Raw genomic sequence first — 56588 nt, 5'->3', positions numbered from 1 at the left:
ACCCGGCACCCTGCTGGATACCTTTACGCCGGTTCGCGAAGATTTCCTGAAATAAAAAAAGGCGCTCAGTTGAGCGCCTTTTTTGATGTTATTCCGTAACCGGCTCAGGAAGTTGTTCCGGCAGCGGGTTGCGGGTGCTCATTGCCTCGCGCAGCAGCACGCTGCCACAGGCGAACAGTCCACCCAGAATACACGCCAGCAGCACGATCAGGGCTTTGCCCGGGCCATCTTTTTTCACCGGCATAGAAGGTGAAAGCTGGTATTTGAACGGCTCCAGGCTCACATCTTCGAAGGAAAGTTTTTGCAGCTGTGCCAGATAGTATTCGCGGTTCTGGAAATCGGCGTTCAGCTCAGAAACGTCCTTCAGATTTTTTTCAATCTGCAATTTCTGCGCAATCCCGTCCGCACCGAGGGCGACGGAATAATCCGGATCGTCTTTCACCGCCTGTCCATTGCTGTAGACCGGCTTTTTGATCCCTGCCGCGTTCGCCACTTCCAGCGAGTAGTTCAGGCGTTGCAGGTTGGTATTATGGATATTTGTCAGACGGACCCGATCCAGCTCCAGCTGCTGCTGAACCGTTTTGGTTCTCAGGATCAGCTGATCGCGAATGTTTTGCATGGTCTCCTGCTCGACGATGCGGGAGATGTACTGAATGTAACCATTCAACACTTTCTGCGCGTCCTCTGCCGTTGGGGCAGTGAAGCTTAACGTCCAGGAGAGGTACGGTGCTTTATCGGCATTTTTTTCCTGCGTGTTATCAACGGCTTTCATCTTTTCGGCAATATTGACCACCGCGCGGTGCAGCTCCAGCGGGTCAACCTGAGCGCCATCGAGCTGAGCCATCACGTAAGGTGAGCTCTTCATGTACTCTTCAAGCAGAGACTGGGACTGAAACTTTTTAACAAACAGATTAAACACATCCGCACGGGTAATTTTCACGTCGACATCAAGCACCTGGAGCGCCACCATCATCTGGCGTAGCGAACTCCACTGCGTCTGTTCCGCGGGCGTAATGACCGCTTTACTGGTCCATTTTTGCGGTATCAGAAAGGCGATTGCCAGGCCGACCAGTGCAAATGCAAAGACAATGGTGATGATGCGTTTTTTTGCTGCCAGCAGGACGTCCAGCAGACCCAGAAGATCTATTTCTTTAGCGCTGACCGCCGGGGGAGCATAGTGACGAAAGTTGAGATCCGTATGTTTTTTGAAATCCATCGCTGACATAACTGTTCTTCTTTTAAGGATGCAGTGAAATTCTGCCTGACTGGTTCCGGTGTAACAAATCATACAAGAATGTAAGAATTATCTGAATGACGAATTGGTACATCTGTAGACCTGCTATCAGATCTGGTAGTTAGCCACGCTGCGTGACTATTCTTATTCCCGCTCCCTTTTTGCTTCGTTATCTCTTCCTCATGGCCGGCGGCAAAGCTTCGTGAAAAGTCAAAAATGCCACCTCCCTCACTATATTGAAACAGCGTTTCGACGCCGATCACATTTCCACCATTAAGCGAATGACGCAGAAATAAATCGCAATAATATAAAATAAAACGATGTTTTAGTATCCAAGAACGCCGGTTCATCTCTTTTGAAACCAGAAGCGCTTACAGCACAAAGAAAGACAAAAAAGCGTTAAAAAACAAACATAGATTTCGCCGTTGCCAGACGTTGCACCCTGAATTTGAGCTCTCATGCCGCGCATCGCAGGCCTGGGAAAATGTAACAAAGCAGATTTCGTATTAAACCATTGATTGCCAGGTAGGTATGTATGAATGAAAACAAGCTGCTGGGGCTCGCATGGATATCACCCTACATCATCGGGCTGATACTCTTTACGGCATTCCCCTTCGTCTCATCGTTTTTCCTCAGCTTTACGGATTACGATTTGATGAGTCCGCCGGTGTTTAACGGCATTGAAAACTATCGCTACATGTTTACCGAAGACACGCTCTTCTGGAAATCCATGGGCGTGACCTTTGCCTATGTATTTTTAACCATCCCGTTAAAGCTCGCCTTTGCATTAGGCATTGCCTTTGTCCTGAACTTTAAATTACGCGGCATCGGCTTTTTCCGAACGGCCTACTATATTCCGTCGATCCTCGGCAGTTCCGTCGCCATTGCCGTATTGTGGCGCGCCTTATTTGCCATTGATGGTCTGCTGAACAGCTTTATCGGTGTATTTGGCTTTGATCCGGTGAACTGGCTGGGCGAGCCGTCGCTGGCGCTGATGTCCGTTACCCTGCTACGTGTCTGGCAGTTCGGTTCCGCGATGGTCATCTTCCTGGCCGCGCTGCAAAACGTCCCGCAGTCCCAGTATGAAGCGGCGATGATCGATGGCGCATCGAAATGGCAGATGTTCATGAAGGTGACCGTGCCGCTGATTACGCCGGTGATCTTCTTCAACTTCATCATGCAGACCACGCAGGCGTTCCAGGAATTTACCGGGCCGTACGTGATTACCGGCGGCGGGCCAACCTATTCGACCTATCTGTTCTCGCTCTACATCTACGACACCGCGTTTAAGTATTTCGATATGGGCTATGGCGCGGCGCTGGCGTGGGTCCTGTTCCTGGTGGTGGCTGTCTTCGCCGGTATCGCCTTTAAGTCGTCGAAATACTGGGTGTTCTACTCCGCCGATAAAGGAGGCAAAAATGGCTGATATTCAACAACTCTCCACGGCAAGAAGCGTCGCCGAACGCGAAGTGGCCCGCACGCTGCGCAGAGAGAAAATCAACGCCACCGTTCGCTATGTGATCCTGCTGGCTGTCGGCCTGCTGATGCTTTACCCGCTGGTGTGGATGTTCTCCGCGTCGTTCAAACCGAACCACGAGATCTTCACCACCCTGAGCCTGTGGCCAGCCCACGCCACCTGGGATGGTTTCGTAAACGGCTGGAAAACCGGCACCGAGTACAACTTCGGCCATTACATGCTGAATACCTTTAAGTATGTGATCCCGAAAGTGATCCTGACCATTATCTCCTCCACCATCGTGGCGTACGGCTTTGCCCGCTTCGAGATCCCGTGGAAGAAGTTCTGGTTCGCTACGCTCATCACCACCATGCTGCTGCCCAGCACCGTGCTGCTGATCCCGCAGTACCTGATGTTCCGTGAAATGGGCATGCTCAACAGCTATATGCCGCTGTACCTGCCGCTGGCCTTCGCCACTCAGGGGTTCTTCGTCTTCATGCTGATCCAGTTCCTGCGCGGCGTCCCGCGTGACATGGAAGAGGCGGCGCAGATAGACGGCTGTAACTCCATTCAGGTGCTGTGGTACGTGGTGGTGCCGATCCTGAAACCGGCCATTATCTCCGTCGCCCTGTTCCAGTTCATGTGGTCCATGAACGACTTTATCGGGCCGCTGATTTACGTCTACAGCGTGGATAAATACCCCATCGCACTGGCGCTGAAAATGTCCATCGACGTCACCGAAGGCGCGCCGTGGAACGAAATTCTGGCAATGGCGAGCATCTCCATTCTGCCATCCATCATTGTCTTCTTCCTGGCACAGCGCTACTTCGTACAGGGCGTCACCAGCAGCGGAATTAAAGGTTAAGAGGGAAATACCATGGCTGAAGTTATTTTCAACAAGCTGGAAAAGGTCTACTCCAACGGCTTTAAAGCGGTACACGCTATCGATCTTAAAATTGCTGAAGGGGAATTCATGGTGATCGTCGGCCCATCCGGCTGCGCCAAATCCACGACCCTGCGCATGCTGGCGGGGCTGGAAACCATCAGCGGCGGCGAGGTGCGCATCGGCGACAAGATCGTGAACAACCTCGCGCCGAAAGAGCGCGGTATTGCAATGGTGTTCCAGAACTACGCCCTCTATCCGCACATGACGGTGCGCGAGAATCTGGCCTTTGGTCTCAAGCTGAGCAAACTGCCGAAAGATCAGATTGAGTCTCAGGTGAATGAAGCCGCCAAAATTCTTGAGCTGGAAGAGCTGCTCGACCGCCTGCCGCGCCAGCTTTCCGGCGGCCAGGCGCAGCGCGTGGCGGTAGGCCGTGCGATTGTGAAAAAACCGGATGTGTTCCTGTTCGATGAGCCGCTTTCAAACCTCGACGCCAAACTGCGCGCTTCGATGCGTATCCGTATTTCTGACCTGCACAAGCAGCTGAAGAAGTCAGGAAAACCGGCGACCACCGTTTACGTGACCCACGACCAGACCGAAGCGATGACCATGGGCGACCGCATCTGCGTGATGAAGCTCGGCCATATCATGCAGGTGGACACGCCGGACAACCTCTACCACAAGCCGAAGAACATGTTCGTGGCGGGCTTTATCGGCGCGCCGGAGATGAATATACGCAAAAGCGTGCTGGTCGAAAAAGCGGGCCAGCTGCACATCGCCATTGGCGATGAAACCATGCCGCTGAACGCGGAGAAGCAGGAGAAAGTCGCGGCTTACGCGGGTCAGGAGATCTTCTACGGCGTGCGCCCGGAATTTGTGTCGCTCTCTGATGAGCCCTTCCCGAATGGCGGCTGTAGCGGGGAGATGGTGCGCGTGGAGAACATGGGCCACGAATTCTTTGTGTACCTGAAGGTCGCGGACTACGAACTGACCGCCCGAATCCCGTCCGATGAAGCTAAGCCAATGATTGATAAAGGGCTTCATCGTAAGGTGTATTTCACGTTTGAGATGAACAAGTGTCATATTTTTGACGCAAAAACTGAACAGAACCTCTCTCTCTGATGGAGTGATAAAAATGAAAAAAGTGCTTTTAAGCGCAGCAATCTCCGCGACCCTGGGCCTTACCGCTTTGCCATCGATGGCGCAGAATGTGGATTTACGGATGTCCTGGTGGGGCGGCAATGGCCGTCACCAGGTCACTCTGAAAGCGCTGGAAGAGTTCCATAAGCAGAACCCGGACATCAACGTAAAAGCGGAATACACCGGCTGGGACGGTCACCTCTCCCGTCTGACCACCCAGATTGCGGGCGGCACCGAGCCGGACGTGATGCAGACCAACTGGAACTGGCTGCCGATCTTCTCCAAAACCGGTGACGGCTTCTACGATCTGAACAAGATGAAGGACGTGATCGACCTGTCGCAGTTCGATCCCAAAGAGCTGCAAACCACCACCGTGGACGGCAAGCTGAACGGCATTCCGATCTCGGTGACGGCGCGCGTGTTCTACTTCAATGACGAAACCTGGAAAAAAGCGGGTATTGCGTACCCGAAAACCTGGGACGAGCTGATGGCGGCCGGTAAAACCTTCGAGAGCAAGCTCGGCAAGCAATACTATCCGGTGATCCTGGAGCACCAGGATACGCTGGCGCTGCTGAATTCGTACATGATCCAGAAGTACAACATTCCTGCGGTGGATGAGAAAACCAAAAAGTTCAGCTACACAAAGGAACAGTGGGTGGAGTTTTTCCAGACCTACAAAAAGCTGATCGACAGCCACGTCATGCCGGACACCAAATACTATGCCTCGTTCGGTAAGAGCAACATGTATGAGATGAAGCCGTGGATCCAGGGTGAATGGGGCGGCACCTACATGTGGAACTCCACCATCAACAAATATTCCGACAACCTGAAGCCACCGGCGAAACTGGAGCTGGGCAGCTACCCAATGCTGCCGGGCGCCACCGACGCGGGTCTGTTCTTCAAACCGGCGCAGATGCTGTCGATTGGTAAGACGACCAAAAACCCGGAAGCGGCAGCGAAGCTGATTAACTTCCTGCTCAACAGCAAAGAAGGGGTTGATACGCTGGGTCTTGAGCGCGGCGTGCCGTTGAGCAAAGTGGCGGTGCAGTATCTGACCGAAGACGGCACCATTAAAGAGGACGATCCATCCGTGGCGGGCCTGCGCCTGGCGCAGTCGCTGCCGGCGAAACTCACCGTCTCGCCATACTTTGACGACCCACAGATTGTGGCGCAGTTCGGTACCTCTTTGCAGTATATCGACTACGGGCAGAAAACCGTGGAAGAGACGGCCGCTGACTTCCAGCGTCAGGCGGAGCGTATTTTGAGACGTGCGATGCGGTAAACACAAAGCCGGGTGGCGCTTCGCTTACCCGGCCTACAGGCTGTCGTAGGCCCGGTAAGCGAAGCGCCACCGGGCAATGACATTACACGCCGATATTACGTAGTTTCTCCCCTCTCATCAGCTTGCGTTCAATATGCTCCAGGGTCACGCCTTTGGTTTCCGGAATCAGCCAGAAGGTCACGCCGATAAACGCCACGTTCAGCACCGTATAGAGCCAGAAGGTGCCTGCCGCGCCAATCGCATCCAGCAGCGTCAGGAAGGTCGCGCCAATGATCATGTTCGACACCCAGTTGGTGGTGGTGGAACAGGTGATACCAAAGTCACGGCATTTCAGCGGCTGAATTTCAGAGCACAGGATCCACACCACCGGCGCGGCGCTCATCGCGTAACCGGCGATGCACATCATGGTCATGCCGACGGAGAGCCAGGAGAGGCCGCTGGACGCCGTGCCGTTATCGAACTGCATCAGGCAGTAGCCGAGTATTAAGGTGCCGAGCGCCATCACGCTAAAGCCAATTTTCAGGGCGGGTTTACGTCCGGCCTTATCAACGGTGAACACCGCGATAAAGGTGGCGAACATAAAGGTCAGCCCTACCACCAGCGTGGCGATCATCTGCTGTTCGGTGGTGGTAAAACCGGCCATTTTAAAGATGCGTGGGGCGTAATACATGATGATGTTCATCCCCGTGAACTGCTGCATCGCCTGTAACAGCATGCCGAGGAACACCGCGCGGCGCACGTTGCGGTTTGCCTTAAACAGCGACCAGCCGCCCTGCTTCAGCTTCAGGCTCTCGCGGATTTCGTTCAGCTCTTCACGCGCTTTTTCAGACGTGTCGCGCAGCATGCGCAGCACCTCTTCCGCCTCCACGTGACGCCCTTTTTGCGCCAGCCAGCGCGGGCTGTTCGGCAGGAAAATGACTAACACAATCAGCAGCACCGCAGGCAGCGCCAACACGCCAAGCATTGCCCGCCAGTTGCCGCTGTAGCTGAAGTATGTATCCGACAGGAACGCCAGCACGATACCGAGCGTCACCATCAGCTGGTACATGCTGATCATCTTCCCGCGCACGTTTTCACTCGCCATTTCGGAGAGGTAAAGCGGCGCGGTGTAGGACGCGATACCCACCGCCACGCCCAGCAGCACGCGGGAGAGCAGCAGCACTTCAACGTTGGTTGCAAACGCTGAACCAAGAGAGCCGGCAACAAACAGGATCGCCCCGACCATCAGGCTGTATTTGCGCCCGAGACGGAACGACAGCCAGCCGTTAAAGAGCGCGCCGATGGCCGCGCCGAGCATCATGCTGCTCACCACCCACTCTTGCAGGCGGTTGCTTAACGTAAAGTGGTCGGTAATAAAGGGCAGTGCGCCAGCGATAACGCCGATATCCAGACCAAACAGTAAACCGGCTACGGCGGCCGCAACAGAAACAAACTGGTTCATGCGTCGGGTATCGCGCAGCGCAGCGGGCATAAGGGTAGAGTCATTTACAGATGTCATAGTTTCCTGCCTCAACAGCGAAATTCGTTAAGTGAAATTACGAGATACCGGAAGAAAGTGTCAGGCCGGAACTGGTGAAGATATGGATTATTTCGCTACGACATACCGATCTGTGATGGACATTACAATTTCAAATCAGGGTGGTTTAACCTTATTTTTTATTAATTAGTTAATATTTAAGCAATAAATGTGTGACACCCGTCATTCATTCCTTTTCAGTATGGATTTTTCATCTTTAAGGATATGGATAAAGCCAATTTTGGCGCAAAAAAAACCTCCACCCGAGGGCAGAGGTTCTTTATTCGGGGTGAATTATCGTGCCAGCCAGCCGCCGTCAACGGCAACGGTGTAGCCGTTAATATAATCCGAAGCCGGGGACGCCAGGAACACAACCGGGCCCATCAGATCGCTCGGCAGACCCCAGCGACCCGCTGGAATACGCTCCAGGATTGCCGCGCTGCGCTCTTCATCCGCACGCAGCTGCTGGGTATTGTTGGTGGCCATGTAGCCCGGCGCAATCGCGTTGACGTTGATGTTGTGCTGCGCCCACTCGTTCGCCAGCAGACGGGTCACGCCCATCACGGCACTCTTCGATGCGGTGTAAGACGGCACGCGGATGCCGCCCTGGAAAGAGAGCATGGAGGCAATATTGATGATCTTGCCCCCTTTCCCCTGGGCGATGAAGTGCTTCGCAGCCGCCTGGGACATAAAGAACACGCTCTTGATGTTCAGATTCATCACGTCGTCCCAGTCCGTTTCGCTGAAGTTAATCGCGTCTTCACGACGGATCAGGCCGGCGTTGTTGACCAGAATATCGATATGCCCAAACTCCGCCACCGCGCGATCCAGCAGCTCAGGGATCGCATCGATTTTGCGCAGGTCCGCGGTCAGGCTCAGGAAACGGCGGCCCAGTGCGGTAACGCGCTCGATGGTTTCCGTTGGCTCAACGATGTTAATCCCGACGATATCGCAGCCCGCTTCAGCCAGACCTAACGCCATACCCTGCCCCAGCCCGGTGTCACAACCGGAAACCACAGCCACTTTACCTTGCAGAGAAAATGCATCCAGAATCATGTTTATTCCTTAATCGTTCAGCGCCTGTCAGCAACAGGCAGATATATACTTAACTGCCTGCGACTAGCGCAGATCCTTAACAGCGACGTGGTCCATGTCATCGAAGACCTGGTTTTCACCGACCATACCCCAGATAAAGGTATAGGCTTTCGTTCCCACGCCAGAGTGGATGGACCAGCTCGGCGAAATGACCGCCTGCTCGTTGTGCATAACGATATGGCGCGTCTCCTGCGGCTGTCCCATCATGTGGAACACGCAGGCGTCTTCATCCATGTTGAAATAGAAGTAGACCTCCATGCGGCGCTCGTGGGTATGGCACGGCATGGTGTTCCACAGGTTGCCCGGCGCAAGTTCGGTCAGCCCCATGCTGAGCTGACAGGTTTCCAGCACATCCGGAACAAAGTATTTGTTGATGGTGCGACGGTTGCTGGTGAGGTTATCGCCAAGGGTCACCGGGGCAACATCCGCTGGCGTGACTTTTTTGGTAGGGTAAGTCGTATGAGCCGGGGCGCAGTTGTAGTAAAACTTCGCCGGTTTGCTGCCATCAATGCTGGCGAACACCACTTCTTTCGCCCCTTTGCCGACGTACAGCGCGTCGCGGTGACCAATTTCGTAGCACTGGCCATCAACGGTAATGGTGCCCGGCCCGCCGATGTTAATCACGCCCAGTTCACGGCGTTCGAGGAAGTAGCTCACGCCCAGCTGTTTGCCCACTTCACCGCCCACGGAGACGGTTTTCGCCACCGGCATAATCCCGCCCACAATAATGCGGTCAATATGGCTGTAGAGCATGGTGTACTTGTCGGCTTCGAACACTTGCTCAACTAAAAACTCACTGCGCAGCCCCTGAGTATCCAGCGTTTTAGCGTGCGCACTGTGGATGCTTTGTCTGACGTCCACGTAAACCTCCAGAATTGATCGTGCCCGAAGGCAAAGATAATTAACGAAACAACGTTCCGTTTTCGTGATGAACACATATTATCCCCTGATCACGGGGTTTTCAATTGCATTTAAAACAACGTTTCATTTTTTCTGCTTGTTTATGCCAGAAATGGTGTTTCGATCACGATAAATCTTTAAGACCCTCAATCTGGTTAATGAAACTGAGAAAGTGCGCTGTCAGTCACACATAATGAAACAACGTTTTGATAATTTATCACCTAGTTTTCAACCTACATTACGCGTTCAAAGGAGTGCATTATGGCTAAAGGTATGCGGGTCAAGCTGAACTATGAGGTCAGCCGCGATCCGGATACAGGCGTGGAAGTCACCCGCCTGACCCCACCGGAAGTAACCTGTCATCGCAACTACTTTTACCAGAAGTGCTTCTTTAACGATGGCAGCCACCTGCTGTTCGCCGGGGAGTTCGACGGTCACTGGAACTATTACCTGTTGGATCTGAAAAAAGCCGAAGCGGTACAGTTGACCGAAGGCGCGGGCGATAACACCTTTGGCGGTTTCCTCTCTCCGGATGATAAATCCCTCTACTATGTGAAGAACGATCGCACCCTGCTGGAGGTGAATTTACAGACGCTGGCAGAGCGCGAAGTGTACCGCGTCCCGGAAGAGTGGGTCGGCTACGGCACCTGGGTCGCGAACAGCGACTGCACCAAACTGGTGGGTATTGAGATTGCCAGACGCGACTGGACGCCACTCAACGACTGGAAAATTTTCCACGACTTCTTCCACAAAGGGCCGCACTGCCGCCTGCTGCGCGTTGATCTGAAAACGGGTGAAAGCACCACCATTCATGACGAGAAGATCTGGCTGGGACATCCGATTTATCGCCCGTTCGATGACAATACCGTGGCCTTCTGTCATGAAGGGCCGCACGACCTGGTCGACGCCCGCATGTGGCTGGTGAACGAAGATGGCAGCAACGTGCGGAAAGTGAAAACGCACGCGGAAGGTGAAAGCTGTACACATGAATTTTGGGTGCCGGACGGGTCCGCGCTGATCTACGTTTCTTACCTGAAAGGTCAGCAAGGGCGCACCATCTCCCGCTTCAACCCGGACACCGGCGTGAATGAAGCGGTAATGAACATGCCCGCCTGTTCGCATCTGATGAGCAACGTCGACGGCACCCTGCTGGTTGGCGACGGCTCCGGTACGCCTGTCGATGTGAAAGACACCGGCGGCTACACCATTGATAACGATCCTTATCTGTATGCCTTTGACGTGGCGAAGAAAGCCTGTTACCGCATCGCCCGTCATGACACCTCATGGGCTACGGTGGCGAACAGCCGCCAGGTAACCCACCCGCATCCGTCCTTCACGCCGGACGAAAAAGCGGTGCTGTACAGTTCCGATAAAGACGGCAAACCGGCCCTCTATATCGCGAAACTCCCTGAGCAACCTGAAATGTTGCATGTCTGATTTGAGTTAGTGTTTCTGTAACTGGCCTTGCCCTCCGTTTCGGAGGGCTTTTTTTTGGGTGATTGCGCAGCGCTTTTTGCCGGGTGGCGCTTCGCTTACCCGGCCTACGAAACGACGGATTGGAAGGAAGGTGTAGGTCGGATAAGAAGGTGTAGGCCGGGTAAGCGTTAGCGCCACCCGGCGGTTTTAGCGAAGAAGATAAATTATCAGAAGGAGTACGCCACGCCTAAACGGAAACGGGTCTGGCGTTCGTCCGTGTCTTTAACCCCCACGTTACCCACCTCCACATACGGCGCCCAGTTTTTATCCCATTTGTAGGCCAGCTTGGCGTTATATTCGTTGGAATAATCTTTATTGTTATTTCGGGCCACGCCTTCAGAACTTTTCGCGTAAACATAGTTCAGCTCGGTACGCCAGTCACCTAATACCCAACCGACCCACGCATCGCCACGGTTAACTTTATCGTCGTCCTTATTTGAGCTTGACGGGTAGCGGGTATATTCGTAACGGTAACGCGCAGCCACGTAGAAGCCATTATCGAAGCTATATTGCACATGCAGATTCGGTTTATAAATGGTGCGACTGTCTGTGCTTTCAATCGTAAACGCAGGGGTCAGGGCGATATTGTCTGTCGCTTTCCAGCGCCAGCTAATCTGATCTTCGTGACCGTTCCCCACTACATCCGCGAATGGCTGATCTGCCTTGTCCCCGCCTGATTTCCACTTCGCCTCGACTGAAAAACCGAAGCCATTATCAAAGCGGTGCGAGACGGCAACACGGTCGGCATTCGAGCCGCTGTCAATATATTCGTGACGCAGATCGACGGTAACGGCGCTAGCCGCAAAAGAGGCACTAATAAGGGAAGCAAGGAGCAGAGATTTCTTAAACATGAAAAAACCCTCAATTAAAATAACGTTTCGTTTTTATGAAACTTGAGTTTATTTTTTATGCACCGTTATTTTAGTGACAAGGATCGAAATTATTTGTTTCATTTTTTTTGGCAAAGATCGACGTGACCCCCATCAACAAAAAAAGGGTATTAACCGTAAATTTCAGGCGTGAGATCACATTAAGCACTTCACAAAGCAAATAATTAACCGCGCAATAATTATTGCGGGCTTCAGAAAGAACGCATAAGTGTTAAAAAAGGATTCTGCGGACACAAAAAAACCTCCCGTGGGAGGTTTTCTGTGCGCAGAGGGAGAAATTACCGTTCGATCGCCAGGGCCACCCCCTGCCCTCCGCCAATGCAGAGCGTTGCGATCCCTTTTCGGGCGTTACGCTTTTTCATTTCGTGGACCAGCGACACCAGAATGCGGCAGCCGGAGGCGCCAATGGGATGGCCCAGCGCGATCGCACCGCCGTTGACGTTGACCCGCAGCGGATCCCATTCCAGCATTTTCCCGACCGAGATCGCCTGTGCAGCAAAAGCTTCGTTGACCTCAATCAGATCCACATCGTTCAGCTCCCAGCCCGCCCGCTCCAGGCAGCGGCGCGTGGCATAGACCGGGGCGATCCCCATTAACGCGGGATCAACGCCCACGCTGGCAAACGCTTTGATCCGCGCCAGCACCGGCAGCGCCAGCTCCTGGGCTTTGCTTTCACTCATCATCATCACCGCCGCCGCACCGTCGTTAATGGATGAGGCGTTGCCTGCCGTTACGGAACCGAGCGTTTCAAAGGCCGGATCGAGTTTTGCCAGCCCTTCTGCGCTGGCATCGGTGCGCGGCTGCTCGTCGGTATCGACGATGAGCGCTTCGCCGTTCTGGCGCTGGGTACTGACCGGGACAATTTCATCGCGAAAACGCCCGGAGTCGATCGCTGCACGCGCTTTTTGCTGTGAGCTGAGGGCATATGCATCCTGAAGCTCGCGGCTGATACCGTATTCCCGCGCCAGGTTTTCCGCCGTTACGCCCATATGGTAGTCGTTGAAGGCGTCCCACAGCCCGTCGTGAACCAGGCTGTCAAGCAGCTGACTGTTCCCGAGCTGCGCGCCGGTCCGGCTGTCGGTCAGGACATGCGGGGCACGGCTCATATTCTCCTGCCCGCCGGCAATGACCACGTCCGCTTCACCGCACTGGATGGCCTGCGTCGCAAGATGGAGCGCTTTCAAGCCTGAACCACAGACGTCGTTGATGGTAATTGCCGAAACGGTATTAGGCAGGCCGCCCTTCAGCGCCGCCTGGCGCGCAGGGTTTTGTCCCGCGCCAGCGGTCAGCACCTGGCCCAGGATCACCTCATCAATTTCATGTGCGGCAACCCCGCTGCGTTCCACCAGCGCTCTTACCACCACGCTGCCGAGATCAACCGCAGAGTGACGCGCAAGCGCTCCCTGAAAACAGCCGATAGCCGTACGTAACGCACCCACTATAACGACATCTTTCATCACGACCTCTGTGCAAAATGACATGACGATAGTAGAGGATTGTTATCAACAATTGACGCAAATGTTTAAAAATAGTGAGTTTAGTCACAGGATTATCGTGCGTCCTGCAAGTACTGGCGCAGCCAGCTTCCGGCGACGCCGGGCGGGGTTCGTTTGTTCCATACCAGATCGATGGCAATCGACCTCGGCCAGCCCGGCACGTTCAGCTGCACCAGCGATTTCGACGCGGCAAATTCGTCGACCAGCGCGCAGGGTAACGCGCACCAGCCAAAGCCCTGTACCGCCATGCTCAGCAGTAACAGGTAATTCGGCGCAGACCAGACCGGCCCGCGCGAAAGGGGCGCTTCCCGTTCAAGATAGGTGCTCAGCCGCAGCTCGCGCCAGCCATGCAGCTCGTCCGCCTGCGTCTCATGTTGCCCTGCCAGAGGATGTCCGGCAGAAACGTAGATGGCCATCCGCGTCTGCATAGGCAGACGGGTCGCGCCAATATCGGTCGGGTAGCTGTCGCGCGCTTCCGTCAGGCCAATTTGCGCCCGCTCCTTTTGCAGCAGATCGATCACGTCCTCCTCTTCTCCAATCAGGCACTCAAATTCCGTGTGCGGAAAACGCTGGTCGAACTGGCTCATCATCTCTTCCAGCACGGCCGGGTTAAGCGTATCGGAGAGAACAAAGGTAAAACGCGCCTCCGTTTGCGCGGTTAACGATACGGCCAGCTCATCCAGGCGCGCGCTGGCGGCGAGTATCGACTGGACATAGCCCAGCACCTGTTCACCCTGGGCGGTTAATACCGGGTGACGCGCCGAGCGATCGAACAGCTCAAAGCCAAGGTCAGCTTCAAGGTTGGCAATGGAGGTGCTGATGGTGGACTGGCTTTTACGCAGCCGCCGTGCCGCAGCAGAAAACGAACCTGCGGCGACAGTTTCAACAAACGCGGTCAGTGCTTCGGGAGAGTAACGCATGATGTATCTACTTTATCGATGGATACCATCTTTTATATATCACCTTAAACGATAAGAATAGGCGGCATCAACGCCCATACTGGCGTCTATATGAGGTAAATATGCAATATCAGGATGCACTCCAACGTAAATTGCCGGAGCGGATCTTCCATGCCGTCTGTTTTGAAGGCATTGCTACGGCGATCCTCGCCCCGACGGCCGCGTGGCTAATGCAGCGCTCGGTGGTTGAAATGGGGGGGCTCACCATTATTCTGGCGACCACGGCAATGCTCTGGAACATTATCTATAACTTTGGCTTCGACCGTTTCTGGCCCGTCCAGCGGGTGAAGCGCACGGCGAAAGTGCGCGCCCTGCATGCCCTGGGTTTTGAATGCGGCTTTATTGTGATTGGCGTAACCATCGTTGCCGCCGTGCTGGGCGTGACGCTGCTCCAGGCTTTTACCCTGGAAATTGGTTTCTTTCTGTTCTTCCTGCCGTACACCATGCTCTACAACTGGGCGTACGACACCCTGCGGGAGAAAATCATCAAGCGCCGCCAGCAACGACGCGCCCTGGCAAGCGAATAACCTTCCGGCCGGAGACCTGCTCCGGCCCACCCCCTGCGAAGCAACGGCGACCTCAACGCATAATTATGGTAAATTGCACTCCTTTTTGTTCGTTTTATAGTTGATACGTTGCTCTAATGTCGAAAATTTGGTCAAAAGAAGAGACTCTCTGGAGTTTCGCCCTCTACGGCACTGCCGTGGGCGCAGGAACCCTGTTCTTGCCCATTCAGCTCGGCTCTGCTGGCGCGATTGTCCTGCTGATCACCGCCCTTGTGGCGTATCCCTTAACCTACTGGCCGCATAAAGCGCTGGCGCAATTTATTCTGTCGTCGAAGACGAAAGGCAACGAAGGGATCACCGGTGCCGTTTCGCATTACTACGGCAAAAAGATCGGCAACCTGATCACCACACTCTATTTTGTGGCCTTCTTTGTGGTAGTTCTGATTTACGCGGTGGCGATAACCAACTCACTCACTGAACAGCTGGCGAAACGGATGACGGTGGATACCGGCATGCGGATGCTGGTGAGCTTTGGCGTAGTGCTGATTTTGAATCTGATCTTCCTGATGGGGCGGCACATCACCATTAAGGTGATGGGTTTCCTTGTCTTTCCGCTGATCGCCTATTTCCTGTTTGTCTCGCTGTATCTGACGGGCAGCTGGCAGCCGTCGCTGCTGACCAGCCAGATGGCCTTCGACCAGCATACGCTGCACCAGGTGTGGATTTCGATCCCGGTGATGGTTTTCGCTTTTAGCCATACTCCGATCATCTCGACCTTCGCCGTAGACCGTCGCGAGAAATACGGTGAAGAGGCGATGGGTAAATGCAAAAAAATCATGAAAGTGGCGTACCTGATCATCTGCCTCAGCGTGCTGTTCTTTGTGTTCAGCTGCCTGCTTTCGATTCCACCGTCGTATATCGTGGCGGCAAAAGAGGAAGGGGTGACGATCCTGTCCGCGCTGTCGATGATGCCATCGTCCCCGGCATGGCTGGGCATTTCCGGCATTATCGTGGCGATTATTGCGATGTCGAAATCGTTCCTCGGCACCTATTTTGGCGTGATTGAAGGGGCAACGGAAATTGTGAAATCGTCGCTGAATCAGGTGGGCGTGAAGAAAAGCCGCGCCTTTAACCGCGCGATTTCGATTCTCGGCGTGTCGCTGATTACCTTTGCGGTCTGCTGCATCAACCCGAATGCGATCTCAATGATTTATGCCATCAGCGGTCCGCTTATCGCCATGATCCTGTTCATCATGCCGACGCTGTCGACGTACCTGATCCCGTCATTAAAACCGTACCGCTCCATCGGTAACCTGCTGACGCTGATTGTGGGTGTGCTGTGTGTGTCGGTGATGTTTGTGGGTTGAGTATGCTGCCCGGCGCAATGCCGGGCATCTGTTTTACGCCCGAATATCGTCATACTCCCGCGTATTATCAAACTCATGCTTCGCAAATGGACACAGCGGGATAATTTTACGATTCTCACCGCGCATCTTCTCTACCACCTTCGCCACCAGCTGTTTACCCACACCCTGCCCTTTCAGGCTCGGATCCACATCGGTGTGCTCAATGATGCTCAGATGCTCGCCGGTCGGGACAAAGACGATCTCCGCTACCTGATTGCCTTCGGCGTCGTTGACGTAAAACTTGTTATGGCCTTCAAGAATTTCCATGGTTCCTCGCTTATTTTTGGCGGTACTTCAGCGCACCGCTCGGGCAGGTATCAATTACGCGCATAACCGTTTCTGCATCTACTTCATCCGGCGCGATCCATGGTTTACGCTTCAGATCGAACAGCTTCGCGCTGCCGCGCACGCAGTTGCCCGAGTGTTTGCAGATCCCGGTGTTGAAGTAGACATCGATTTTCTCACCGGTATAGGCCCGGTACCCCGCATCCAGTAGCTCCTGATCCATGACATTGCCTCTGTAATTATTGTGGTGACAAAAGAAGCATACCCTCACCCGATCCGCCTGACCACGTCAAAAACGAGGTTTAGCCACACTCTTTTCAGCGCATGACTTCTTCACGTTCATAGGATTATTCCGAATACAAGAACACCCGTTGCGAAGATATATTTTTGCGCTGTGTCAATTCTTGTAATAATTCACGCCACGTTCACATTAGGATTATTAGCTAAGCGCAATCTTAACCTCCGGATTTATTTTCATCTAACTGATGGATTTCCCATCCGTTTTTAAAACTCGTAACGAAGCGGTATTTCTTCACTCCCTGCAAAATTACCGCAAAACAACCCAGACAAGAAATTTGACTCTTCTCACATAACGACTAATGTTAATTTCTGAACGACAACTGATACGAATTACTTATCGTATCTCCTGACATAAACGCAACATGAGGGTTGATATATGGCAGAGCAACATCGTGGTGGTTCCGGTAATTTCGCTGAAGACCGTGAAAAGGCATCAGAAGCTGGACGTAAAGGCGGCCAGCACAGCGGCGGTAATTTCAAAAACGATCCGCAACGCGCATCTGAAGCGGGTAAGAAAGGGGGACAGAGCAGTCACGGCGGAGGCCGTAAATCTGATAACTCCTGATCTTATTTAAAGCTCTTATAAATATACCGAGAGCATGCTGCGGGCCCGTCGGCTCGCAGTACCTTCCCTTTATTTCACTGGAGCGAAAATATGAATATGAAAACTGTTGAAGATGTATTTATTCACCTGTTATCCGACACCTACAGCGCTGAGAAGCAGCTGACCCGCGCGCTAAGCAAATTAGCTCGCGCCGCATCCAGCGAGAAGCTGAGTGCCGCGTTCACGGCTCACCTCGAAGAGACGCAGGGACAGATCGAACGTATCGATCAGATTATTGAGCAGGAATCCGGTCTCAAACTGAAGCGCATGAAATGCGTTGCGATGGAAGGCTTAATTGAAGAAGCCAACGAAGTTATTGAGAGCACTGAGAAAAATGAAGTGCGTGACGCTGCATTAATTGCCGCAGCTCAGAAAGTTGAACATTACGAAATTGCCAGCTACGGCACCCTGGCCACCCTGGCTGAACAATTAGGCTATAAAAAAGCCGTTAAACTTCTTGCCGAAACGCTGGAAGAAGAAAAAGAAACCGATCTCAAATTAACCGATCTGGCTGTCGGTAATATTAATCAAAAAGCCCAGAAAGGATAATTAATATCTGATGAGCATCAGCACCAAAAATTAACCAAAAATAAATCACAGGAGTTAATTATGAATCATGTAGAACACTACCATGATTGGCTACGCGATGCCCATGCGATGGAAAAGCAAGCCGAATCCATGCTGGAATCAATGGCCAGCCGTATTGATAATTATCCCGACTTACGTGCACGAATTGAACAACACGTTAATGAAACTAAACGCCAAATTACCGTGCTGGAAGAAATTCTCGACCGCAATGATATTTCCCGTTCGGTCATAAAAGATTCCATGAGTAAAATGGCGGCGCTCGGCCAGTCCATTGGCGGCATGTTCCCTTCCGACGAAATTGTTAAAGGCTCTATCAGCGGCTACGTTTTTGAGCAGTTTGAAATTGCCTGCTACACCTCTCTGCTGGCTGCGGCCAAACAAGCGGGCGATACCGCCTCCATTCCAGCCCTTGAATCCATTCTGGAAGAAGAGCGCCAGATGGCAGACTGGCTGCTCCAGCATATTCCACAGACGACGGAACAGTTCCTGCTGCGCTCCGACGCGGATGGCGTTGAAGCTAAAAAATAACAAAAGAGGGAGAATGTATGTTTCGACACGTAAAACAGCTGCAATACACGGTACGCGTAGCCGAACCGAATCCGGGCCTGGCCAATCTTCTGCTTGAGCAGTTTGGCGGGCCACAGGGCGAACTTGCCGCGGCATGTCGTTACTTTACGCAAGGATTGAGCGACGACGATCCCGGTCGTAAAGATATGCTGATGGATATCGCGACCGAGGAGTTAAGTCACCTGGAAATTATCGGCACCCTGGTGGGTATGCTGAATAAGGGTGCGAAAGGCGAACTGGCGGAAGGCGTTGAAAATGAAGCGGAACTGTACCGCTCCATGACCGAGAACGGCAACGACAGTCATATAACCTCCCTGCTCTACGGCGGCGGTACTCCGCTTACTAACTCCGCAGGCGTACCGTGGACGGCGGCGTACGTGGATACCATTGGCGAACCGACCGCGGATCTGCGCTCTAACATAGCGGCCGAGGCGCGCGCCAAAATTATCTACGAACGGCTTATTAACGTAACGGACGATCCGGGTGTTAAAGATGCGCTGGCGTTTTTAATGACGCGTGAGGCAGCACACCAGCTCTCGTTTGAGAAGGCGCTCCAGTCGATCCGTAACAATTTCCCACCGGGTAAATTGCCGCCAATCGAAGAGTACACCAACAAGTACTACAATATGTCTGAGGGGGGAGAAGTTCGCGGCAGCTGGAACAGCGATAAGCACTTCGACTACGTGGAATCTCCTCAGCCAGCGGTCGATGGCGGTGACGGCGGCGCAAGCGTAACGCTCACTACAGAGCAGGAAACGCTGGTCAAAGCGATGTGCGCACGCACGAAATCCGACCCCAATGCCGATCCGCTTACCGGTGCCGAGCTTGGTGCAGGTAAGAAAAAACCGTAACCGGTTTTGCCAGGCAGCCTGAGGCTGTCTGGCAATGCCTTGTGCGCTATCAGTTCCAGAGGTACGGAGCATGTTCGAGCTTGATGCGTTTCATCTGGCCAGGATACAGTTCGCCTTTACCGTCTCTTTTCATATTCTCTTCCCGGCGATCACCATCGGGCTTGCGAGCTATCTGGTGGTTCTCGAAGGCATGTGGCTTCGCACCAAAAATGATGTCTGGCGCTCGCTATACCATTTCTGGCTGAAAATTTTCGCCGTCAACTTTGGTATGGGAGTGGTTTCCGGGCTGGTCATGGCTTACCAGTTTGGGACTAACTGGAGCGGCTTTTCCCAGTTCGCAGGCAGTATAACCGGCCCTCTGCTCACCTATGAAGTACTAACCGCCTTCTTCCTGGAAGCTGGTTTCTTAGGCGTGATGCTGTTCGGCTGGAACAAGGTCGGCCCCGGCCTGCACTTCTTTGCCACCTGCATGGTGGCGCTGGGCACGCTGATGTCCACTTTCTGGATCCTCGCCTCCAACAGCTGGATGCACACCCCGCAGGGCTTCAGTATTCAGAACGGTCAGGTCATTCCCGAAGACTGGCTGGCCATTATCTTTAACCCCTCATTCCCTTACCGCCTGATCCATATGTCCATCGCCGCCTTCCTGTGCAGCGCCTTGTTTGTGGGCGCATCCGGGGCATGGCATCTGCTGCGCGGTAACGATACGCCCGCTATTCGCACAATGTTCTCCATGGCCATGTGGATGGCGCTGCTGGTCGCGCCCATTCAGGCCGTGGTTGGGGATATGCACGGCCTGAATACGCTTGAGCACCAGCCTGCCAAAATCGCCGCGATTGAAGGCCACTGGGAAAACCCGCCCGGCGAGGCCACCCCGCTGCTGCTGTTTGGCGTACCGGATATGGAAGAGGAGCGCACCAAATACGGGCTTGAAATTCCCGCGCTCGGCAGCCTGATCCTGACGCACAGCCTGGATAAACAGGTCCCGGCGCTGAAGGATTTCCCGAAAGAGGACCGCCCTAACTCGCTCATCGTCTTCTGGTCCTTCCGCATTATGGTCGGCATGGGGCTGCTGATGATTACCCTTGGCGTGCTGAGTGTCTGGCTGCGCTATCGCCGTCGACTCTATCACTCGCGGCTATTCCACTGGTTTGCCCTCTGTATGGGGCCTGCCGGACTGCTCGCGCTGCTCGCCGGGTGGGTCACCACCGAAGTGGGCCGCCAGCCGTGGGTCGTTTACGGCTATCTGCGCACGATAGATGCGGTGTCTCTGCACAGCACGTTGCAGATGAGCATCAGCCTGCTGGCCTTTATCGTGGTCTACTGTTCGGTGTTTGGCGTGGGTTATGTGTATCTCGCCCGGTTGATTAAAAAAGGTCCGCAGCCTGTGGGCACGCTAACGTCTAATACGTCGGGCACTCCTGCCCGTCCGCTGTCCGCCGCCGAGTCCGTTCCGGAAGAGGAGAAGATCTGATGGGCGTCGATATCCCGGTCATCTGGTTTGCCATTATTGTCTTCGCCACGCTGATGTACATCATCATGGACGGTTTCGATCTCGGTATCGGCATGCTGTTCAGCTTTGTGGGCGATGCCAAAGAGCGCGACGTGATGGTGAACAGCGTCGCCCCGGTCTGGGACGGAAATGAAACCTGGCTGGTTCTCGGCGGTGCAGGGTTGTTCGGCGCGTTTCCGCTGGCCTACGCAGTGATTATCGATGCCCTGACCATCCCGCTGACGGCCATGCTGATCGGGCTTATTTTCCGCGGGGTGGCGTTTGAGTTTCGCTTTAAGGCGACCCCTTCACACCGCAAATTCTGGGACTACTCCTTTGCCGGCGGTTCCCTGCTGGCAACCTTCAGCCAGGGGATCGTGGTTGGCGCGATGATCAACGGCTTTGACGTGGAAGGGCGTCGCTTTGTGGGCTCCTCGCTGGACTGGTTCACCCCGTTTAATCTGTTCTGCGGGCTGGGCTTAATTGTCGCCTATACCCTGCTGGCTACCACGTGGCTGATCATGAAAAGCGAAGGCGCGCTGCAAAACCGGATGCGCGAGCTGACCCGCCATGTGCTGCTGGCGCTGATCGCCGTTATTGCGGTGGTAAGTATCTGGACCCCGCTCGGCTGGCAGTTTGTCGCCGAGCGCTGGTTTACTCTGCCTAACTTCTTCTGGTTCCTGCCAGTTCCGGTTCTGGTCGCGGTATTCAGCCTGTGGATCTGGCGGCTGACGCGCAATCCCGACAGCCATGCCCGTCCGTTCCTGTTAACGCTGGGCCTGATCTTCCTCGGCTTTAGCGGCCTGGGCATCAGCCTGTGGCCACACATTATTCCGCCACACATCACCCTGTGGGAAGCCGCCGCGCCGCCTGCCAGCCAGCTGTTTATGCTGATTGGTACGCTGTTAATCATCCCGGTGATCCTGGTTTATACCGCCTGGAGCTATTACGTCTTCCGGGGCAAAGTGTCTGATACCGAAGGTTATCATTAAGGATTGCTATGGCAGGCTGGCATACACGCGCCATTATTTACCAGATTGATACCGCCCTGTTTTACGATCTTAACGGCGATGGCTGTGGCGACATCGCCGGAATCACCGCGAAGCTGCGCTACATCCGCCGGATGGGCGCGACGGTTATCTGGATCACCCCGTTTTACCTCACGCCTTTTCTCGATGAAGGCTATGACGTGAGCGACCATTTGCAGGTCGATCCCCGCTTCGGCAAGCTCAACGATATCATCGCCTTTATTGAACAGGCGCGGGAGCTGGGGATGCAGGTCATTATTGAGCTGCTGATCCAGCATACCTCGGATGCGCATCCCTGGTTTCAACAGGCCCGCCGCAACCCCCAGTCACCCTACCGTGACTATTACCTGTGGTCCGACACGGACGACGACGATACGCCGCCGATGTTCCCCGGCGTGGAGAAGAGCATCTGGACATGGGACGACGAGGCGGGGCAATACTACCGGCATATGTTTTATCACCACGAGCCGGATCTCAATCTCGCCTCCCCTGCGGTGCTAAAGGAGATTGAGAACATCATCATCTTCTGGCTAAAGCTCGGGGTGTCGGGCTTTCGCCTGGATGCGGCATCGCACCTGACAAAACAGGCCGGACGTGGGGATGAAAAACGCGGCCTGTGGATCCTGGAGCATCTGCGCCGTCTTATCGGGCAGCGTAACCCGGACGCGATCCTGCTCGGCGAAGTCGACGTGGAGGTCGAGGCCTACAAAGATTATTTTGGTCAGAACGACCGGCTCAACCTGGTGCTGAATTTCTGGCTCAATAAGTACTTTTACGTCAGCCTGGCAGAGAAGAGCGCACGACCGCTGCGCAACGCGGTGAAGAAGATGATTGTGCCGCCGGACTCCTGCTGCTTCGCCAACTGGCTGCGCAATCATGATGAGCTGGATCTGGAAGGGATAGGAAAAAAAGCGAAGCAGACCGTCATCGATACCTTTGCCCCTGATAAAGAGATGAGTGTGTATCAGCGAGGTATCCGCCGCCGTCTGGCGCCGATGCTTAATGGCGATCGAAAGCGGCTGGCCTTTTGCCATGCGGTCTTGTTTTCGCTGCCGGGCGTACCGGTCATGCGCTACGGGGATGAGATTGGCATGGGGGATGATTTGGATCTGGAGGAGCGTTACGCCGTACGCACCCCGATGCAGTGGGCCGGATCGCAAGGCGGCGGTTTCTCAGATGCCGACCCGGAAACTTTTGTCGCCCCGATGATTGACCACGGCCCGTACCGCTATCAAAAAATCAACGTGGCGGATTCGCTGTTGCACCGCAACTCACTCCTGCACTGCATTATCGATATCGCCAATACGCGCTCGGAGTTCCCTGAGATCGGCGTCGCGCCGTTTCGTCTTATTAATATCGACAGCGATGCGGTACTGGGGATCTATTACGAAACCGACACGCGCAGCATTCTGACCTTCGTAAACTTCAGCGATAAGCCCGTTAATTTTACCGCCAGAGGGATCCGGCATGCGACCTGGACCGCCTGCCTGGCGGACAAACGCTACGACGACGCGCTGGTGTGCGGCAAAACCGTCGCGCTTAACCTCAGCGGCTATGGCTACCGCTGGTTCTGGACCGATCGTACCGCACTGCGCTGATTATCGTCTCCGCGAGAGCAGCAGACGGGCCACGATCGCGCCCGTGACGGCAAGGGAGCCGAGCAGCACTTTCCCCGGCATGCCGGAGGTGACGCTGATAGCGCGCTCTTTTGCTTCGTCGGTGAAGTGCCCGTGGATTTTATGCAGGTCGTTAACCGGCTGATCCAGATAGTCCTGACGGTCATCCGCATTTAACGTATCGGTCATCTGCCCTTCCCAGGCCTTTTTAACCATCAGCCGATCCAGAAAGCCGGGGAAAAGAAATTGCCCGACAATCGACTGGACGGTGCTGCTGCCCACCCACAGTTCCCGCACCGGTTTCTGCGCCACCTTAAAAATAGCGCTGGCAGCTACTTCCGGCTGAAAAACGGGAGGAACCGGGCGCATCGCCCAGGCAAATTTATTCCTCGCCCACTCGAACTGCGGCGTATTGAGGCCCGGCATCTGTACCATTGCGATCTGCACCCGGCTGTTTTCATGCATCAGTTCGGTGCGCACAGCATCGGTAAATCCGCGGATCGCGGCTTTCGCCCCGCAGTAGGCTGACTGCAAGGGAATGGAACGGTAGGCCAGCGCGGAGCCAACCTGAATAATCGTTCCACGATCGCGTGGGGTCATTAACTCCAGCGCGGCGCGGGTGCCGTTAACATAGCCCAGATAGGTCACCTCGGTGACGCGGCGAAACTCCTCAGGCGACATGGTGCGAAACGGCGCCAGCATCCCGCCCATGGCGTTATTCACCCACACATCGATGGCCCCAAGCCGGTATTCAATCTCGTTAGCAGCCTCGGTCACCGCCTTGCTGTCCGCCACGTCGGCCTGAACGGCGCAGGCGTTGATCCCGAAACGGCGCAACTCCTCTTCTGTGGAGCGCAGGCTCTGCTCGTCGCGGGCAATGATGCCCACATCGTAGCCCGCTTTGGCAAAGTGCAGCGCCGTGGCTTTCCCCACGCCCGCCGTACCGCCGGTAATAACGATGACAGCCATAGCCTTTCCCCTTATTTCAGACGTTATCCCAGCCGGAGAGTATTTCGATCAGTTCAGACAGGGAATAACGCACCGCTTTATCCACCACATCCTGACATTCACCGGAAAACAGCACGGTGCGGGTTTCCGTCTGCCCGCGAATATTCCAGCCGAAGCAGACCGTACCGGCTGCGGTGCCATCGTCGCCGCCTTCCGGTCCCGCATAGCCGCTGATGGCAAGGCCGATATCCGCCTCGGCAATTTCGCGAATTTTAGCGGCCATCTCGGTCACCGTTTGTTCACTGACGGCGGTGAAGCGCTCAATGGTTTCGTGCCGCACGCCGAGGATCCTCTCCTTCGCCGCATCGCTGAACACCACCATGCCAACGTCATAAAATTCCGCCGTGTTCTCTTCGGCACAAAGCGCAACCGCGAGATTGCCGCCGGTACAGGACTCTGCGGTGGTTAACCGCAAACCTCTGTCCGTAAGCTGAGTGGCGAGCTTTTTCGTCAGCTCGCTGATGGTGCTGTTACTGTCGTGAATAAGGTTGCTCATCGCGTTGCCCCTTAATTTTCGTCAGGAATAATAGAAATATGACCATTACGCTCAAGAATAGCGTATTTAATCTCCTTCAATTCTGTAATACCGTGATTCTGGCGGGCTGATACCAATATATCATCACAGGATACATCGACCTTTTTCAATTTATCGGCAAGGGGAACACCGTTCTCCACCAATATCACCGGCGTGCCATCAAGAATATTCTCAACAGTGGAAAAATATTTTTTCAGCAGGCCAAAAATAATATCCACCACCACCAGTGTTGTTATTGTAATCATCGCGCCGGTGACGGAGAAATCTTCACCAAGCAGCGCCTGTTGTGTCGCCTCACTGATAATTAAGAGCAAAATAAGGTCAAAACTGGTCATTTGTAGCAGAGCGCGTCGCCCGGCAACTTTAAACACAATGACCAGAAACAGGTAAATTGCCAGGGCACGAAAAACCATGTCCATATTCGACTCCTAGGGGTAAATAAACTGCCAGAAATGGATATCTGGCTCGTTGTTTACGCGGATACTGTTTGTCCACTTCCCTGCTTTTGACGGCGTGATAAATAACAAAACGGTAAATTTATCGGTCTGTTGTAAACGATCGTAGACGAGAAACAGGGTATTCCCCCGGCTGTACATGCTGTCCGGCTGTGGCCAGACGCTGCCTGGCTCATACGCGTCGCTGCTTTCGCTGGTCATGCTGAGGGTATATTTCCCCTCAGACGTCACCGGAAACGTCAGTGCCATCCGCGATTCGGTCTGGCGGCGACCGAAGCGCTCATAGCTCAGGGTCAGGGATTTTGCTTCGTTTGTTTTCTCCACGTCGCTGACCGCACCGCTGGAAAACAGGCCGGCTATCGCGGCCACGATAATAGCTAACAGCACAATAAAACCCACCTGGCGAAATGCATACTCAAACGTCAGTAAACGGCTACTCTCTTTTATCCCAGGCACTTTTTCATTTTTTGGTTCCATGGCTGTGGTCACCGTTTCGCTTAATTGCCGAAATTTATGATTTTCCTGTGCAAATGCTTTTAAGACTTATCACATTTGCCACATAAAGGAATAGCAACAATACTTAATAAGTCAAGACATCCAAAATGAAGGATATCAGATGAAATTATTAGTGATTTCAGCCTTGTTAATATTAATTATCCCTACTGCATGGGCAGATAATAACGGCGGGTTACAAAAGGGTGACGCGCCGCCACCGCCGCATGCGCTGGACAGCGGTTATCGTGGTACCGATGATGCGCGCATTATGACCATTACTCAGGCGAAAGAGATGCATGATGGTGCCTCTATTTCATTGCGCGGCAATCTTATTGATGGCAATGGCGATAAATACGTTTTCCAGGATAAAACCGGGAAAATCGACGTTATTATCCCGAAAGCCGTATTTGATGACAGAACCGTGGAACCTGACAACATGATCAGTATTAGCGGCTCGCTCGATAAAAAATCATCCCCACCCGTAGTGCGGGTCAGCCACTTGCAAAAATAATTCAGCGAAGCGTTAACGCTGTAACTATCCATCAAATCTCACCCCTAACAAGGAGTTAGCTATGAGTGATAATGAACAACGTACGAACGCTTACCCAACGCCACCTTTCCCGGAGCAGCCTCAGACGCCACCGGGCCTGGCCTCAGAGATGGAACCCGTACCCGACCACGGCGAGAAGAGCTACAAAGGGCATGGTCGTCTTGCCGGTAAGAAGGCGCTAATTACCGGGGGCGATTCCGGCATAGGACGCGCGGTAGCTATTGCCTATGCCCGCGAAGGGGCAGATGTCGCGATTAACTATTTGCCTGAAGAGGAAGAAGACGCAGCGGAAGTCATCGCCCTGATTAAAGCGGAAGGACGAAATGCCGTCGCGCTTCCGGGCGATGTGCGGGACGAAACTTTTTGTCAGAACCTGGTGGAGCAGGCCGTCTCAAAACTGGGCGGGCTGGATATCCTGGTGAATAACGCAGGCCGCCAGCAGTACCGTGAGTCGCTGGAAGAACTGACCACGGAAGATTTTGACGCGACCTTTAAGACCAACGTCTATGCGCCTTTCTGGATCACAAAGGCGGCGTTGCGCCACATGAAAGCCCCCGCCTCCATCATTAACACCTCATCTGTACAGGCGGTGAAACCGAGCGCCGTACTGCTTGACTATGCGCAGACCAAAGCCTGTCTCGCGGTGTTTACCAAAGCGCTGGCGAAACAGCTGGGACCGAAAGGGATACGCGTGAACGCGGTAGCGCCGGGACCTTACTGGACCGTGCTTCAGCCCAGCGGTGGGCAACCACAGGAAAAAGTGAAACATTTTGGCGAGAGTACCCCTCTGGGACGCCCGGGACAGCCCGTGGAGATCGCACCGCTGTATGTCACCCTGGCCTCGGATGAGTGTTCATACACCTCCGGGCAGGTGTGGTGTTCAGACGGCGGGGATGGCGTCATCTAGCGCTCAAGGCGCGCAGAGTGTAGGCCGGGTAAGGCGAAGCTGCCACCCGGCAAATTGTTGCAGGCGAAAGCTAAAGGGCTGCGAAAGCAGCCTTTTTTACGTTTAAGGGGTGACGACAGGAAACCAGAAGCTGAAGCTCTCCATGCAGCGCAGCATTTCGTTTACCTTCGCGGCATTGCCGACGATCGTCACCTCTCCTGCCTGTTGCGCCTTTTTCAACGTGGTCTCTTTGAGGATGATTTTATTCAGCGTTTCGCGGCTGAGCGTGATGGTTGCATCCGGATCTTGTGCCTGAGCGTTGGCGCTATGGTTCAGCACGCCATTCTCCAGCTCCAGCTTGTACCTGCCGCCCTCGCGGCCCAGATCAACGTTAAAAATCCCTCTGGCATTCGCGGCTCTGACGCCGTTAAGGTGAACGCCGAAGTAGTCAAAAATCATCTCAGTCGACATGGCACGGACCGCATCCGGGCTGGCGGTATTGGGCGTCGGCATCCTCTTCACGCCGTTACGCAACGCCTGCGCACCGGTGAGGTAGGCGTTACGCCAGGGTCCTGACTCAGCCTGGTATCCCAGCTGTTCAAACGCGTCCGCTTCCAGTTCGCGCGCCGCCTTATTATTGGGATCGGCAAAAACGACTTTATTCATCACCTGCGCCACCCAGCGGTAATTTCCCCGGGCATAATCAACCCGGGCTTTTTCAAGGATCGCGCGGGCTCCGCCCATGTAATCGACATATTTTTTCGCCGCCTCGACCGGAGGCAGTTCATTGAGCGTCGCCGGATTGCCGTCGAACCAGCCAAGATAGTAGACATAGGTGGCTTTGACATTGTTGCTTACCGAGCCGTAATAGCCACGGCCTGCCCAGGATTTCGCCAGCCCGTAAGGCAGGGCGAAATTAGCGGCTATCTCATCCCTCTTCAGCCCTTTATTCGCCAGCCTCAGCGTCTGGTCGTTGATATAGCGATAGATATCACGCTGGCTTTTCATCAGCTTCACCACTTTCTTATTACCCCATGTGGGCCAGTGGTGCTGCGCGATAATAATTTCCGCTTTATCCCCCCAACGATCGAGGGCGTTATTGATGTATTTTGACCATGCCAGCGGATCGTGTATTTTCGCCCCGCGCAGCGAGTAAGTATTGTGCAGAGTGTGAGTGACGTTCTCTGCTGCTTCAATCAGCTTTTTCTCTTCCACATACCAGAGCATTTCAGACGGCGCTTCGGACCCCGGCGCCAGCATAAAATCATAGGTGAGACCGTCGATGATCTCTTTCTGCCCGTCTTCGGTAATGGCGTGAGTGGGCGCGATAAGCGTGACCGTCCCGGCTGAGGTGGTCGTCCCCAGACCCGCCCCTACCTGACCTTTTACATTGGCCTTTAACAGGTTTCCGTAGATATAACTGGCACGGCGGCTCATGGCATTTCCGGCCATGATATTTTCCGATACCGCCTCTTCCATAAAACCTGCTGGAGCATAGACTTTCACTTTGCCGGTTATCACTCCCGCTTCATCGACTACACCACGCACGCCGCCATAATGATCGACATGACTATGGGTATAAATAACGGCAACAACCGGGCGTTTGCCACGATGTTGAACGTAAAGATCCATGCCCGCTTTGGCCGTTTCCGCAGACACCAGCGGATCGATAACCGTGATCCCCTCTTTGCCCTCTATAATCGTCATATTCGACAGATCGAGGTTACGGATCTGGTAGACGCCTTCCGTGACCTCAAACAGACCGCCAATAGTATTCAGCTGCGCCTGACGCCACAGGCTCGGGTTGACGGTATCCGGCGCTTTTTGCCCTTCTTTGATAAAAGCGTATTTCTGGGGGTTCCAGATAACGGCGCCTTTTTCGCCTTTAATCACCGCGGGTGGCAGCGGGGCAATAAAGCCTTTGTGCGCATTTCGGAAATCCGTCTTATCGAAGAAGGGCAGTTGACCATAAAGTGCATCATTCATCTCTTTCGTATGGACAGTGGCTCCCTTCCCTTCCTTTTGTGCCAGGACAGGCAATGAGGTCAACGACACTAATAGCAGACCAGCAACGGCTATTGCACTAACGAGAGTTTTAAATTTCATACTTCCTCTAGGAGTTATATTCACGCTGGCGGTACATGGGGGGAAAGGAGGCTATCACCAGGCTTATCTTTAACCTATGGAAATAACGTTTATAAATAAATTAGTTTATTCTTTCGTCGCTGCGTCCTTAAGGGATAATGCTGAGTCCAGTTATTTCCCCGGAGTGATTCGATGAAGAGCCTGCCGTTCTTTTTCGCTGTATTAACCATCAGCACATTATCAGCCTGTAGTTCTCCCCAACCAGACAATGTTGAAAAAATTAATCATCTGCAAATTCCACTGGTGTTGCCGGGGGAAAAACCGCCGCAGGCACAGATATCGCATATCGCGTCTCTTTATCAGGAAAATAAACAGCAGATCGAGACCTTAACGCGCAGCGTAAAATCACAGTATCTACAGGACACCACCGCAAAAGAAATTTTTGTTGCGGACAGTGACGTTCAACGCGTCTATGCCTCGCTGACCAAACTGGAACAGTTAGATATGGTTAATCAGCAATACCTGAAAGATAATAATGTCACGGGCCTGCAAAATATTCATATCATTCTTGAACCGTTATTCACCAGCTGAAAATAAAAAACCCGGCAACATAAGCAGCCGGGTTTTTATTAATGGGCATATCACGGGCATCAGTCGTACTGACCAAAGCGATAGCTAAGCCCTGCGGTGACGGAACTCAGGTCGCTGCTCACGCCGATCTGGTTAACATTGCCCACGTTGCTTACCCACTGATATTCCAGGCGGCCCGCCCAGTTTTTATTGAAAGCGTATTCAGTACCCACGGCTGCAAGCGGGCGCACACCGGTTTCAAAACGATTGTGACCACTTACATCGGATTCAGCGCGATAGCCCATTGCGCCGGCACGGCCGTAAATATCCCAGTCACTGGTCAGGGCATAACTGGCCTTCAGAGACATTTGCAGGCCCTGCGTCTTCATTTGCGCCCCGGCGCCATGCTGACCTTTAATCTGCATGTTACCTAAATAATCATAACCACCTTCTACCGCAAGCCATGGGGTAATCTGATAACCCGTATAAACACCCCCGCCGACATTATCATGGTTAAAATCGAAGTGATCGGAATACGTGTTCTCAAACGCTTTTGAACCCATATTGGTATCAAAATAGTGAGACCAGCCGAATTTAGCCCCGCTATACCAGGTGCCCGCATCAGCGGCGGCGAACGCGGAAGTGGCGGTAAATGCATTAGCCATAATCAATGCGATAACTGTCTTTTTCATAAATATACCGTTTACTTGATAATGTTAAATCTGAGAAAGCAAACGATATAGAAAATTAACGGTAGCGTTAATTGCATTTCTGTTTAATTTTAAACTTCCGCTAGAATGACTCGGGTAAATGTCTGACCTCAAGCAGATATCCACCGCGCTTAAAGGCGATATATTCCCCCTGCTTAAGGGCAGATAATACATTGAGTATACTGCTGCGAGAGAGCAGCGTACGATCCTGGATATATTCCAGAATCGTGGTACGCAAACGCGTCTCTTCCGGGAGCAAAATCATTTCCTGAAGGTGGTTACGAATAACGGAATAGGTACGCTGCTGGAGTACCTGAGCATCACGGAATATTAAATAGGCCGTATGGTATGAGAGCAGCGCGGCGACATCCTCCCAGACGCCCTCGACACGAAACAACTCAGCCGCCTTGTCCGCATCGAGACGTAAAATAGTCGACTCTCTTTCAGCACGGAGAAGGTGCCCCTGCGTAGGCTGGATCATCTCTGCAATACCAAACAAATGCGGCTCGTAAACGGTCACTACCACCAGTCCATCCGAAGCCCGCAGCAGGGACAGCTCTCCTTCCAGAAAGAGGTACATCTGCTGTTTCCCCTTCCGTAACCAGGTGAGTCGCTTACGCGGAACAACGTGCACTTTCTCCGCTATCGGCTCAAGGATGGCGGTCAGTCGTTCGATGGATCTTTCGGGTCGAACAGGCGGTAAAATATGCATGGTACAACCTTCTGACATTGAATATCTGCCATTATAGACCATATATTTTAAGCGGTTAGCCGATCAAAACTGATAGCTGTAGTTGACGCTGGCAAACCAAAGATAAGGATGATCGTAACTTCCGGCAAACGCCGTCGGGGATTTCACATGCGACGACTGCATATGAAGATACGACACGGCAATACCAATATTGCTGGCCGGGGTGATCTGATACTGGGCTCCCGTGCCAAATCGCCACTCATCCCCGGTGGGTAAAGTTAAGGCCACATCACTCTGACTCTCATACGGCGAGCTGTCGAACGCCACACCGATATTCAGTCGCCACTGAGGTGTTGGACGATACTGCACGCCCACCGCGCCGTGCCACGTATCCTTCAGGCGGCTGACGTTGTTCAGTTGCCGATCCCCAACGACGATTTGCGGGGCACCGAACTGGCTCCAGTCCTGCCAGCCGAGATCGCCCATAACCGACCACCGAGGGTTAATATCATGCACAAGACTGAGCATGATTTGCTGCGGCGCGCTGATTTGTGCCGACACCGGGAGGTCGTAGGCACCATTCTGTACTCGAGCTTTGCCGTTAACAGAGTAGCGATAGTTCGTCTCGCTGTTCCATGTAATACCGGCTCGCGTCTGGTCGGTCAGTTGCATGAGTAGCCCAAGCCGATAGCTCATGGCCCAGTCCTCATCATGCTGCCGATAGTCATTATCATTAACGTTGCGGGTCAGCGAGAAATAACCGTAATTAACGTTGGCGGACGCCCCTATTGAGAGTCGGTCGTTGAGCTTGTATGCCAGTGACGGACTGAGCGTCATTGCAACCAGGGTACTCTTTTTAATCAGCCTGTCGCCCGCCCAGCTACCGTAATCGATCCCCAGACCGTAATTACCGTAAAGCCCGATCCCGGCATAAAGATCATCGTTTATCTTCTGGCTATAAAAGGCGCTGGCATTCGGGATGGTTTTCATCACGTCGCCGGGGCTTTGATGGGCATGGTTATCCAGCTGGTTGTCGGTGGAGCCATCCATAACCTGTAACCCACCGGTGACCATATGATCCGGCAGGCGCGTCATGCCAGCAGGGTTGGTCATGATTGTCGAGGCGTCCTGCGCACGAGCCGCCTGCCCTGCTCCGGCAAGCGCGGTATCTTCGGTGCCGGCTTCATAAAAATAGAGGGCGCTGGCATGGGCACTGGAGGCGGCAAATAAGCCCGCGCACAGGAGGAGTCGTGTTTTCATCTGCGATCCGGGAAATAAAAAATTTGCCGACAGATATAACAGGGGCGCCTGATGACGTAAAAAGGAAGAGGGTTTAATTTTAAATTATGCGCGGTTCAGCCCCTCTTAATATCTCTGACAATTCAGCGACGTCCGGAATACGACGCCGCTACGTCCTGCACCTGTAATACGTTCAGGTACAGGACGATAAAATCCAGGAATTATGTTCAGGTTTATCCGGACTTACTTATAATGCTCCAGATTGGTTTCCGGGCCTGTTCTGGCAATTTCCTGAGCTTTGCCGAAACTTTCAATCAGGCACTTATATTCCGGACAGACATGCTCTGCCAGGATCTCAGCAAAGCGAGAACCTTCCGCGCGGTTCCAGGTTCTCATTAATTCAGCGACAATGGCAAACGTATCGGTAGGGATCGCTCCCGCCTGAGCCACGCGCGCGATGGTGGTATCGGTCGCGATTTTGGACCAGTTCCCCGAGGCATCCACAACACAGTAAACCTTATACCCCTCCTGGACAGCGCTAACCGCAGGGAACGCCATGCAGACGCTGGTGAGCGTGCCGGCAATAATCAGGGTCTTTCTGCCCGTCTTTTCCACTTCCTTCACAAACGCCGGATTATCCCAGGTATTAATCTGCCCGGTGCGTGGAACATACACGGCATGGGGTGCATATTTGTGAATTTCCGGGATGAGCGGGCCATTGGGACCGTCAGGAACAGAGGCCGTGGTGATCACCGGGATATTTAAAAGCGTGGCAACTTTGGCTATCGCTGTCACATAATTACGAAGGTCTGGTACAGGCACATCACGTACCGTGTTGAATAAGCCACTCTGATGGTCGATGAGTAAAATTACAGCGTCATCAGTATCAATCATACCGTTTGTAGCAGCCATATTTCTTTCCTCATGATTTCTTTTACATTGCCGTCAACTCTCCCGGCTCCGCGATTTTACATGCACATGGTCAGGGTATAATGCATTGATAAATCATAATGAATAGTAGTCCGATCCGGTCTGAATACCGCATCATTTCAGGACAATTTCTGGCACGGTACGCTGAGCCATCGACGCTGACGGAAGCCCTCGTGAGGAGAAGAAATCTTTACAATGCCGTTACGCGGCCATTCGTATTCGTTCGGCTGAAGGCAAGCGTTACTCACTACTGGGATCGCCCTTATCCTCCCGCATGGATTCGATAAACTCCCGTTGCTCCTCTGTGAGTTCAAGCTCATCCAGCAAGCGATCTAACTCTTCTTCAGGTGATTCCTTTTGGTTCTTTCTCTTCCCGGTAGCCATACTCACCCTTGAGTTATTAGGATTAATCTCAGGGTATCCAGGGTGCAGGAAATGTGCAACTTAGCGTGTTATGCCGACAACCGATCATAACAATGAACGAAAGGGGGAAGCAGGTACGCCAGTACAGGAAAGACTGATAGGGGTATTCCTGCTCCGGCGATGAAAGATAGCCAATTGAAAGCCTTGCCAGATTACATACGGGCTTTGCAATAATCGAGAGGGTGCAATGCCTACCTTCCCTTTAATTTAACTTAACTCAAATTTAATCACATTTAAATTAATGATTTTGTTAGATTTAATCGTTTATTGCTCTCTCACATATAGGTACACTTTCTCTATGGTTTTTTTTATAACAGCATGAGGAAAAAGTGAAAATGGCTATTCCAGCTTACCTATGGCTTAAAGATGACGGTGGCGCAGGATGGGCGCAAAGCCGCGCAGGAACAACGGATCCGGCTTTTGGTGATTGGTTTGGCTCAACGCCTTACGGTGATGATCCTAACGACCAGTACTGGATAAGAGCGGGTATCGACTATGCAAAACGCACAGGTTTTTAAGAAGCGGTATCTACTTCTGATCCTGTTGGCTGTTGTCGCCTATGGGATATACAACTTGCTGCACTTCTCACCACTTGAGCAAGTGATTATTAAGAAGGTGAAAGTTAACAATCTGGCTAATCTTTACATCACAGAAGCGAGTGCAGGAGCCACCACAGGCTTTTCCTACCGTTTCTATCTCTATGATGTAACCAAAGATGATAAAGCGTTTATGGCGAGTCTGGAGAACGATCACCAGCCTTTCATGATCACCACGGACAAAGATGCATTGAAGAAGGTCGAGAATAACGCGATCTACCTTTCCGTGAAGGGAACCATTTACACCTTTCACAGCCCTGCGGATTATCTGGCAGGTGGCTCGATCTACTCCGTCCCTGTCTATTTAACCGCATCACCATACTAAAAACATAGCCAGCTGCCACGCTGGCTCTTTCTCTTCTGGTTTTAGACAACAGAAACCATTAAGCCCCTTAGAGGTTAGAAGACAAGCGAAGCACAGCGATTTCATAAGACTGTCAGAGGGTTACCTGCATTTCGTGTGCAGGGAGGACGTCAATGCTCTACAGGACATAACGCCTAAACAAGTTAGTCAGCGCTACTGAGCAACCTACTGAAATAAAGAAAGTTTTTGAACGGTTCTACTTGGGGAAATTCTGGAGCGGGCGAAGGGAATCGAAACTCTGTTTCATAATTTCCGCAACGCGACGATCATCGAATCAACATAGTAACTATTATTGATACTTGATTGCGAGATTTTAGAGGATCAGTCTCATGACAATCAAGGGCCAGGAGTATCTTTATCTTTCACCGGACGGTGTATGGCAGTTTCAAATCTACATCCCGTCTTATATGCGTCACATGTTCGGCGGGAAGCGCCTGTATCGGAAAAGTACAGGGACAAGAGATATCTACAAGGCGCGTCACTTCCGTAACCACATGCTGGTAGAGTGGAACAACCTTAAAGAACAGTTCAAGCCTGATACTGAGGATAAGCGTATTCAGCTTGCGATCACTTCCCTGCACTCTCAAATCAGGAAGAACAAGAATAAACCATTGATTGAAGAGCGAGCCAGTTCGATTCCTCACCTGTGCTTCTTACGAGATGAATACGCTACTGCCTACCAGGATCGGAGATCATTCTCCACACTGAGCAAATCGGCGCGAGCCGTTGAGGTGTTTCTCCAGAGTATTGGGAAAGTTGATATCAGCCTGGATCAGATTGGACGCCGATTAGTTACAGACTTCATAGAAGAGCAGCAGAAACGCGATGTAGCGCCCCAGACCGTGCAAAACTGGCTTACATCGTTAGGTAGCCTCTACGAGTTCGCCAAACGCCGCTATGACGCTATAGCCCCCCTAAATCCGTTTCATGGTCACAACCTTGAAGCGCGGCGCACAATTGAAAGCTATCAGCCGTTTGAATGGCATCAGCTATCTACACTACTCAACGAAGCAGACGAAGAGCTACGAGCAGTTATTCTGATCGGTTTGTTCTCTGGTGCAAGGCTGGACGAAATAGCCAGCTTGAAGAAAGAAGAGATCGTTATGGTGGAAGGGATACGGACATTCTACATTAGCAAATCCAAGACGAAGGCAGGGATTAGACACATTCCTATCCATGCTTTTCTGATCGGCATGGTGGATTATTATCTGAGTTTGAACACTGGAGATTACCTGTTACCACAGGCTAACAAGATTGAACGCAAAGACGGTAAGAAAGGACCATTCTATTCCCAAGCATTCACCCGCTTACGGCGTCGCGTAGTGCCTATGGCTACAGACCGTCAATGCTTTCACAGTTTGAGGGGGCATTTTATCACGTGTCTCGACCGTGCCGGAGTACCCGAACAACGGATCGGCTACATCACGGGACACTCTTCCCAAGCCGCTGCCACAGAAGCATTCAAAACCTACAGCGCGGGGTGTTCCATGAAAGAGCTATCCGACTATGTGGAAATGGTGGCCTATCCAGAGATCACTTTCCCAGAATTAAACAAAGAGGAGCAAGCTCCCCACGCATAAATTTATAACTAATGTCAAATTATTTTTTTGATGCGCTGCTATTCACCTTGCTCATACCTGCGAGCTTAGCTCTCACAAAAAAAAACAACCAACCAATTGATAAATAATAAATAAAAGATAAAAAAGGATGACAGAATTTATTTACTCAAACAACTTTTAAAAAAATCAATCACCAAAAATTAATAGATTACAACGATCAAAAACAAATTATTGATCGCTTTTATTGATAAATGGTATTTTTTAGATGATAATCAGTACATAACTAAAATGGGCAATTAGTATGGAACACATTTATATTGCAGACCCAATAATGAATGTTGACGAGAGATTAATGGGCGTTGAACTTTTAACTCGTTTCATTTCCAATGATGGCCGTCCTTGTCATCCTGACTTTGTTATTTCATCTTGGGATTTAGATAGGAAGCGGCTCTTTCTATACGAACAATGCGGTATCATTTCCAGCAAACAAAAGTGGTTCGAACTAAATAAACTTTTTTGCACACTAAACATTGATCAACAAATGGCTTTTCTCGTTCGGCACGATCAAACATTGATAAAAGCATTTGAATCTATGCCATTCGTCAAACTTGAACTTTCTGAGCATTTCCCTGGTTTGGATAAGGGATTGAAAAGTCCCTTATTAAAATCGCTGAGCCAGGGTGTAAATGGGCTATGGCTCGATGACCTTGGCGCAGGAAACGCGAATGTAGTTAGTTTGATCGAAGGATACTTTGAGGTTGTAAAGGTAGATCGCTGCTTCTTTAATGAACAGGTGCAGAAACCAACCTTCAACCCGTTGATTGCATCAATCAAAAAACACTGCGACAAAATTATTATTGAAGGGATTGAGAATAGAGATCATATGGGGTTACTGCGTGAGGTGGGAATTTGGGGATTACAGGGCTATCTTTTTAAATCTGTCCCTTTTAAAAATGTGGATTCATTGCTTTAGTGTTGAAACCATCAAAAAAGGGGCATAAGCCCCTCATTTTTTAAACTCCGTCGTAACAGTGTCAGATTCAGTTTTCTTAGGTGCATTGTTCACTACCTTCTGTTTCACCGTACCGCCTACAGATTTATTTCCCTGCGTTTTAGTTGCAATCACATTAACTGTAGCTTTACTGACAAGCCTGATCTGTTCAAATTCAAGATCGAATTGCATCGCGTATTCAGATTTATAATCGTAGGAAATACCGTAGAGAATAACATTATCGTACACTTTGTGCTCTGTCACTAATGTGATGGGCTGGCGACTTTCAAACATCTTATCGAGGTATTCGATAGCTTGACTGATACGAGTGCCATTCACACCAGCGCTGTATAACAAATCCTTTTCCAGCCTCACCGGAGTTTCGGAAATAATCCCCGATAGCTTGAATGTATTATTCTTAATCTGAACGTGATCGCTCACCTCTGCCCCGCTCTCAACGGGATAGCTGGTAATATCAGCCTGTCTGCGTATTCCCGTATCCGTCACGGCATCAAACACTATCGCCTGATAGTTCTGAATATAGCTATCTGAGGACGAATTATATACAGATGCAAGGATGGTGAATCCGTTTTCACCTTTGGTGCGGGTAGCACTGCTATTATTACTATTCGAGGTTGAATTGATACGGGAGGCATCGCTGCCCCCGATTGTTAGACTTCCAGGTGTTGCCATTTAGCCTCCCGTCCCTTGTCCAGATGAAACAGCAAGCACCATACGCTGATTGTTATCATTGATACGCTGATCAACGGTAGCATTCAGCATGTTTCCGAATGTCGGATCAGGAGAAATAGTTAGATGGATAAGCCCTTCCGGTAGCTGATTCTGCAACACTACAGGCTGCATGATCGGTGCATTGGCTGGCTTAGCTGGCGCTGCTGCACTCTGTTTCAACATTGAAACAGGAGAGTAATCTCCGTTGGTGCTCTGCGCGTAGCTGCTCACGTCCTTAGCGTCGCTTGTCCCGTTCCACCATTCACGCATTGTGTCGAATACATTAGGCTCATGACCGTCTGCTTTAGGCTGGCTGGCTCCGTAAGTGTTAGCCACAGGGTTACTTCCTGGCTGTGCAGGTGCTGACGTAGTGCCGTAATGCTGGCTCACCGCTTCTTTAGAGGTGTTGTCACCGTTCAGAAGGTTTAGCTTGCCTGTGATCCAGTTAGTGAGTTTCAGCAATCCTACGGCAGCATCCCCCGCCGCCCGCCCGATCCCCTTGAAAAAGGGTAAAGCGTCTTGCATCGCTTCTTTAAACTCTCGCATGGTTTCAGGGTCAATCTCTGACATAAAACCTTCGAAGAATGCCAGCTTTTGGCTATCGGAGAGAATGCTAAGTTCCTGGTTAAACTTACGGTAGGCCACAAGCTGATCTTGCTGCTCCTGATTCAACCACTGACCGTTACGCTTGAGCACGTCCACTTGATCAGTGATCGCTTTTCCTTGATTAGAAAATGCCTTGTGATACAAGCCTAAATCGTCTGCAAGGTCTTCCAGGTTATGAAGGATTTGCTCTTGTGAATAGCCTTTCCCCTGCATGGTGTTGGTGTAAGCAGAGACGAAGCCAAACGGATTGGATTGGTAGGATTTCAGATCGTCTTTAGTGAATCCCATGTTCAGGGCTGTATCTACAGCAGCGTTCCCGCCTTTCCATTGTCCAGACTTCTTATCAAAGGTGCTGTTGGTGTAGCTGTCTGCCAGCTTTTCTGAGATATCTTTTCCCGAGTCCAGTAGCTTACGTTGTCCTTGCAGCCCCATACCGGAATCAATCCCGTTAGCCGTGGCATACTGGGAAAGTGCCTGGAGGACGTTATAATCTACACCGCCCAAGCGCGCCCTTGCGACGATTTCGCTACGCTCTTCCTGTGCTGTAACAGCCTCTTTCCCCCATGAATAAGCGCCATAAGCCGCCGCCCCGATACCAGCGCCAGCAAGCGCACCAGTGCCTAAGCCCATCAGAGAGCCAGAGATAGCCCCTGTAGCCTTACCACCGCCACCAAGAGCGTTAGCCCCTCCCGCCTTTGCTGCTGCCCTACGCTCTGCGTTAATGCGTCTGTAGCTCTGCTGGAGTCTTTTGATCTCGCTGTTTTGCCTGGCGAGGCTGATCGTTCCCTGAGAGTACGCCTTAGTTATGCGTGACGCTGCCAGTGCCGCCTGGGTCAATTCGACGTTGGTAAGGTGTTGCATACTTCTAAAGCTGCTGGCAGTGTCCAATAGCTTCAATTCAGCCCGTTCACGGCGCTGTGCGTTTCTTGCGGCCTCTTTCGCTGCCTGAGCCTCTACACGGGCTTGCGCCTTAGCTGCCCTTGCCTTTTCTCGTTCATCGCTATTACGAGGCTTTGACGCTTTCTTATTCAGCTTATTGAGTTCCCTTTCAGCAGATTTTAGCCCCTGGCTGAATCTTTTCATGTTCAACGTAGGGTCTTTAATGCCTTTGGCTTTCTTCTGAATTTGATCGAAAGCGTCCATAGCTTCCTTCATTGAATTACGATCCACCACGAATTCGACGGTATTACGGATCGTACTCGTATTAACGATTAGTCCACCTGACATTATTCACCGCCTTTCTGATCAAGGAAGTGATGAATTGCCGCTTCGACGGTATCACCACGGAAAATACGCGCTCTAACGCCCGTATACGAAATTTCTAATAGCTCGCAAAGCTGGCTCACCTTGAGCAGCCCTTCTGCATCGTCTGCACTCAGTCGGACGTGTAGGCCACGATTTGATTTAAGTATGAGTTCCACCTCTATTTTTCCTCTTGTTATGGGGGAAATAAAAAAAGGGATGCAACCAGAGCCACAATTGCGCTGTGGATTAGTGAGCATCCCTCATTAAAACGCCTGATTATTTCCAGCGGCAGGCTGCCGCTTGCTCATTAAGCAGTGATGGTGATTTTCACCTGCATACCTAACGCATGGTTCACACATAACGCCGAATTCTCGTGCATAACGTGGTAAGCATCTCCTCGTTCACTCAGGTAGCCCCAGGAGTAGTATTCAGCAGGTGCAGCATCGATCAGCGCGAAGTTGCCGCTGGCAGCGCCGTAGATGTTCTGATAAGCATTTGTGCCTTTGCTAAACACAGGCACCGCCACCATGTCGGCATCGTCCGGCATCTGTGCCAGGATCAGCGGATCTGTCACTTTAACAATGTCGATAGGCGCACCAGGCAAACTAAAGGTTGAAACACCAGGTAGAAGCTCGTGACGCTGATAGAACAGGTTACGTTCATCGTATGGCGCTACATACTGGAACACCTTAGACATACTGTCAGAGAAGCGAATCTGGCTAAATGCAGCAGGTTTAGCGAATACGATCACTCGTTCAATCTGACCAGCCAATCCACCTGCGGCAGCCTGAACTTTGTCTAAGATGGCATCAAAATCCTGTGCCGCTGTCGCTGCACTCACGCTGGCTGTCATTGGCACAACGCCAAACAATTCAGCATAAGAGATCAGCAGGTCATCAGTTGCAGGGGTGTACACTTCACCTTTGAACAGTGCTCGTGCAAGGTAAGATTCACGGGTACGAAGGTAAGCAATTTTATGTTTCCCAGTGTACTCGGTGTACAGGTCGGTAACGGTTTGTTCGTAATCAGTGCCTTGTACCCTTTTCCCTTGTACGTCTACTGGTTTGAAGGTGTCTTCCCTTGCAAACCAAGGAATCTCCACCAAATATTCTTTACCATTCTGACGCGCGGTAGTGTCGTGGTTTGATGAATAACGGCTCTGCGGAGTGTTAAACAGGCTGTAGTTATCATCCAGAAGCTGTGTTACCACCACTTTCGGATTCTGGACGCCTACCCCGTCGAATAGATCGAGGGCATTCATAAGGTAGTTACGTTCCGGCAGGGCCTGGAAGATTGGCGCTAAGTCCACCAGATCGCGCCCGATTGCGATTTTAGTCATTAATGATCATCCTTGATTAAGAGGTGAAGAATGGACGGCATACAAACCCTTTGGATTCGAGCGTGGTGATAGCTGCGGCGTGATTCGCTGCGTTCAGGTTGTCGGCTTTCAATGCTACGAAGCTGCCAACATTAGGCGCACGTAGGACATTTACCGTTTTACCGTCGCCAGCACTGACGGCATCGGACACCACCACAAAGGCATCATCGCCGGAGGTGTATAGAGCGCCATCAGCGCCGATAACATCGCCGCATTCAATATCTGCTGGCAGGTCGAAAACACGGCCTTCTACGGCTGCAAAAGAATCAGTGGCGTAGCTCACTACGTCAGTGAAACTCTTACGAATTGGGAAAAGTTCGGTTAGGTCTACAATCATTGTTGTTTGATTTCCTTGGATTTGATTGCGATCCGTTCCTGCATACTAAGTTGAGGTGTGTCCTCAGAAGGGAAATACTGTTCTACAGCTTTTTCTATTTCTTCAACGGTACATCCTGCCATTTCAGCCACTTTAGCTATTAACTCAGGATTAACTTGAATCACTTCGGATTTGTATTTTAGAATTCGGTCGCGATTGTTTAATAAGAACATTGTGTTGTTCCTTCGCGTTGTGTCTGCGTGCAGCATTTATGTTGTACGCAGGGTAAAGAGAAGGGCTACCGAAGTAGCCCTGGAGAGTATGCCCTTGTTAGAAAGCATTTTTTAACGTCATCGTTTCGGAGGATTATGATGTTAAAGAATGGTTTCTTGAATAAAATGAAGGGCGCAGCTGTTACGAATAACAGAAGAAGGTTTCGCCCGTCATTGCTCCTCATTTTTAAAAGCGTGTAGCAGCGCCCAGGAATAAAATGAGGCTTTCTTTATCTATCTACTACCAGACACTTTCGGGAGTGTATTAATAGAAGATTTGCCAGCCTGAACGTAACTACCGCTGACGGCGTTTATTCAGTATGACCGCTTATAATCCCTAACGGAGGTTATAAGGCTTAGAGCACGGAATATGCTCTCTGAAAGAGAATGTGCGCGGTGATTGTTCGTTATCACCCGACACAAGTGGGAACGCCCGCGCCACCCTTTGGAACTAAACACAACAAAGGAAAACAACCAGCTTTCAGAGAGAAAATTCAGATGGAAAGAGTGCCGCTATGGGAAACGGCATTCAGGAGGGTGAAGTGATTCGAATACTATCCCTACTTCTTATTCTATAACATTTCTGTTAATTTGTCAATACCCAAACCAACATTTTATTCACTTTTCTTGCATTTTTATTCAAATTCGCTTACTGCGTATTTCTCGGCAATGGCTCCTGCCAGTTCCGCAAGTTCGGCGGTGATGTATTGCAGGGAGCAAGCAAGCTCTTCAAGGTCATTGGCAATGCGCCACGCCTGATCCACGGTGACGGTATCCCCGTTCATCTGCACCAGGTGCTCTACAGCAGCGCTCCAGTGTTCAAGGGCGGTGATTGCCTGTTCTGTGTATTGTATCGCTTCCAGGAGCGCGGAGGGCGTTCTCTCACACCACGCCTTATTAACAAGCCGCAGGGCTGGTAAATGCCAGATATCGTGGAAAGAGTTAATAAGGGTGTTCACGATGTTCACGGTGTCCATAGTGTTAAGAGTCATAATGTTCCCTGGTATCAAATAGGGTGTCAAAGTCGCGGGTTAAATTGTTAAGGTGATTAACCGAAAGCCAGCCGCAATAATGTTCGTATGAGGAGAAATTAAGAATTTGCCATTTGTGGAGGTTTGAAGAATCCACATTGAAGATTTTCATCTTCCTGGGTTTCCAGAATGCACCAGGGCAGCTATTGAGAATATCCTGTAATGCGCCCATCTCGTCAGGAGACATTGCAGGGCTATTCTCTTCAATTATTGTTGTTTGCCATTCACCAGGAACAGAATTGTATTCCTTCGAAAGGCGAGATAGATTTTGAAAATCAGATGTTCGTAATAATGATTGTGCGTTTCGTTCAAATTTTGTAACTACGTTACGTTTTCTTTTTCCCATTCATTCCTCGTAGAGGGGGAAACTCCTTGTCTTGTCATAACGTATACGCCATAGAATATGGTGAACCACCATAAAGCAGTTATCATAAAAGTTTCCCTATTGTGTGTTTTAGAAATTAGAGTAGATAAATTCTACATTGTCTCGTTCGATGTGTTTCAGCGTGAATGATAGATAATGGCTTTCATCGTCGATATCAATCACACCAATGTTTCGCAGCGCACGAAGCCAGAACCTGATCCCGTTATCACTTACACCGGATTTATCAGATAGCTCGCCGTAGGAAATGCGTGTCCTACGTCCTCTCCAGAACCAAACCAAGGCATAGTAAACGCCCTTCCCGCTATCGTTGATCTGTATCTGGTTTGTGTTGTTTAGTTTTATATATTGTATCAATTAGGTCTCCGTTAAAATGGTGTTCCGAATCGTCCATAGAAGTGTGGATAACGATGTTCAAATCGCATTTCTAATTCCTCTTCGAATCTGGAAGGTAGTTTCATACTCTTGCGGTGCAATACGCGGCGAGCGTAGTTAATAAATGTGTCCCCCCTGTTTTGCTGCCGTAAACTTTCCGGTTTGGACAATAGATCGCACATTGCGTCTATTTTCATTTCATCGGTAATCGTTTCAGGCAGTCCTAAAGGCTCAGACTTTTCTGTCGCATCATCCTGCGTTTCCTCTGCCGTAGCTGGTTCAGGCACTAAGTTAGAAACGATAATGGGTGCTGCTGGTAATTGATCTGGTGGGATAACATGAGCATCAGTAAGTGGTAATGCAGTATAAAGCAGCGATGAAATATTGGGATCTGGGTGTTCGTCTGTTATCACCAGACCTAACTTCCTTAGGTCTTCAATACGTCTTTTTACCGTTGAAGATGATGTTTTATGTTTTCTCGCCAACGTAGCGTGGCTCTCGTAGCAATTACTATCGTTCGCTTGATAACTCAAAAAGCGGCAATACAAAGCGACGTGAAAACTGTCGATCACTTTACCATCGGGAAAATCGTTCGAATAAAGGCGTTCAATGTCTTCGAAGAAGGTAAATTCTTTAATAAAGGTATGCGATGTTACAGTTTTATCATCTTCATCTTGATAGTCTTGTTTATGTTTTGCCTGAATCTGGGCGAGGGTTTTTGCCATTGTTCTATGCTCCTATGTATGCTCAGTAAATTACGAATGCTCTTCATTTGGGTTTTCTCCGCTTCTCATTCGTGGGGGGATGTAAATGCTGTTTCGTAGTTGTTACGCGCCAGCTTTCGAATATTTAACCGCCAGGTTTTGACACTCTTCAAGAAGTAGTGCGCTTACGCTCATTTTTCGGCGCTTTGCTTCTTTGAATAGAATCTGAAATGTCGCATCAGGGATCATTAACGATGTGGACGGCGGTAGTTTGGTTTTCTTCTCGATCATTCTGGTTTCCTCCTTCTGGTTTATTCGTTGGTGGTCGAAGTGCGGATTTCATCCCAGCGCTTCAATACTTCTGTGAGAAAGGCTTCCCTCTCGTGGTATCCACGAGCGCGGCAAGCGTTGCGTAGTGCTCGGATGCGGTAACGGTTGGTGGTTCCGTCTTTCAATTGTTGAAGTGTGTCTTCAACGTCAAAGTATCTCAGTGTGGCCTCCTATGGTTGGCGTAAATAAAAAGACACCTTGCAGCCTGACGGCTCAAAGTGCATTAAGAGATTATGTGGATAAAGTTTTATGGTATATGGGTATTCTAACCTATTTCTAAACTTTTGTCAACCTCTCAACGGTGATTATTCGAAAATTTTTTGATCATTTTCAATGCGTTGTATTTCTGCTTTGCGATTTGTGCTCTTTATACATAAAATAAAAAGTGGATGTCAATCTGTTTTTGTGGTAGAACTTGCCACCAGAGAAGACAGCCACAAGAACAACGAAAAACAGCCTGTAACGCTCTCTGCGGCGTTCTGACGCTTTCAGGCTACCATTGCATTCCCTACCCTGTTTAAATCGCTCTACGGGCTTCCTGTGCGCCCTCTGGCACTTACCGAAACCAATAGCACAACTACAGAGGGATAACGGTAGTTATCAGGATAGTAGGTGTTGGTATTGGATTGAGGCTGGATGAACTGGAGCTATCAGCGACCAGTGAAGCCTTAGCCACTGACTTACTGAAACCTTGCATGGGTGAACGTTAGTTCATGAATGTATGGTTGAAGTTAGTCAGCTTATCAGATGGACAATCAACGGTAGTTGGTTGGTCAGATGGTAATTCCGCGCACAGCGCAATGGTATTCGCCCACGGCGAAATCATCGTGTGCAGCCGTTTTCACGGTGGCAACGCCATTGCACCATACAGAATGTATAGATAACGCTTTGCTGCGACGTGAGCGGAACGAGGCCAGCCAACGTAGCCCGAAAGGAAGCGAAGTAAGGCTGCTTGCCAGGAGTGACGGCGAAGAGCCTCCAGCAAATGATCTTTGCGACAAGCGCAAAAGGCACTGATCTAATAACTGATCTTATTATTAGTATTATAGTTAATCTTATTATGTGTCACCGTGACCTACCCCCCAGGTCAGCCTGGCCTACCCCGTATGTCACAGTGGACTAACCTACCGCCAAGATAGCAAAAAACGCCATTTCACCCAACGGTAGATCGTCGCCCTGCTCACTACGAATCGCACATGCAACAATCCTAAGAACAGCCAGAGGAAAATATTAGATTATCCCTATCAAATCCATACATTATTAACGTCAAAACCTATCTTAAATGTCAGGTAAAGATTGCCGTTGTTACAGGGATAAAGTTACCATAGCAATTAAGATAGTAACAATTGAAACTATCACTTACTTATACGAAAGCCTTGCGCCGTGAGGCTCACAGCGATCATTGTCCACAATGTACACTTTCATGGTAGGTGCAATGTGCTGAACGAGCTTTCTAAATTGAAACGATGTTTCTTTTTTCATGCCGAAACCCGCCAATTAATTAGCATTCTAATCATTTCTTGATGCAATCAACTCAGGTGAGAATTATTATCATCTATCGTGCGATATCGCCCCGCTTCGATACACATTAGTAAAGTGTATTATGTAACTTGTTGATTTAACTTATTCAGTACACTTTTACATCACTTCACCGTGCGAACAGGGGTAACACCCCACCATAGAAAATAAATTTCTTGACATAACCACAGTTTCATGAATCATTGATGAAATTTAATTTATTTTTATTTTTCAATTAGTTACAGATATTCGGTACTGACAGGCGGCAAAATTGGGGTGGCCTTGATCACGCCGTTAAGCAACTCAGGCAACCGCGCATACCTTTTGATCATTTCGTGCTATTCATAAACAAACGTATCGTGCAACATATTGAAAATGATCAATTTCTGATCAATTATGTTTTCAACGAAACGAACAAGAGGAAAAATAACGATGAAAGGAATTAGCCAGGCCCTAAAGAGTGCAGATGAAGTTAAGGCAGTGGCGGCATCGCTACAGCGCAACACCACCACCAACCTGTTTTATTGCCTGTGGGTGTTTATGTATGAAAGCGGTCTACGTATCTCTGACGTGCTCAAACTCCGGTACGAAGATGTAGAAGGGCAATCTCACCTCAAGGTGAAGCAGGAGAAAACCGGAAACGTGGTGAGGCCAAAGGTGACAGCCGCGATGCTGTCAGTGGTGGCGCAACGCAAGGCAGAGCAAGCCGATATGCCAGTGAAGACAGATTTCATCTTTAGCAAGGGCGATCTCCGTAGCAAAGGCAACGCCGTAACCCGTAACACGGTATTCACTGAATTTGGGAAGATGGGACGTAGAGCAGGATTCTCTAACGTGGGATGCCATACACCACGTAAAAGCCGTGGCCGAATTTTATTCGAAAATGGGGTGGCTATAGAGACAATCGCCCATTTCCTGGGGCAGACAGATCCGCGCTCAACCATGTATTACATCGGGTACGGTCAGGACGTGCAGGACGATTTAACAGAGGAGTTTTCTTTAGAATGGTGATCACCATGAAAAGTTTGAATGTGCTGACATTGGCAGTCTTGCCATCCTTGGCGAATGTCAGACGACTATAAACAAATGTTACATAACGTCAGTTTGTCTTTGGGAATATTTCTGAAAATGAATGGGTACAATTGCAGAATGATAAGGGGAGTGATTAACTGCAAGCCTAATTTATTATCGATACTCACAGTAAGCTGAACATGAACAGCAAAAATAGAATTCAAAAAAAACTGCTGAAATATCATCACATTGACCTTAAGAACCCTCGTCACCAGTCGGATCTGGCAGGTTCGGACCTGCGGTTTATGGATCTTAGGAGGTTTAACTTGCGTAATATTAATTTATCGGGTTGCGATCTTTCGTTCAGCGATCTTCGGGGAGCCGATTTCTCATATGCCTCTCTGAAAGGGGCAAATCTCAGCCACTGTAAAACGGAAGGGGCGATTTTCAGTCACGCGAACTGTACCGGAGTGGACTTTTCAGGAAGTGACATACAAAAAGCTACTTTTACTGGGACACTGACAGAGCGTGTGGATATTAGCAGCGACACGCTGTCATCCCGACCGCTCATCTCCGTCTATATGCCTACTTGGAACCGTGAAACACTGACGATCAGGGCTATACAATCAGTATTGAAACAGGATTATACACACTGGGAACTCATTATTATCGATGATTTCTCATCGTCATTTGATAAGCTTCAGACTTATATCGCCGATCTGAATGACCCGCGCATTACCTACATCCGCAATGAATTTAATTCCGGAGCCTGTGCCGTCCGGAATCAGGCGATACGAATGGCCAAGGGATATCTGATAACGGGTCTGGATGATGATGATGAATGGCTGCCGACACGCCTGTCCTCCTTTCTTGCCTGCCAACATAAACTTCAACAGCACAGCTTCTTATACGCTGATGATTACCTTTGCGACAGCACCGGATACAAGCACCTTAATGAATTACAGGTTTACCCTAAACCTCCCTATAAAAAGAACCTGTTTGATAAGCGGAATATTATTGGCAACCAGATGCTTACTTTAACCAGCCGGATGCAGCAGGTTCTGTTTGATGAACACCTGACCGCCGCTCAGGATTATGATGCATTCTACCGGTTGGCTGAAACCTATGGCGATCCTTTCAAACTGGACGTGATAACTCAGGTGCTATATGTCAATCACGGTGAGGTCCGCATCACCTGCTCAGGACGTAAGTTTTCAGGTTATCTGGATTTTTACCGGAAGCACAAAGCCAAATTAGACGTATCGAGTAAAAAATATCAGCTTTTCACCCTATACTACATTCGAAATAAAAGGATGCGTCCACAAACGCTAATAAAGCTGATGACACTACGCAATCTGAAACGCTATCTGATGATGTATTCCAGCTTTCGGAACAGGAAGTTCTAACACGTACAAATGATGAGAGGATAGTCTTTAACACTCCAAGGGCGCAACGCCCCCTTTACAGCTATACGTCCCACGCAAAAGTTTTCTTTTTCCATCTTGGTTATCCTTTGCTGTGGGTAATCAAAGGTAGCGTAGCGCAGATTTTGGACAATACAAGCCTTATTTCCCGTTGTTATTTTCCCCGTCCTCTTGTCGCATGGACTCGATAAACTCCCGTTGCTCCTGTGTGATTTCAAGTTCTTCCAGCAAGCGATCTAACTCTTCTTTGAGTGATTCCTCTTGAATCTGTCTGTTCCCGATAGCCATGTTCACCCTTGGGAGATTAGGATTAATCTCAGGTTAACCAGGGTGCAGAAAATGCGCAACTAACAGAATTTGGACAATAAAAGCCTAATGCCCGTTGGTGGTAAGACAACGCGCTGAGCCGTTAGGCGAGAACATCAGGGTGTGTCAGACAGTGAAGTTTATCAGGATGACCATGTACCCAAAGGGAGCGAGGCCGAACCGCTGGCAGAGCTTGCATATGGTCTGCAAGTACCTTGCTCCGCTGCACTTCGCAAGGAGCGTTACCACCATAAAACCTGTTTATTCCCTGCAACGTCATCACGACGTGTGGCATGTGGGAGCATCGGCAAAAATGCGCTTCACTGAAAGGTTATGAGAAGTGCGATCCGTCGCTGCCTGGTGTAGGCTTTGCGTTCATTGTTGGGCTATCGCGGTAAGAACTTGAAACCACCGCCGACGATTGGCTACACTCTCATTTCACCGAGTAACCATTCGTGACAAGTGTCAAAGTAGTGAACTATGGTAGAACGCCTAAGCATGTTAGTAAGCACTACTGCGTAACATGCTGAAAGAACCGGAGATTTTCGAACGGTTCCACCTGGGGAAATTCTGGAGCGGGCGAAGGGAATCGAACCCTCGTATAGAGCTTGGGAAGCTCTCGTTCTACCATTGAACTACGCCCGCTTTGAGGTGCGTAAGGCATTATAGACCTTACGCCTCTTCATACAAGCCTTTACCCCACTAAGTGGCGATTAAATAATCACTTAACACTTCGGCTTACTGCCCTGCGCCGGAAGATAACGCTGCGGATCGATGGCCGTGGCCTTATAGCGGATCTGGAAGTGCAGCTTCACCGTATCCGTCCCGGTACTGCCCATGGTCGCAATCTTCTGCCCCGCCTTCACGTTCTGGCCGTTATTGACCAGCATCGTGTCGTTATGCGCATACGCCGTAATGTAGTCCTCACCATGCTTAATCATGATCAGGTTACCGTATCCACGAAGCTGGTTACCGACATAGACCACCTTCCCGGCCCCTGAAGCGTAAACCGGTGTGCCGCGTGCGGCAGCGATATCAATACCTTTATTGCCACCTTCCGAGAGCGAGTACGGCGCAACCACTTTTCCGCTTGCAGGCCAGATCCAGCAGCGCTGACCGACCGGCGGCCAGGATGATTTAGGCACCTGATAGGATGGCGTGACTTTGGCTGTTTTACGCGTTGAGGACTTTTTCCCTGAGGAGGAACCGCCGTTAACCTTGAGCTTCTGCCCTACCTCAATAGTATACGGTGGAGAGATATTATTCAGGCGCGCCAGCTCCTTCACGCTGGTTCCCGTGGCGCGTGAGATGCGGTAGAGCGTGTCCCCGCGCTTAACGGTATAGACTGCACCGGAATAACTGCCCATATCCGAAGATTTACTCCCCGAGCATCCTGCTACAAGTAGCGTCAGCGTCAGGCAGAAAACGGCAATGATCGGGTTTCTCGTCAGGCTTCCTGCAAACAAAACAGCTCCTCGGTCAGCGTGAATGGCGCACTATGATAGCAGCCCAAACTGATGCGGGTCATGCCCTTTTCCGCTCTGTGGGCCAAACCGTTCGCATAAGAATGCAGTATAATAATTCCGCTGATGGTGCTGAACCATTAAGCATTTTGGCACTGGAGCATCAATGAGTATTCAAGAACACGTTATTTTGGTAAATGACCAGGGAAAGGTGATTGGCACTCAGGAGAAGTACGCCGCGCACACGTCACACACCCCGCTACACCTGGCCTTCTCTTCATGGCTGTTTAACGCTAACGGAGAATGTCTGATCACCCGGCGCGCCTTAAGTAAAAAAGCCTGGCCCGGCGTATGGACCAACTCCGTTTGCGGTCATCCACAGGCCGACGAAGCGACAGAGCAGGCGATTATCCGCCGCTGTCGCTTTGAAGTCGGCGCCGAAATCACAGACATCACCCCCATTGCCCCGGAGTTCCGCTACCGTGAAGCCGACCCGTCAGGGATCGTTGAAAACGAAATCTGCCCGGTCTATGCCGCCCGCGTAACGAATACCCTCGCAATCAATGACGATGAAGTGATGGAGTATCAGTGGGTGGAGCTGGACGCGCTATTCCGCGCGCTGGACGCCACACCGTGGGCATTTAGCCCGTGGATGGTGCAGGAAGCGAACACCGCGCGTGAAAAACTCAGCGCCTTCGCGGCGCAATAAAAAAGCCCCGGTGATAAACGCACGGGGCTTTTTTTACGTCTTAACGGCTTATTTCACCGGACGCATCGCCGGGAACAGGATCACGTCGCGGATGGTGTGGCTGTTAGTGAACAGCATCACCATACGGTCGATACCAATACCCAGGCCAGCCGTCGGCGGCAGGCCGTGCTCCAGCGCGGTCACGTAGTCTTCGTCGAAGAACATCGCTTCGTCGTCGCCTGCCGCTTTCGCGTTAACCTGATCCTGGAAGCGCTGCGCCTGATCTTCTGCATCGTTCAGCTCGCTAAAGCCGTTACCGATTTCGCGGCCACCGATGAAGAATTCGAAGCGATCGGTGATTTCCGGGTTCTCGTCATTACGACGCGCCAGGGGAGACACCTCCGCCGGGTATTCGGTGATGAAGGTCGGCTGAATCAGGTGCGCTTCGGCCACTTCTTCGAAGATTTCGGTCACGATACGACCCAAGCCCCAGCTCTTCTCAACCTTGATACCGATGCTTTCAGCGATCGCTTTCGCAGAGTCGAAGTTATCCAGATCCGCCATGTTGGTTTCCGGACGGTATTTCTTGATCGCTTCGCGCATGGTCAGTTTTTCGAACGGCTTGCCGAAGTCGAACACCTCTTCACCGTAAGGCACCTGGGTGGTGCCCAGAATGTCCTGCGCCAGGGTGCGGAACAGGGATTCGGTCAGCTCGATCAGATCTTTGTAATCCGCATACGCCATATAGAGTTCCATCATGGTGAACTCTGGGTTATGACGTACGGAGATACCTTCGTTACGGAAGTTACGGTTGATCTCAAACACGCGGTCGAAACCGCCGACCACCAGACGCTTCAGGTACAGTTCCGGCGCGATACGCAGGTACATGTCCAGGTCCAGGGCGTTGTGATGGGTGATGAACGGACGGGCAGAGGCACCGCCTGGGATCACCTGCATCATCGGGGTTTCTACTTCCATAAAGTCGCGGTTAACCATGAACTGGCGAATACCGGCCATGATCTGGGAGCGAATTTTGAAGGTCTTACGGGATTCATCGTTAGAGATGAGATCCAGGTAACGCTGACGATAGCGCGCTTCCTGATCCTGCAAACCGTGGAACTTGTCCGGCAGCGGGCGCAGGGCTTTGGTCAGCAAACGCAGTTCGGTGCAGTGGATAGACAGTTCACCGGTCTTGGTTTTGAACAGTTTACCTTTCGCGCCCAGGATATCGCCCAGGTCCCACTTTTTGAACTGCTCGTTGTAGATGCCTTCCGGCAGGTCGTCACGGGAGACGTACAGCTGAATGCGGCCGCCAACGTCCTGTAAGGTCACGAAGGACGCTTTACCCATGATACGACGGGTCATCATGCGGCCCGCCACGGACACTTCAACGTTCAGCGCTTCCAGCTCTTCGTTCTCTTTACCGTCGAAGTCTGCGTGCAGTTGGTCTGAGGTGTGGTCACGACGAAAATCGTTCGGGAACGGCACGCCCTGCTCACGCAGCGCTGCCAGCTTCTCGCGGCGGGTTTTCAGTTCGTTGTTAAGATCGACTACCGCGTCAGCGCCCTGTGCTTGTTGTTCAGACATGTTGGTTCCTCATAACCCTGCTTTCAAACTTGCTTCGATAAATTGGTCCAGGCTGCCGTCCAGCACCGCCTGCGTGTTACGGGTTTCAACCCCGGTACGCAGGTCTTTGATGCGGGAGTCATCAAGGACGTAAGAACGGATCTGGCTGCCCCAGCCGATATCGGACTTGTTGTCTTCCATCGCCTGCTTCTCAGCATTTTTCTTCTGCATCTCCAGCTCATAAAGCTTCGCTTTCATCTGCTTCATGGCCTGGTCTTTGTTCTTATGCTGGGAACGGTCGTTCTGGCACTGTGTTACCAGCCCGGTTGGAATGTGGGTAATACGCACCGCAGATTCCGTACGGTTAACGTGCTGACCACCCGCGCCGGATGCGCGGTAAACGTCGATACGCAGGTCCGCCGGGTTGATGTCGATATCAATATCTTCATCCACTTCCGGGTAGACAAACGCGGAGCTGAAGGAGGTGTGACGGCGGCCGCCGGAATCGAACGGGCTCTTACGCACCAGGCGGTGAACGCCGGTTTCAGTACGCAGCCAGCCGTAGGCGTAATCGCCAATAATCTTGATGGTGACGGATTTGATACCCGCCACTTCACCTTCGGACTCTTCGATAATCTCGGTTTTGAAACCGCGCGCTTCCGCCCAGCGCAGGTACATGCGCATCAGCATGCTCGCCCAGTCCTGCGCTTCGGTACCGCCAGAACCTGCCTGAATATCGAGATAGCAGTCAGCGCTATCGTATTCGCCGGAGAACATGCGACGGAATTCCAGCTGCGCCAGCTTCTCTTCCAGCACGTCGAGCTCTGCCACGGCTTCGTTAAAGGTTTCTTCGTCGTCGGCTTCGACAGCCAGCTCCAGCAGCCCAGAAACATCTTCCAGACCCTGCGCCATTTGATCCAGCGTATCTACGATGGCTTCGAGGGAGGAACGCTCTTTACCCAGCGCCTGAGCGCGCTCAGGTTCGTTCCAGACGTCCGGCTGTTCCAGCTCGGCGTTTACTTCTTCGAGACGCTCTTTCTTGGCATCGTAGTCAAAGATACCCCCTAAGAACGTCAGAGCGCTCCGTGAGGTCCTGAATGCGGTTTTTTACCGGATTAATTTCAAACATGGTCTGTTTTCTTTTATGAGCTTGTCAAAATGCGGTGATAAGAGCGGGATTGTACCGAATCCACGCCCTTTTTTATAGAGATTACTGACGCTAAATTGGCCAGATATTGTCGATGATGATCTGAAGGGAGCGGTTACCGCGGAACTCGTTAATATCCAGCTTATAGGCCAGCTCAACCTCGCGCACGCCGTTGTCCGGCCAGATGGAGGTATCAACGTTAAAGGCGATGCCGTCGAGCAGCGGTCCGCCGCCGACCGGTTCCACCATCACTTTGAGATGGCGTTCGCCCACGATGCGCTGTTGCAGCAAACGAAAACGTCCGTCGAAAAGCGGCTCCGGGAACATCTGCCCCCACGGGCCGGCATCGCGCAGCATCTGCGCCACCTCCATGGTCATTTCAGCCGGTGAAAGCTCACCGTCAGAAACCACTTCACCCTGCAACAGAGCCGGATCGATCCACTCGGTGACCAGTTCGCCAAACAGACGCTGGAATTCGTCGAACTTCGCCTCTTCCAGCGACAGGCCTGCCGCCATCGCGTGACCGCCGAACTTAATCATCAGGTTCGGATGCAGCGTATCCAGACGCTCCAGCGCATCGCGCATATGCAGACCCTGAATGGAACGACCGGAGCCTTTCAGCGTGCCGTCCCCGGCGGGGGCGAACGCGATCACCGGGCGGTGGAAACGCTCTTTAATGCGCGACGCCAGAATGCCCACCACGCCCTGGTGCCATTCGGGGTGATACATCGCCAGCCCGCCCGGCAGGGTATCGCCGCTGCGCTCCAGCTTTTCGCACAGGGTCAGCGCTTCGGCCTGCATGCCCTGCTCAATCTCTTTACGGGTCTGGTTGAGTGCGTCCAGCTCACTGGCCAGCACGCGCGCTTCGCCGATGTTGTCGCACAGCAGCAGCGCAACGCCAACCGACATATCATCCAGCCGCCCCGCCGCGTTCAGGCGCGGGCCGAGGGCAAAGCCTAAATCGCTTGCCGCAAGCTTCAGCGGATCGCGGTTGGCAATTTCCAGCAGCGCCTTAATCCCCGGACGGCATTTACCTGCCCGAATGCGGCTTAAGCCCTGCCAAGTGAGAATACGGTTATTGGTATCGAGTGGCACCACGTCCGCCACGGTTCCCAGCGCCACCAGATCGAGATACTCCGCGAGGTTCGGCACGGCAATCCCGCGCGATTCGAACCAGCCCTTATCTCGCAGCAACGTGCGTAACGCCAGCATCAGATAAAACGCCACCCCTACTCCGGCCAGCGATTTCGACGGGAAATCGCAGTCGCGCAGGTTCGGGTTAATGATGGCTTCGGCGGCAGGCAGAGTTTCGCCTGGCAGGTGGTGATCGGTGACCAGTACCGGGATCCCCAGCGCATGGGCATGATCGACCCCCGCATGAGAGGAGATCCCGTTATCCACGGTCATGATCATCTGTGCGCCACGGGCATGGGCCTGATCGACCACTTCCGGGCTGAGGCCGTAGCCGTCTTCAAACCGGTTCGGCACCAGGTAAGTCACGTTATCACAGCCCAGCGCACGCAGGCTGAGCACGCTCAGCGCGGTACTGGTTGCGCCGTCGGCATCGAAATCGCCCACCACGACAATCCGCGTGCCTTCCCGGAACGCGTCGTAGAGCATTTCAGTCGCTTTTTCGATGCCACTCAGCGCTTGCCAGGGCAGCATGCCTTTGACGCTGCGCTCAAGATCGCTTGCCGTACGCACGCCACGGCTGGCGTACAGCCGCTTTAACAGCAGCGGAAGCGTGTCTGGTAAATCCGCGGTTTCACCCGCATCGCGGCGGCGCAGTTTTATCGGGGCTTTCACGCGAATTATTTACCACCCATCTGTTTCTGGTGCTCGTCGAGGAACGCTTTCATCTCTTTTGGACCCTGGTAGCCCGGTACCACGTAGCCGTTACTCAGCACAATGGCTGGCGTACCGCTCACGCCAAACTGTACGCCCAGCGCGTAGTGGTTAGCGATGTCGATATCGCAGGACGCGGGCTTCACGCCTTTGCCGTTCATCGCATCATCAAAGGCCTTGTTGCGGTCTTTTGCACACCAGATCGCTTTCATATCCTGCTCAGGCTGGCTCTGCACGCCGGCGCGTGGGAAAGCCAGGTAACGCACGGTAATGCCCAGCGCGTTGTAGTCTTTCATCTCTTCATGCAGCTTGTGGCAGTAGCCGCAGGTGATGTCGGTGAAGACGGTAATAACGTGCTTTTCCTGCGCCGCTTTGTAGACAATCATCTCTTTTTCGAGCGCGTTCAGGTTTTTCATCAGCAGCTGGTTAGTGACGTTCACCGGCTGCGCGCCGCTCACGTCGTACATAGGCCCCTGAATGATGTGCTTGCCGTCTTCGGTCACGTACAGCACGCCGCTGTTGGTCAGCACCGTTTTCATGCCAGCCACTGGCGCTGGCTGGATCTCGCTGCTGGCGACGCCGAGTTTCGTCA

60 protein-coding genes, 1 tRNA gene and 1 pseudogene (2 of these 62 cut by a window edge) are annotated in these 56588 nt (G+C 51.6%); 26 read left to right on the top strand and 36 right to left on the bottom strand.

Annotated features, from left to right (window positions below; all coding sequences use genetic code 11):
• Nucleotides 1-55 carry the 3' portion of a cupin domain-containing protein gene (locus tag SK54_RS06410; RefSeq protein ID WP_015571763.1) on the top strand. Its footprint begins 269 nt before the window's first position, so only the last 55 of its 324 coding nucleotides appear in the window; the start codon falls outside the window, past its left edge; the stop codon is at nt 53-55.
• Nucleotides 56-88: 33 nt separating this feature from the next.
• Here the strand turns inward: SK54_RS06410 and wzz(fepE) are convergent, their stop codons facing one another.
• Complete coding sequence (wzz(fepE), locus tag SK54_RS06405) at nt 89-1225, bottom strand: LPS O-antigen length regulator Wzz(fepE) (protein WP_048246910.1); 1137 nt, start codon at nt 1223-1225, stop codon at nt 89-91.
• 544 nt (nt 1226-1769) lie between these two features.
• Here wzz(fepE) and SK54_RS06400 point away from each other — a divergent pair.
• From SK54_RS06400 to SK54_RS06385, 4 genes are read left to right on the top strand one after another with little or no spacing between them, the layout of a single operon-like run.
• Nucleotides 1770-2660: a carbohydrate ABC transporter permease gene (locus SK54_RS06400; RefSeq protein ID WP_006811834.1), complete on the top strand. Its 891-nt coding sequence runs from the start codon at nt 1770-1772 to the stop codon at nt 2658-2660.
• Nucleotides 2653-3555, top strand: a complete 903-nt coding sequence (locus tag SK54_RS06395; RefSeq protein WP_032649385.1) for a carbohydrate ABC transporter permease — start codon at nt 2653-2655, stop codon at nt 3553-3555. The genes SK54_RS06400 and SK54_RS06395 overlap by 8 nt, the downstream gene beginning before the upstream one ends.
• A 12-nt stretch (nt 3556-3567) precedes the next feature.
• Nucleotides 3568-4695, top strand: coding sequence for an ABC transporter ATP-binding protein (locus tag SK54_RS06390; protein ID WP_023295369.1), 1128 nt, complete (start codon nt 3568-3570; stop codon nt 4693-4695).
• Nucleotides 4696-4708: 13 nt separating this feature from the next.
• Nucleotides 4709-5995 carry an ABC transporter substrate-binding protein gene (locus SK54_RS06385; protein WP_017382862.1) on the top strand — a complete coding sequence of 429 codons (1287 nt, stop codon included), beginning with the start codon at nt 4709-4711 and terminating at the stop codon, nt 5993-5995.
• An 82-nt stretch (nt 5996-6077) separates the two neighbouring features.
• Here the strand turns inward: SK54_RS06385 and SK54_RS06380 are convergent, their stop codons facing one another.
• The 3 genes from SK54_RS06380 to kduI form a co-directional block, all read right to left on the bottom strand.
• On the bottom strand, nt 6078-7493 hold the full coding sequence (locus tag SK54_RS06380) for an arabinose-proton symporter AraE (protein ID WP_023304357.1): 1416 nt from the start codon (nt 7491-7493) through the stop codon (nt 6078-6080).
• A gap of 312 nt (nt 7494-7805) precedes the next feature.
• On the bottom strand, nt 7806-8567 hold the full coding sequence (gene kduD / locus SK54_RS06375) for a 2-dehydro-3-deoxy-D-gluconate 5-dehydrogenase KduD (RefSeq protein ID WP_003862835.1): 762 nt from the start codon (nt 8565-8567) through the stop codon (nt 7806-7808).
• 63 nt (nt 8568-8630) lie between these two features.
• Nucleotides 8631-9467, bottom strand: a complete 837-nt coding sequence (gene kduI / locus SK54_RS06370; RefSeq protein WP_023304358.1) for a 5-dehydro-4-deoxy-D-glucuronate isomerase — start codon at nt 9465-9467, stop codon at nt 8631-8633.
• A 300-nt stretch (nt 9468-9767) separates the two neighbouring features.
• Here kduI and SK54_RS06365 point away from each other — a divergent pair, with 300 nt between their 5' ends.
• Nucleotides 9768-10943, top strand: a complete 1176-nt coding sequence (locus SK54_RS06365) for an oligogalacturonate lyase family protein (RefSeq protein ID WP_023304359.1) — start codon at nt 9768-9770, stop codon at nt 10941-10943.
• 206 nt (nt 10944-11149) lie between these two features.
• Here SK54_RS06365 and SK54_RS06360 read toward each other — a convergent pair whose 3' ends face one another.
• The 3 genes from SK54_RS06360 to SK54_RS06350 all read right to left on the bottom strand — a co-directional run bounded on the left by SK54_RS06360 (nt 11150) and on the right by SK54_RS06350 (nt 14288).
• Complete coding sequence (locus SK54_RS06360; protein WP_003862842.1) at nt 11150-11833, bottom strand: oligogalacturonate-specific porin KdgM family protein; 684 nt, start codon at nt 11831-11833, stop codon at nt 11150-11152.
• A gap of 317 nt (nt 11834-12150) precedes the next feature.
• Nucleotides 12151-13329 carry an acetyl-CoA C-acetyltransferase gene (locus SK54_RS06355; RefSeq protein WP_017692722.1) on the bottom strand — a complete coding sequence of 393 codons (1179 nt, stop codon included), beginning with the start codon at nt 13327-13329 and terminating at the stop codon, nt 12151-12153.
• 92 nt (nt 13330-13421) lie between these two features.
• Nucleotides 13422-14288 (bottom strand): LysR family transcriptional regulator, encoded by an 867-nt coding sequence (locus SK54_RS06350; RefSeq protein WP_015571771.1) that lies wholly within the window; start codon nt 14286-14288, stop codon nt 13422-13424.
• A 101-nt stretch (nt 14289-14389) separates the two neighbouring features.
• Here SK54_RS06350 and SK54_RS06345 point away from each other — a divergent pair, with 101 nt between their 5' ends.
• Nucleotides 14390-14854: a multidrug/biocide efflux PACE transporter gene (locus tag SK54_RS06345; RefSeq protein ID WP_017382868.1), complete on the top strand. Its 465-nt coding sequence runs from the start codon at nt 14390-14392 to the stop codon at nt 14852-14854.
• Nucleotides 14855-14970: 116 nt separating this feature from the next.
• The gene (locus tag SK54_RS06340; RefSeq protein WP_015571773.1) at nt 14971-16200 is read left to right on the top strand and encodes an amino acid permease; all 1230 of its coding nucleotides are present in this window, start codon (nt 14971-14973) and stop codon (nt 16198-16200) included.
• Nucleotides 16201-16233: 33 nt separating this feature from the next.
• Here SK54_RS06340 and SK54_RS06335 read toward each other — a convergent pair whose 3' ends face one another.
• Nucleotides 16234-16506: a GNAT family N-acetyltransferase gene (locus SK54_RS06335; protein ID WP_003862848.1), complete on the bottom strand. Its 273-nt coding sequence runs from the start codon at nt 16504-16506 to the stop codon at nt 16234-16236.
• Between the two features lie 10 nt (nt 16507-16516).
• Nucleotides 16517-16747: a 4Fe-4S mono-cluster protein YjdI gene (gene yjdI / locus SK54_RS06330; RefSeq protein ID WP_015571774.1), complete on the bottom strand. Its 231-nt coding sequence runs from the start codon at nt 16745-16747 to the stop codon at nt 16517-16519.
• Between the two features lie 453 nt (nt 16748-17200).
• On the opposite strand from yjdI, the gene SK54_RS06325 reads away from it, so the two are divergent.
• The 7 genes from SK54_RS06325 (at nt 17201) to SK54_RS06295 (ending at nt 23552) form a co-directional block, all read left to right on the top strand.
• Nucleotides 17201-17389, top strand: a complete 189-nt coding sequence (locus SK54_RS06325) for a con-10 family general stress protein (RefSeq protein WP_015571775.1) — start codon at nt 17201-17203, stop codon at nt 17387-17389.
• Nucleotides 17390-17479: 90 nt separating this feature from the next.
• Complete coding sequence (locus tag SK54_RS06320; RefSeq protein ID WP_003862851.1) at nt 17480-17977, top strand: YciE/YciF ferroxidase family protein; 498 nt, start codon at nt 17480-17482, stop codon at nt 17975-17977.
• A gap of 60 nt (nt 17978-18037) precedes the next feature.
• The gene (locus tag SK54_RS06315; protein ID WP_048246908.1) at nt 18038-18544 is read left to right on the top strand and encodes a ferritin-like domain-containing protein; all 507 of its coding nucleotides are present in this window, start codon (nt 18038-18040) and stop codon (nt 18542-18544) included.
• A 17-nt stretch (nt 18545-18561) separates the two neighbouring features.
• Nucleotides 18562-19434 (top strand): manganese catalase family protein, encoded by an 873-nt coding sequence (locus SK54_RS06310; RefSeq protein ID WP_015571777.1) that lies wholly within the window; start codon nt 18562-18564, stop codon nt 19432-19434.
• 70 nt (nt 19435-19504) lie between these two features.
• On the top strand, nt 19505-20908 hold the full coding sequence (locus SK54_RS06305) for a cytochrome ubiquinol oxidase subunit I (protein WP_032102926.1): 1404 nt from the start codon (nt 19505-19507) through the stop codon (nt 20906-20908).
• Nucleotides 20908-21918, top strand: a complete 1011-nt coding sequence (gene cydB / locus SK54_RS06300) for a cytochrome d ubiquinol oxidase subunit II (RefSeq protein WP_015571779.1) — start codon at nt 20908-20910, stop codon at nt 21916-21918. Before SK54_RS06305 ends, cydB begins: the two co-directional genes overlap by 1 nt.
• Before the next feature lie 8 nt (nt 21919-21926).
• Nucleotides 21927-23552 (top strand): alpha-amylase family protein, encoded by a 1626-nt coding sequence (locus SK54_RS06295; RefSeq protein WP_032102927.1) that lies wholly within the window; start codon nt 21927-21929, stop codon nt 23550-23552.
• Here the strand turns inward: SK54_RS06295 and SK54_RS06290 are convergent, their stop codons facing one another.
• The 4 genes from SK54_RS06290 to SK54_RS06275 are packed head-to-tail and all read right to left on the bottom strand — an operon-like array spanning nt 23553 to nt 26045.
• Nucleotides 23553-24539 carry an SDR family oxidoreductase gene (locus SK54_RS06290; protein WP_048246906.1) on the bottom strand — a complete coding sequence of 329 codons (987 nt, stop codon included), beginning with the start codon at nt 24537-24539 and terminating at the stop codon, nt 23553-23555.
• 16 nt (nt 24540-24555) lie between these two features.
• Entirely contained in the window at nt 24556-25074 is a 519-nt protein-coding gene (locus SK54_RS06285; RefSeq protein WP_003862863.1) for a 2-oxo-tetronate isomerase, read from the bottom strand.
• An 11-nt stretch (nt 25075-25085) separates the two neighbouring features.
• On the bottom strand, nt 25086-25532 hold the full coding sequence (locus SK54_RS06280) for a DUF421 domain-containing protein (RefSeq protein ID WP_006811854.1): 447 nt from the start codon (nt 25530-25532) through the stop codon (nt 25086-25088).
• Nucleotides 25533-25541: 9 nt separating this feature from the next.
• Entirely contained in the window at nt 25542-26045 is a 504-nt protein-coding gene (locus SK54_RS06275) for a hypothetical protein (protein WP_015571782.1), read from the bottom strand.
• 139 nt (nt 26046-26184) lie between these two features.
• Between SK54_RS06275 and SK54_RS06270 the strand changes: the two genes are divergently transcribed.
• Both SK54_RS06270 and SK54_RS06265 read left to right on the top strand, forming a co-directional pair.
• Entirely contained in the window at nt 26185-26574 is a 390-nt protein-coding gene (locus tag SK54_RS06270) for a YdeI family stress tolerance OB fold protein (RefSeq protein ID WP_048246904.1), read from the top strand.
• Between the two features lie 61 nt (nt 26575-26635).
• The gene (locus tag SK54_RS06265) at nt 26636-27520 is read left to right on the top strand and encodes an SDR family oxidoreductase (RefSeq protein WP_032649406.1); all 885 of its coding nucleotides are present in this window, start codon (nt 26636-26638) and stop codon (nt 27518-27520) included.
• Nucleotides 27521-27622: 102 nt separating this feature from the next.
• Here SK54_RS06265 and SK54_RS06260 read toward each other — a convergent pair whose 3' ends face one another.
• Entirely contained in the window at nt 27623-29605 is a 1983-nt protein-coding gene (locus tag SK54_RS06260; RefSeq protein ID WP_048246902.1) for an alkyl/aryl-sulfatase, read from the bottom strand.
• Between the two features lie 171 nt (nt 29606-29776).
• On the opposite strand from SK54_RS06260, the gene SK54_RS06255 reads away from it, so the two are divergent.
• The gene (locus SK54_RS06255) at nt 29777-30175 is read left to right on the top strand and encodes a hypothetical protein (protein ID WP_039269849.1); all 399 of its coding nucleotides are present in this window, start codon (nt 29777-29779) and stop codon (nt 30173-30175) included.
• Nucleotides 30176-30234: 59 nt separating this feature from the next.
• Here SK54_RS06255 and SK54_RS06250 read toward each other — a convergent pair whose 3' ends face one another.
• From SK54_RS06250 to SK54_RS22645, 5 genes are all read right to left on the bottom strand, one after another.
• Nucleotides 30235-30846 (bottom strand): outer membrane beta-barrel protein, encoded by a 612-nt coding sequence (locus SK54_RS06250; RefSeq protein ID WP_032619086.1) that lies wholly within the window; start codon nt 30844-30846, stop codon nt 30235-30237.
• A gap of 100 nt (nt 30847-30946) precedes the next feature.
• Nucleotides 30947-31576 (bottom strand): winged helix-turn-helix transcriptional regulator, encoded by a 630-nt coding sequence (locus SK54_RS06245; protein WP_048246900.1) that lies wholly within the window; start codon nt 31574-31576, stop codon nt 30947-30949.
• A gap of 63 nt (nt 31577-31639) precedes the next feature.
• Nucleotides 31640-32815, bottom strand: coding sequence for an OmpP1/FadL family transporter (locus SK54_RS06240; RefSeq protein ID WP_048246898.1), 1176 nt, complete (start codon nt 32813-32815; stop codon nt 31640-31642).
• Between the two features lie 222 nt (nt 32816-33037).
• Nucleotides 33038-33706 (bottom strand): isochorismatase family protein, encoded by a 669-nt coding sequence (locus SK54_RS06235; protein ID WP_023295377.1) that lies wholly within the window; start codon nt 33704-33706, stop codon nt 33038-33040.
• A 258-nt stretch (nt 33707-33964) separates the two neighbouring features.
• Nucleotides 33965-34108: a hypothetical protein gene (locus tag SK54_RS22645; RefSeq protein WP_015571788.1), complete on the bottom strand. Its 144-nt coding sequence runs from the start codon at nt 34106-34108 to the stop codon at nt 33965-33967.
• 374 nt (nt 34109-34482) lie between these two features.
• Between SK54_RS22645 and SK54_RS22460 the strand changes: the two genes are divergently transcribed.
• The 4 genes from SK54_RS22460 (at nt 34483) to SK54_RS06215 (ending at nt 37639) form a co-directional block, all read left to right on the top strand.
• Nucleotides 34483-34665 (top strand): hypothetical protein, encoded by a 183-nt coding sequence (locus SK54_RS22460; RefSeq protein WP_072134569.1) that lies wholly within the window; start codon nt 34483-34485, stop codon nt 34663-34665.
• On the top strand, nt 34643-35068 hold the full coding sequence (locus SK54_RS06225; protein ID WP_023295378.1) for a hypothetical protein: 426 nt from the start codon (nt 34643-34645) through the stop codon (nt 35066-35068). The genes SK54_RS22460 and SK54_RS06225 overlap by 23 nt, the downstream gene beginning before the upstream one ends.
• A 368-nt stretch (nt 35069-35436) precedes the next feature.
• On the top strand, nt 35437-36687 hold the full coding sequence (locus tag SK54_RS06220; RefSeq protein ID WP_003862885.1) for a tyrosine-type recombinase/integrase: 1251 nt from the start codon (nt 35437-35439) through the stop codon (nt 36685-36687).
• A 280-nt stretch (nt 36688-36967) separates the two neighbouring features.
• Complete coding sequence (locus tag SK54_RS06215; protein ID WP_003862887.1) at nt 36968-37639, top strand: EAL domain-containing protein; 672 nt, start codon at nt 36968-36970, stop codon at nt 37637-37639.
• A gap of 33 nt (nt 37640-37672) precedes the next feature.
• Here the strand turns inward: SK54_RS06215 and SK54_RS06210 are convergent, their stop codons facing one another.
• The 10 genes from SK54_RS06210 to SK54_RS22635 all read right to left on the bottom strand — a co-directional run bounded on the left by SK54_RS06210 (nt 37673) and on the right by SK54_RS22635 (nt 44989).
• The gene (locus SK54_RS06210; RefSeq protein WP_003862888.1) at nt 37673-38350 is read right to left on the bottom strand and encodes a phage baseplate protein; all 678 of its coding nucleotides are present in this window, start codon (nt 38348-38350) and stop codon (nt 37673-37675) included.
• Complete coding sequence (locus SK54_RS06205; RefSeq protein WP_003862890.1) at nt 38351-40222, bottom strand: hypothetical protein; 1872 nt, start codon at nt 40220-40222, stop codon at nt 38351-38353. It abuts the gene before it with no gap.
• Nucleotides 40222-40416, bottom strand: coding sequence for a hypothetical protein (locus tag SK54_RS06200; protein WP_003862893.1), 195 nt, complete (start codon nt 40414-40416; stop codon nt 40222-40224). Before SK54_RS06200 ends, SK54_RS06205 begins: the two co-directional genes overlap by 1 nt.
• Nucleotides 40417-40547: 131 nt before the next feature.
• The gene (locus SK54_RS06195) at nt 40548-41579 is read right to left on the bottom strand and encodes a major capsid protein (RefSeq protein ID WP_003862895.1); all 1032 of its coding nucleotides are present in this window, start codon (nt 41577-41579) and stop codon (nt 40548-40550) included.
• A 16-nt stretch (nt 41580-41595) separates the two neighbouring features.
• On the bottom strand, nt 41596-41955 hold the full coding sequence (locus SK54_RS06190; protein ID WP_003862896.1) for a hypothetical protein: 360 nt from the start codon (nt 41953-41955) through the stop codon (nt 41596-41598).
• Nucleotides 41952-42167, bottom strand: coding sequence for a hypothetical protein (locus SK54_RS06185; protein WP_003862898.1), 216 nt, complete (start codon nt 42165-42167; stop codon nt 41952-41954). Before SK54_RS06185 ends, SK54_RS06190 begins: the two co-directional genes overlap by 4 nt.
• A gap of 674 nt (nt 42168-42841) precedes the next feature.
• Complete coding sequence (locus tag SK54_RS06180; protein ID WP_003862900.1) at nt 42842-43198, bottom strand: hypothetical protein; 357 nt, start codon at nt 43196-43198, stop codon at nt 42842-42844.
• Nucleotides 43188-43583, bottom strand: coding sequence for a hypothetical protein (locus tag SK54_RS22640; RefSeq protein WP_075550049.1), 396 nt, complete (start codon nt 43581-43583; stop codon nt 43188-43190). Before SK54_RS22640 ends, SK54_RS06180 begins: the two co-directional genes overlap by 11 nt.
• A gap of 404 nt (nt 43584-43987) precedes the next feature.
• A complete protein-coding gene (locus SK54_RS21795) occupies nt 43988-44719 on the bottom strand; it encodes a helix-turn-helix domain-containing protein (RefSeq protein ID WP_074161221.1) in 732 nt (243 codons plus the stop codon).
• A gap of 102 nt (nt 44720-44821) precedes the next feature.
• Complete coding sequence (locus SK54_RS22635; protein WP_022649293.1) at nt 44822-44989, bottom strand: hypothetical protein; 168 nt, start codon at nt 44987-44989, stop codon at nt 44822-44824.
• A gap of 1989 nt (nt 44990-46978) precedes the next feature.
• Here SK54_RS22635 and SK54_RS06160 point away from each other — a divergent pair.
• The 3 genes and pseudogenes from SK54_RS06160 to wcaA all read left to right on the top strand — a co-directional run bounded on the left by SK54_RS06160 (nt 46979) and on the right by wcaA (nt 48963).
• Complete coding sequence (locus tag SK54_RS06160) at nt 46979-47557, top strand: tyrosine-type recombinase/integrase (RefSeq protein ID WP_003863463.1); 579 nt, start codon at nt 46979-46981, stop codon at nt 47555-47557.
• Nucleotides 47558-47757: 200 nt separating this feature from the next.
• Nucleotides 47758-48060: pseudogene (locus SK54_RS22725) on the top strand (pentapeptide repeat-containing protein); the annotation flags it as partial.
• 48 nt (nt 48061-48108) lie between these two features.
• Nucleotides 48109-48963: a colanic acid biosynthesis glycosyltransferase WcaA gene (wcaA, locus tag SK54_RS06155; RefSeq protein ID WP_072202517.1), complete on the top strand. Its 855-nt coding sequence runs from the start codon at nt 48109-48111 to the stop codon at nt 48961-48963.
• Nucleotides 48964-49122: 159 nt separating this feature from the next.
• On the opposite strand, the gene SK54_RS22630 is transcribed toward wcaA, so the two are convergent.
• The 3 genes from SK54_RS22630 to actS form a co-directional block, all read right to left on the bottom strand.
• Nucleotides 49123-49269: a hypothetical protein gene (locus SK54_RS22630; RefSeq protein WP_003863460.1), complete on the bottom strand. Its 147-nt coding sequence runs from the start codon at nt 49267-49269 to the stop codon at nt 49123-49125.
• Nucleotides 49270-49858: 589 nt separating this feature from the next.
• Nucleotides 49859-49932, bottom strand: a tRNA-Gly gene (locus SK54_RS06145).
• 80 nt (nt 49933-50012) lie between these two features.
• Nucleotides 50013-50753, bottom strand: coding sequence for an amidase activator ActS (actS, locus tag SK54_RS06140; RefSeq protein WP_022651807.1), 741 nt, complete (start codon nt 50751-50753; stop codon nt 50013-50015).
• Nucleotides 50754-50916: 163 nt separating this feature from the next.
• On the opposite strand from actS, the gene idi reads away from it, so the two are divergent.
• Nucleotides 50917-51459, top strand: coding sequence for an isopentenyl-diphosphate Delta-isomerase (gene idi, locus SK54_RS06135; RefSeq protein ID WP_003863454.1), 543 nt, complete (start codon nt 50917-50919; stop codon nt 51457-51459).
• Nucleotides 51460-51507: 48 nt separating this feature from the next.
• Here idi and lysS read toward each other — a convergent pair whose 3' ends face one another.
• The 4 genes from lysS to dsbC form a co-directional block, all read right to left on the bottom strand.
• Nucleotides 51508-53025, bottom strand: a complete 1518-nt coding sequence (gene lysS, locus SK54_RS06130; protein WP_003863452.1) for a lysine--tRNA ligase — start codon at nt 53023-53025, stop codon at nt 51508-51510.
• Nucleotides 53026-53034: 9 nt separating this feature from the next.
• Nucleotides 53035-54133 (bottom strand): peptide chain release factor 2 gene (prfB, locus tag SK54_RS06125; RefSeq protein WP_096147815.1). Its coding sequence is split into 2 segments (ribosomal slippage): nt 53035-54057 and nt 54059-54133, totalling 1098 coding nucleotides; the frame shifts between segments, so codons are not numbered across the junction.
• 90 nt (nt 54134-54223) lie between these two features.
• Entirely contained in the window at nt 54224-55957 is a 1734-nt protein-coding gene (gene recJ / locus SK54_RS06115) for a single-stranded-DNA-specific exonuclease RecJ (protein ID WP_017382886.1), read from the bottom strand.
• Nucleotides 55958-55962: 5 nt separating this feature from the next.
• Nucleotides 55963-56588 carry the 3' portion of a bifunctional protein-disulfide isomerase/oxidoreductase DsbC gene (gene dsbC / locus SK54_RS06110; RefSeq protein ID WP_003863443.1) on the bottom strand. It continues 88 nt past the right edge of the window, so only the last 626 of its 714 coding nucleotides appear in the window; the start codon falls outside the window, past its right edge; its stop codon occupies nt 55963-55965.

Source organism: Enterobacter sp. MGH120, from assembly GCF_001037725.1.
In the GTDB taxonomy this organism is placed as follows: domain Bacteria; phylum Pseudomonadota; class Gammaproteobacteria; order Enterobacterales; family Enterobacteriaceae; genus Enterobacter; species Enterobacter hormaechei_C.
This window is presented reverse-complemented; position numbering and strand designations above follow the sequence as displayed.

Bases quoted from the DNA above. Each gene is read 5' to 3' on its own strand.
- SK54_RS06400 (WP_006811834.1), top strand. From the start codon at position 1,770: ATGAATGAAAACAAGCTGCTGGGGCTCGCATGGATATCACCCTACATC.
- SK54_RS06395 (WP_032649385.1), top strand. From the start codon at position 2,653: ATGGCTGATATTCAACAACTCTCCACGGCAAGAAGCGTCGCCGAACGC.
- SK54_RS06390 (WP_023295369.1), top strand. From the start codon at position 3,568: ATGGCTGAAGTTATTTTCAACAAGCTGGAAAAGGTCTACTCCAACGGC.
- SK54_RS06385 (WP_017382862.1), top strand. From the start codon at position 4,709: ATGAAAAAAGTGCTTTTAAGCGCAGCAATCTCCGCGACCCTGGGCCTT.
- SK54_RS06380 (WP_023304357.1), bottom strand. From the start codon at position 7,493: ATGACATCTGTAAATGACTCTACCCTTATGCCCGCTGCGCTGCGCGAT.
- kduD (WP_003862835.1), bottom strand. From the start codon at position 8,567: ATGATTCTGGATGCATTTTCTCTGCAAGGTAAAGTGGCTGTGGTTTCC.
- SK54_RS06365 (WP_023304359.1), top strand. From the start codon at position 9,768: ATGGCTAAAGGTATGCGGGTCAAGCTGAACTATGAGGTCAGCCGCGAT.
- SK54_RS06360 (WP_003862842.1), bottom strand. From the start codon at position 11,833: ATGTTTAAGAAATCTCTGCTCCTTGCTTCCCTTATTAGTGCCTCTTTT.
- SK54_RS06355 (WP_017692722.1), bottom strand. From the start codon at position 13,329: ATGAAAGATGTCGTTATAGTGGGTGCGTTACGTACGGCTATCGGCTGT.
- SK54_RS06350 (WP_015571771.1), bottom strand. From the start codon at position 14,288: ATGCGTTACTCTCCCGAAGCACTGACCGCGTTTGTTGAAACTGTCGCC.
- SK54_RS06345 (WP_017382868.1), top strand. From the start codon at position 14,390: ATGCAATATCAGGATGCACTCCAACGTAAATTGCCGGAGCGGATCTTC.
- SK54_RS06340 (WP_015571773.1), top strand. From the start codon at position 14,971: ATGTCGAAAATTTGGTCAAAAGAAGAGACTCTCTGGAGTTTCGCCCTC.
- SK54_RS06335 (WP_003862848.1), bottom strand. From the start codon at position 16,506: ATGGAAATTCTTGAAGGCCATAACAAGTTTTACGTCAACGACGCCGAA.
- yjdI (WP_015571774.1), bottom strand. From the start codon at position 16,747: ATGGATCAGGAGCTACTGGATGCGGGGTACCGGGCCTATACCGGTGAG.
- SK54_RS06325 (WP_015571775.1), top strand. From the start codon at position 17,201: ATGGCAGAGCAACATCGTGGTGGTTCCGGTAATTTCGCTGAAGACCGT.
- SK54_RS06320 (WP_003862851.1), top strand. From the start codon at position 17,480: ATGAATATGAAAACTGTTGAAGATGTATTTATTCACCTGTTATCCGAC.
- SK54_RS06315 (WP_048246908.1), top strand. From the start codon at position 18,038: ATGAATCATGTAGAACACTACCATGATTGGCTACGCGATGCCCATGCG.
- SK54_RS06310 (WP_015571777.1), top strand. From the start codon at position 18,562: ATGTTTCGACACGTAAAACAGCTGCAATACACGGTACGCGTAGCCGAA.
- SK54_RS06305 (WP_032102926.1), top strand. From the start codon at position 19,505: ATGTTCGAGCTTGATGCGTTTCATCTGGCCAGGATACAGTTCGCCTTT.
- cydB (WP_015571779.1), top strand. From the start codon at position 20,908: ATGGGCGTCGATATCCCGGTCATCTGGTTTGCCATTATTGTCTTCGCC.
- SK54_RS06295 (WP_032102927.1), top strand. From the start codon at position 21,927: ATGGCAGGCTGGCATACACGCGCCATTATTTACCAGATTGATACCGCC.
- SK54_RS06290 (WP_048246906.1), bottom strand. From the start codon at position 24,539: ATGGCTGTCATCGTTATTACCGGCGGTACGGCGGGCGTGGGGAAAGCC.
- SK54_RS06285 (WP_003862863.1), bottom strand. From the start codon at position 25,074: ATGAGCAACCTTATTCACGACAGTAACAGCACCATCAGCGAGCTGACG.
- SK54_RS06280 (WP_006811854.1), bottom strand. From the start codon at position 25,532: ATGGACATGGTTTTTCGTGCCCTGGCAATTTACCTGTTTCTGGTCATT.
- SK54_RS06275 (WP_015571782.1), bottom strand. From the start codon at position 26,045: ATGGAACCAAAAAATGAAAAAGTGCCTGGGATAAAAGAGAGTAGCCGT.
- SK54_RS06270 (WP_048246904.1), top strand. From the start codon at position 26,185: ATGAAATTATTAGTGATTTCAGCCTTGTTAATATTAATTATCCCTACT.
- SK54_RS06265 (WP_032649406.1), top strand. From the start codon at position 26,636: ATGAGTGATAATGAACAACGTACGAACGCTTACCCAACGCCACCTTTC.
- SK54_RS06260 (WP_048246902.1), bottom strand. From the start codon at position 29,605: ATGAAATTTAAAACTCTCGTTAGTGCAATAGCCGTTGCTGGTCTGCTA.
- SK54_RS06255 (WP_039269849.1), top strand. From the start codon at position 29,777: ATGAAGAGCCTGCCGTTCTTTTTCGCTGTATTAACCATCAGCACATTA.
- SK54_RS06250 (WP_032619086.1), bottom strand. From the start codon at position 30,846: ATGAAAAAGACAGTTATCGCATTGATTATGGCTAATGCATTTACCGCC.
- SK54_RS06245 (WP_048246900.1), bottom strand. From the start codon at position 31,576: ATGCATATTTTACCGCCTGTTCGACCCGAAAGATCCATCGAACGACTG.
- SK54_RS06240 (WP_048246898.1), bottom strand. From the start codon at position 32,815: ATGAAAACACGACTCCTCCTGTGCGCGGGCTTATTTGCCGCCTCCAGT.
- SK54_RS06235 (WP_023295377.1), bottom strand. From the start codon at position 33,706: ATGGCTGCTACAAACGGTATGATTGATACTGATGACGCTGTAATTTTA.
- SK54_RS22645 (WP_015571788.1), bottom strand. From the start codon at position 34,108: ATGGCTACCGGGAAGAGAAAGAACCAAAAGGAATCACCTGAAGAAGAG.
- SK54_RS22460 (WP_072134569.1), top strand. From the start codon at position 34,483: ATGGCTATTCCAGCTTACCTATGGCTTAAAGATGACGGTGGCGCAGGA.
- SK54_RS06225 (WP_023295378.1), top strand. From the start codon at position 34,643: ATGCAAAACGCACAGGTTTTTAAGAAGCGGTATCTACTTCTGATCCTG.
- SK54_RS06220 (WP_003862885.1), top strand. From the start codon at position 35,437: ATGACAATCAAGGGCCAGGAGTATCTTTATCTTTCACCGGACGGTGTA.
- SK54_RS06215 (WP_003862887.1), top strand. From the start codon at position 36,968: ATGGAACACATTTATATTGCAGACCCAATAATGAATGTTGACGAGAGA.
- SK54_RS06210 (WP_003862888.1), bottom strand. From the start codon at position 38,350: ATGGCAACACCTGGAAGTCTAACAATCGGGGGCAGCGATGCCTCCCGT.
- SK54_RS06205 (WP_003862890.1), bottom strand. From the start codon at position 40,222: ATGTCAGGTGGACTAATCGTTAATACGAGTACGATCCGTAATACCGTC.
- SK54_RS06195 (WP_003862895.1), bottom strand. From the start codon at position 41,579: ATGACTAAAATCGCAATCGGGCGCGATCTGGTGGACTTAGCGCCAATC.
- SK54_RS06190 (WP_003862896.1), bottom strand. From the start codon at position 41,955: ATGATTGTAGACCTAACCGAACTTTTCCCAATTCGTAAGAGTTTCACT.
- SK54_RS06185 (WP_003862898.1), bottom strand. From the start codon at position 42,167: ATGTTCTTATTAAACAATCGCGACCGAATTCTAAAATACAAATCCGAA.
- SK54_RS06180 (WP_003862900.1), bottom strand. From the start codon at position 43,198: ATGACTCTTAACACTATGGACACCGTGAACATCGTGAACACCCTTATT.
- SK54_RS22640 (WP_075550049.1), bottom strand. From the start codon at position 43,583: ATGGGAAAAAGAAAACGTAACGTAGTTACAAAATTTGAACGAAACGCA.
- SK54_RS21795 (WP_074161221.1), bottom strand. From the start codon at position 44,719: ATGGCAAAAACCCTCGCCCAGATTCAGGCAAAACATAAACAAGACTAT.
- SK54_RS22635 (WP_022649293.1), bottom strand. From the start codon at position 44,989: ATGATCGAGAAGAAAACCAAACTACCGCCGTCCACATCGTTAATGATC.
- SK54_RS06160 (WP_003863463.1), top strand. From the start codon at position 46,979: ATGAAAGGAATTAGCCAGGCCCTAAAGAGTGCAGATGAAGTTAAGGCA.
- SK54_RS22630 (WP_003863460.1), bottom strand. From the start codon at position 49,269: ATGGCTATCGGGAACAGACAGATTCAAGAGGAATCACTCAAAGAAGAG.
- idi (WP_003863454.1), top strand. From the start codon at position 50,917: ATGAGTATTCAAGAACACGTTATTTTGGTAAATGACCAGGGAAAGGTG.
- lysS (WP_003863452.1), bottom strand. From the start codon at position 53,025: ATGTCTGAACAACAAGCACAGGGCGCTGACGCGGTAGTCGATCTTAAC.